This is a genomic window from Thioclava sp. SK-1 (assembly GCF_001705665.1).
GTDB lineage: Bacteria > Pseudomonadota > Alphaproteobacteria > Rhodobacterales > Rhodobacteraceae > Thioclava.
The window spans coordinates 1-43,735 of the sequence record NZ_MDHA01000023.1; the positions used below are offsets into that span (position 1 = coordinate 1).

Consider the following 43,735-nt stretch of genomic DNA (forward strand, 5'->3'; position numbering starts at 1 on the left):
GCGCCCGCTTGCGTTTCATATGAACCTTGATGTTCAAACACCATCCGGACCGCCCGCGCGCGAACTTCTGGCGAGTAGCGATTTGCCATTTTGCTTTTTGTCATAACCATCATCCTTACTTAAGTTGATGGTCTCCGACAAACTCGGGGCGATTCAGATGATACATCAGCACCCGGTGATAGTTGCCAGTCGCTTCAAAGCCGATCCGGAGGGGCAGGCTGTATTCTAGCAAGATCGCGATGAGCTGCATGAAGTCGTCGGTACTGTTGGTGATTGTCAGGCGCCGTCGCCGCATCTTTCCGGGGACAGCAATCAGCACCTCGTGCCGGTGTTTGGAAATGTCGATGCCTACCAGAACACGGGCATCCGCAGTATGCTCAACCTTGGCCATGGCCGGTCTCCTCTGTGGTGTGGTTCGCAAAACCACCATAGAGATCAGAGACCCGGTTATGGCCGCCTGCTGCGCAATTTTGGAGGCTACGCAGGCGGCCATAACCTATAAACAGCGCGTCATTCCCGACGTGCTATGGTCCCGAATACATCAGCGAGAAGCTCAGAATGTGGGTTGAGAAGCAGGGTATAACGATCCAGCACATCCAACCCGGCCAACCGCAGCAGAACGCTTATGTCGAGCGCTACAACCGGACGGTTCGGCACGAGTGGTTGGATCAATACATCATCAAGAGCATCGAGGAGGCACAGGATCAGGCTACACAATGGCCCTGGACATATAACAACGATCGCCCAAACATGGGCATCGGCGGCACCACACCCGTCATGAAGCTGAAAATGGCCGCATAAGTTCTAAGAATGCACCCTGTAAAAAATGGGGAGATTACCGCTTGATCCAAAGCGACCCCATTCCACGCTCGGTGGCCAGACACCCTTCAAGGCCCATTAAGGCCTCGGTCTCAAGGCGGCAGCATGATCAACAGGCAAGCTTAGTGTTGACAAAAAACCGTTCGCGATATGGGGACCACCTTAGATGTAAATGATATCTGTCACCCAAAACTGATCTGGCGCTCGTCTTCCAACGCACGCTTGCGGGTGTGATCAGCTACCGTGGCTGGGCTGCCACCGTACAATCCTGGCTTCTTCTTGTAACCAAGCTGGGCCTTTACCCCTGCCAGACATGCCAGTCGCCAAACTCGGTTAGGGCTGATGTATTCGCCCATACCGCAAAAGTCATCGTGCAGCTTGGGTCGTGTCACGAATGTGGTGGCAATTTTCGAGCAGCGGGCTCTAGGCATGTAATGTTGGCTCCATCCCCGCTGCAAGGCCAAGGCACATCGGCACGAGAAGCTGAGAAATGGTTCCCAGCCGTCGGGCTTGCGCATTTGGATCTGCCCAGAGACCAGCAACGCCCAGAGCGGCATCAACACGGTGTCGGCGCAGGGCAACACGGTCTGGGTCTTGATGCGACGGCAAATTTCCTCGTTCAGCCGCTAGGTGGTATTGGTAGTCTTTGCCGATTTCCATTGCAAAGGATCGAGGTGGGTGAAGCTGAAGAGCCGATCACCGGCCTCCTAGAGGCGATCGGCCACATCCCGGTACTTGAGCGTCCACTTGCGCAGGAAGATCTTGCAACGCTTATCGATCTTGGCTTCGGTATTGGCGTAGATCATGTCGCGGTCGTCCTTGGTCAGCTTGTGATGCAGGCGCGCGGCCGAGAAGGTTTCGATACCTCTGAACTGTGCAGCGCTGAATGTGCAAATCCCCACCCCAGAGCGCCACGAGCGGGCTTCTGGGCCGCGGTGCCTTCCCACCCATATTCTTGATGGAAAGCAATACCTTCTGTCCATCCCGGCGCAGGCCGATCGCGGTCAGCACAGAGATGTTCGTGGCCTTGTGATCCAGCCGGGTTTTGACGGCGGTGCCATCAAGGTTAAGCCGCACGACCTCTTCATCGGCCAAGTCGCGGGTGCACCATGCATCCCAATCGACCTTTACCTTGCGCCGGGCGCGGCTGACCACATCATTGCTCACTGCGCCGTCGAACAGGTCCGACAACGCCCGTTTGACCCGCCGTGTATTGGTGCCGACCAGATAGACCGCCGCGATTAAGCCCTCGGCCTTCTTTGTCAGCCGCTGGTCGCGGAGCAGCGCCTGCGAACGCCATTCGGTGACTTTCCCCGCATTCTTCCCACAATCGATCCCCCTGGCGGTTGCAGCCGCCGGTTGGGTGGGTTGAAAGTCACCCGGAAATTACGCCCCCATCCAATTTCCACCAATTCCTAGACACGACCTTCCCAAACACAGTGCCATTATGTGCCACTGAGTGCCATTTTGAGGGTATTATTGCCCAAGCCAGAAATTTTAGAAACTGGGGATTTTCGCCTTGTAACCCTTGCGTTTTGTTGGCTATACGGGTCAGCGGAGACGTGGCCGAGTGGTCGAAGGCGCTCCCCTGCTAAGGGAGTAGGCCCGGAAGGGTCTCGAGGGTTCGAATCCCTTCGTCTCCGCCACCTACCATTTTCATTGAATGGCCTTGGGGCGCTTGATAGCGTATAAGTCTATGGACTTATGCGCTTATTCTCGTTCGTTGATTGCGTTCGTTTCACTTCGATTGCGCTCGGTTCTATTCGTTCCGTGGTATGAAAGGTGGTACGTCCAATGGCCTACACCTCCGGCAAACTGACCAAGAATCTCGTCCGCACCCTCGGCGCAGGGCGGCACGGCGACGGCAATGGCCTCTACCTTGTCGTCGACCCATCCGGTGCCCGCCGCTGGATCGTGCGCGTCACCGTGAAGGGGCAGCGCAATCGCCAAGGCAAGCCCAACCGAACGGACTTCGGTCTAGGCGGCGCTGACATCATAACCCTGACAGTCGCCCGCGAGCGAGCGCTTGAATACCGACGCCTCGCCAAGCAAGGGCTGAACCCGAAGTACCACCGCGACAAGGAGGTGCCATGCTTCGAGGAGGTCGCTCGTCAGGTCCACATCGAACGCCTGCCGACCTGGAAAAACCCAAAGCACGGCCAGCAGTGGATTAACACGCTCGCGGATTACGCTTTCCCCAAGATCGGCCGTTTGCCTGTATCGGAGATCGACCAGCCAGAAGTCCTGCAAGTCCTCTCCCCTATCTGGACAGAGAAGCACGAGACCGCCCGCCGAGTCGCGCAACGCATGAAGGCGGTTTTGGACGTGGCCCGCTCACGGGGCTTCCGCGAAGGGGAGAACCCGGTAACGGTCGTAATGGACGCTCGTGTTCTGCCGCGAGTGAGGGCGAAGGTGAAGCACCACAACGCTATGCGGTGGCAGGACGTCCCGGCATTCTACGCCCAGCTTTCTGGGCAAAGTGGCACGGCGGCTAAGGCATTGATGTTCACTTGCCTGACAGGATGCCGAACCAGCGAGGTCCTGCAAGCAGTCTGGGAGGAATTTGATTTCGATGAGCTTATTTGGACGATTCCTGAAGAAAGGACCAAGACCGGAACCGAGCACCGTGTTCCGCTTACCGACCAGATGATGGAAATTGTCGAGCCGTTGAAGGCGCTTCGCTCCGCATGTGTCTTTGAGGGGCAGCGCCGACACAAGCCGCTCTCGAACATGTCGATGTTGATGCTGCTACGACGCATGGAAATCGAGGGGGTGACGGTACACGGGTTCAGATCAGCGTTTCGCGATTGGGCTGCCGAGGAGGGCAACCACCCGCGCGAAGTGGCGGAAATGAGCTTGGGGCACAAGGTCGGCTCGGAGGTGGAGCGGGCCTATGCGCGAAGCGACTTGCTGAGCAAGCGGCGAGAACTGATGGAGAGTTGGAATGCATATGTTCGGTTCGCCGGAGTATGAACGGTTTTATGAGATGATTGACACACTGGATTCTTCGCGAAATCCCACGCTCAGAAGGATGCAGTCGTCAAAACGCAGACTCTCGCCCAAATGGTGGCCGGAAGATGGACTGGAACTGGATCGTTCGAGTCCGTTTTTCCGGAACTATGTGGCAGTGGTGAAAGAGCTAAATCACTTCCTCGAAGATTTATACGAGACGAAATTCTGCAGGTTCGAAAATTACAAGCTTGCGGTGGCAATGCACGGCATCTTGGCTCCGAGATTTGCCTTGGGGCCAAATCAGATCGATCGAGGGCGGCAAACAGAAGTTCTGAAGCAATTGGGAAAAGCTCATCGGGACTTGTCTAAAGCAATCAACGCACTTCGTTCACTGCCTTACCCTGCGAACCTTCAGGTAAAGCCCATCCTTGATGACCTCATTCATCGGCAAAATCTCAATAAGATCGAAAGCTTGCAATCTTTCTACCAGCATCAAAAAGCGCAGGTGCAAACCAAAGCCAACGAAAGGGCTGTTGTCCTTGCTCGTTTCCTACGGGTTGGATTTGAAAGGTACACAAGCAACGTCTGTCGAGTATCCAAAGACCCAGACGGATATCTCTGCTCCGCCTTTGCTCTCGCCGTAGAAAGACTTTTCCACCATATCGGTTTGGAAGTGGATGCATACGAGCCGTCTCGGCTAGCACTCTCTGATGGCGATGATAAGTTCTTCACTTGGGCAGTCTTGATGTTCCTAGAAGACCCATACACGACGATAACTTTGTAGATATTTTTTTTATTAGCGCTCAGTTTGGACAGTTTCAGCGCAATCTAGCACAACCAGACGCAACCGAACCGGAAAGCGAAACGGAAACTGGAGGCGACTGAAATCCGATGGAAGTTTTTGACAATAAACGTGTCTACGACGACAGCGACGAAGAGCTGGACCTGATTGCTCCCAAAGCAAAACGGGCGCAATGGCGACACCGCCGGGTGGGGCCACCCTTCCTGAAGTTCGGTCGTCGCGTCAAATACCTCGGCAGCGATCTGAACGCCTATGTCGAAGATAATCGCGTTCTGCCAAGCGACGTGGCCTGAGTAAGTAAAGCAAAACCCCGCACCGGGCGGAGCCTTGCTTTGATTTCTTGAGCACCTGAAGTCTAAGCCCAAGCCGCCCCAATACTCAACCCTGCACCCGACACCGTTCACGGTATCGCCAGACCGCATAAAGCGGGCTGATGGGAGAGGCTTGCCCAAATGAGAAACAGAGACGAGCATGACAGTCCCAATCAAGAGCTTAACAGCGCCCAAAGCGTGATGCCGCGTCCCGGTGGAACTTCATGAGCTGGAAGGTCGCAAACCTGTGCGCCGAGAAGCGGTTCGGTAGTCCCGTGCGCAAGCAGATCATCATGTTCCTGGCCGACAAGGCTAGCGACGATGGGTCTGGTATCTGGTGTTCGAAAGGGACCGTCCAGCGCCATACCGAGCTAGGCGAGTCGACCGTCAAGCGGACGATCACCGAATTCTTGCGCGAGGGTATTCTGGTCGAGACCGGACGGCGCCCCTGCAAGAACGGTTATACGGTGATCTACAGGATCGTTCTGGGCGTGGTGAACGGCCTGGAGGCGATCTCTGAACCGGACGACGAACCCGAATTTTCGACGGGGTCCACAGCGGACGAGGTTCCGGATGACCCCGGAACGGGGTCCGCTGCGGACGGGGTACCGGGTCCAGAGCGGACCCCAAACCATCCTAAAACCATCCAGAAACCACCTACGCGCGCGGACACGCGCGAGGCGGAGGATCAGGATTTCGAGAAAGCATGGGCCGCCTATCCGCCGGATCGGCGTCGAAACAAGACCACCTGCCGACAGCAATTCGAGCGGGCCATCAAGGACGGCACCACCGCCAAGGAATTTATCTGCGCAGTCAATGCCTATGCGACCGCGACCGAAGGCTACACTCGCTCGAAGGTTTGCTTCTCCGACAACTGGTTCCGGGAAAGCCGTTGGCAACGATTTGTCGAGGAGGCCCGTGCAGCGCAGATCGACGCCGCTGAACTTGAGGCAAAGCACTTTCGCCAGCTCGCCGGGTGGGTCCGCGAGCGCAGTTGGATGTGCCAGCACATCTCGCGCAATCAGGCCGGTGAGCTGCTGTTGCGTGGTCTGGTTTCTGAACCGGAGCTTCGCCGTGCGGAGGTGGCATGGTGACTTCGAACATCAAGCAGTCTGAGCAAAGAGCAAGGCGACCCGGTTCTAGGTCTTCGACCGTTGAACCGGGGCCTTGCGAGGGGCGGCAAGCCTCCCCTTCGAACCCCAACCGGACCGCGCGGAGCGCGGTCTCCTCGGAAAAGCAGGAAGCCGTGTTCTTCTACTGCTCCTCCGAGGAAAAAGCGCTGATCCGGCAGGCGGCTGCGGATCGCGGGCTGTCCATGTCCGCCATGCTTCGGCAACTCGCCACCGGCGCTGCTCCGAAACGGCGCAAGCCCGCGCCCCGTGTCGATCCCGCGCTCGTGCTGGCTGTGTCCCGCTATGGCGGAAACCTCAACCAGATTGCGCGGTGGCTCAACACGGCGACCCGCGCGGGTCGGGCCAGCGAGGTCGAGGCGCTGCGCGTGGCGGCGGCGCTGGTCGGCATCGAGCGGCGGTTGGCGGAGATCATCGCCCAGCACCGGAGGCCCCCCGGATGCTGATCAAATTCTTCCCCAACGGCAAGGGCGGCGGCGCGGGGCCGGTCGACTACCTGACCACGCGCACGGTGCTAGCCTATGACGACAATCGCGATCTGATCCGCGACGCGTCCGGCCAGCCGATGACCGTGACGCGCGAACCGCTGCCGGAGGTCGTCCGCGGCGATCCTCAGGGCATGACCGCCCTGATCGACGCCTGCCCGCACAAATGGACCTATCGCGCCGGTGTCATCAGCTTCGCTCGCGAGGACGCCCCAACCGAGGACCAGCAGCAGGAGGTGATCGACCGCTTCGAGGAGATCGCCTTCGCCGGGCTCGATGCCGACCGCTACGCCTGCCTTTGGGTGCGCCACACCCATGAGGATCGCGTCGAGCTGCATTTCTGCACGCCACGCATGGAGCTGCACAGCGGGCGTAGCCTCAACATCGCCCCGCCTGGTTATGAACGTGCCTTCGACAGCCTGCGCGACCTGATGAACAAGACCCACGGCTGGGCCGACCCCATGGACGTGGAGCGTGTGGCCGAGGTCAAGCCGGTCACGGAAGCCCCGGACCGCGCCGCCGGGCGCGACGGGCTCCATGCCTGGATCGCCGACCAGATTTCCATGGGGCTGATCGAGGATCGCACCGGCATGGTCGCCGCCCTGACCGATGCAGGCTTCGAGGTGCCCCGCGCAGGCAAGAATTACCTCACCGTCAAAGATCCGGAGACCGAAGAACGGTTTCGCCTGAAAGGAGAAATTTTCCATGACGACTGGAGAGCCGAAGCAACGGCTGAGCGAGAAGTTGAACGCGGACATGGAGCGGATCAGGGCAGAGAACGCCGCCTTGATCGACACACAGTTGCAGAACTTCAGGACCGATTTGACGGTCATCGCCGAAAACGCGCTGGCTACAATCAAGACCGATACGGAAGGCTTCCTGCTGCGCGTGAGGAAGCACCTCATGCGGCAGAGCGCGAACGCAGCTCGACCGGAATGGAAGGCTCTGATGTGGCCGATGCTGGTGGCCTGCTGCCTGATGATCTGCACCGGGATTTCGACCTGGTCAGTCATGACATGGCTGACGCCGAACTTGAACACGATGGGGCTCAGGGTGATCGAGCGGCCGGACGCGGTCTATCTGATCCCGCGCAGCGGCCGCGCGGCGCTGACACGCTGTTCGCTGGCAGGGGAACCCGTGGACTGTCTGACGATCCCGAAGGAGTGAGTGATGGATGGTCTGACGCCACTCGAACGCGAATTGTTGGGTTACGTCGAGCAGTTGACGGAAGCCTCGAAGGCATCCGCGCAGGAATTGACCGCCTCTGGGCAGGACGGGCGGACGGAGCTGGATGGGTTACGCGGCTCCATGATCGCTTTGCTCAGGTCGCAGCTCTCATTGGTCGAAGCCTTGAACGGCTGGATGCAGGATGGCCCCGACACCGCGCAGGCACCGTCGAAGCTGAAGGACAGCCTGTCGCTCGCCCTGGAGGCGCAGAAGCGCCTTCAGACGCGGTGACAGACGAGATCGAGGAGGACGTGCATGGCCTACGCCATTGAGGAGCAAATCCAGCTCTCCCCCGGACACGCAACACTGAACAAGCAACACGCAACACGCAACACTGAACAGGGGACAGGGGACAGGCAGCACCGGACACGCGACACGCGACCGTGGTCACTCAACACCGGACAGTCAACACGCAACAGACGACACCGGACAAGCGACAGGCGACACGCAACACCGAACAAACGACGGGAGTAACCGCATGATTTATCGAGCTATCCTATTTCTGGCTTTGACTACCGCTCCGGTGATGGCGGACCAGATCAAGTTGAGCAATTCCATCCAACCCGCAGAGACCGACCGCTACGGTTGCGCGATCCGCCCGCGACCGGAACATCTGACCTTCCGGTCGTTTCGAGACGCATGGCGCTCGGTGGCGGCGGACGACCTCTATAGCTTGAAGCGGCATCAGATGGCGCTGAAGGCCGGTTCTTGCGATTGCGAGACACTATGGCCCGACTGGGCGATCATCGAGGATGAGTACGCGGAACTGGGTTTTGCCGCCCCGACCGGCACCGACAGCCTGCACATCACATGGTCGGCGGAAGAGTATTTCCCTGTCATTTCCGACCTTCGGGATCGGTTGCGCACCCAGTGCCAGGAGGCTGAGTGATGGGTATCGTTAACTTTATCGTATCAGCCGCAGACGAGGGTCTCGAGAAAGTGGCTACCTCGCAGTTCGCGGCGGTCGCGGAGGTCTCCGGCACGATAGTTGTCGGGGCTGCGACTCTCGCGATGATCGTTTTGTTTATCAATATGGCATGGCAAATCCGCCCCATGGACGGGAAAGAGCTGCTGGTCTTGTCATTCAAGATCGCTTTGATCAACACATTCGCGTTCAATTGGGCAAATTTTAACTTCGTCAGCGGTCATATCATCGACGGCCTCGACGAACTGGCTGGGCGCTTGGTCGGCTCGGCAATCGGGGTAGACCTCGCGGGACCCAGATATTTCGCCCTTCGTTTTGACCTTCAGCTCGACAGACTGGCCGAATACGGCAACTCGGCCACATCGCATATGGGGGCGGTCAGTAAGGCTGTGATGGGAGTCTTCTTCATGGCTCTTCTGGCTGTCATCGGCGGGGCGGCCGGCGCTGTTCTCGTCCTGGCAAAGATGATGATGACATTCCTGATAGGTATCGCGCCCATCATGATCCTCTGCTCGATGTTCCCGGTGACGAAGGACTATTTCCACCGATGGGTGTCTTCACTGGCGAGTTTTGCACTTTACCCTGTCGTGATGGCTGGCGTTTTCTCGATGGTTTTCGGCCTGGTGAGCCAGCTGGTCGGCCAGATCGGATCGCCGGATTCTGTCAAGCAGGTTGGAGCGACGCTTCCCTTTTTGGCTGTAGTCATACTTTCCCTTGTGATGGTCGTGGCGATCCCGTTCATCGTGCCGATGATATCGGGCAACTTGCAGGCAGGCTGGGCAGCCGCAACCGTTGGAGGCAGTGTCCGGCGAATGATGCCGCAATCCCGCCCGATGCAACCGAACCGAATGTCCTCGAACGCAAAGAGCGATGCAAGCCGGAGGTTGAATCCAGGAGCGGACGCGACCCGCTCCTCAGCCGCCGCAACAGATCACCGCCCTTCGACAGGCACAGGGGCCAAGATGCAACGCATGATGGACCGCGCGGAACGCCTGAGTGAAGACGCGAAGAAGAAGCGATGATGACCCAATCACTTTGCCTACCTTTCCCAGCGCGTCTCTGTCGCGAGGTACTCCCATATCACTGTCTTAACCGTTATAGCGCCCGTCCAGTCCATGGAATAACGGTAACGGTCGGCTTCAACTGTGATCCATCCGCCGACAATTGTTTTGTCATCGAGTAAATGGACCATCATTCGGCTTCCAACCTCCGGCCAAACAGAAAGCTCGGGGTTAAAGCCGACAGCTTCAAAACCACTACGCTGCTCGGGGTTCAGTCGGTCCAGAGGCGTGAATGCAACATGGTCCGGCTCTTCCAGCAGCGGTTCGCCCGTCTCGTGATAGGCGTGGCCGCGAGCATTCTTGATGATGACGTTCCGCACTTTGTCAAAGTCTGGATAAAGCGTGAACGGCTGAAGGTTGTCGAACAAAAGAAACTGCCCATCCGGCCCATTTTTCAGAGAGCGAACTACCTGTCGGTTGCTCCGAAGAATTGACGCGGCTTCGGGATGCGTAGCTGGATCGGGATAAAGGCTGCCTGCCATGATCGCGTGGAGTACGCACAGGAGATAGTTCTCGTCGGGCGAGAAGCCGGAATTGCAGGGCTTACAGATGGTGACCTGCGGAAGATAGTCCAACTCATCCCCAGAGCCCCGGTCATATGCGGCGCCGCGTTTGCGAAGGGCCTTCGATAGAAGTGCTTTAGTTGGGACGTGATCGCGGTTGCTTTCAACGTTGGCAATTGGGGCACCACAATGAATACACCAAGCCTTTAGCCTGGTATCTGTGAGATCCTCTATCTCGCGCATACTATCAATCTCAGCTGGCGGGTCGGCAGGCTAAGTCCTTGCTGCTTGCGGATCGCGGCCGCGTCAACGGTATCGGGCGCGTAGACTGCGACAGGTTCCGCTTTGCCCTGTGCGATCTCCAGCGCCTCATTGGCGCTCCGGATCAGTTCTTTACCGAAACACAAACTGGGGTTCCTTTCTGCTTCAATGGGCATCTGCCAGTACGAGCAAGTTGCAGGTCTGTTCGTCGCGCTCGCCTTGGGCTAGGTTCACCTTGTCGTTCTAGAATAGGAACGTCGCCAAGAGGCTACAAGCATGACACATGGACCCAAGCGGAGCTCTCCTATTGGCGATCACGCCGAGAAGCGGGCGATCCCCAATCATCCCGACCAGCACGCTTTAATCGACTGGGGGACCTTCGGACCGAAAGACCGTCGGATCGAGCAGTTGGTATGGGAATTGGCGCAGGATTACGGGCTCCGCCTTGTCGAAATTGAAGCGAAAATTCTCAAATCCCTCTATGATTATAAAGAGGAGTTGGCAGAAGCAAGGCAAGGCCAATCAAGTTCCGGCGCTTCCTCCGATCCCCACTTGGAAAGATAGTGAGATTTAGCGCAGAAAATTAATCTACAGTAGGTATGTCGGCTACCCTAGCCTCAATCCAAGCTACAACTTCATCGCGTACGGGAGCGGATAGATTAATCTCATGCTGATAGTACGCGTGCAGTAGGCGTATTCTGTCAAACACCGTAATTTGGCCACTTAGTCCTGCACGTCGAATTTCCTCGGTGCTGATGACGAAAGGAGCAAGTATCCCCGTGCTCGGCTGAACCGCTGAGTCCAGATACTTCATCCAAGATACGGCGCTCGGCGTGTGTATCTTGCTCCTCCAATTGGTGCCACTTGCACATTGCAAAAAATACGTGGGAGTAGCCTCTCGGGAATCTGAGAACTCTCGGTAGCAAACGATATCAAGGCCTCCATCGTTGGCTGAATCTGAGGTCCAAGCATCCAAACGTAGGCTGCCAAGTGTGTTTAACCGCCCGCAAAGATTCTCAACAATCATGTCAATGTTGACCGCATTGTCCGGAGACCAACCAGCTCTTACCGTACTCCACCCAGGAAGCAACCCAGGGCAAATTTCTTCCGAAACTTTCTCAAAGAGCTCACCTTGCACCGAAAAGTTTTTGTGCCTTTCGGCCCAGTCCGGGTAAAGTTGAAGAATGGAAAGCATCACAAAAAACGCATGAATTGGCTCTGCGCGCCAATCATCTTCCAGCTTCAGTCGGGTTGGTCCAATGACTAAACTCGGGGGGGTGCCCCCCCAAGACTGCCTCAGTCTTATTTCAGCCCACCCTTGATCCGCAATCTCGTTGGCTAAATCTTGACCCCCATCGTTACATATCTGCTCTTCGATAAGCAGATCAACAACGTCACTCTTTGACACCTCGGCTTCATCAAAAAGTACCGTAGCCTCCAGCCAATCCGCCAAAGTACATGTCGTGACATTAATTTTATTTACGGATCTTGCAAAATTTTTACCGGGAATTTTGAGCATGATTAGATTTCAAAAATCTTATTGATTTGGGCTACGTTCGAAGAAAGTCGCTGCACAATTCTGATAAGCTTTTCATCGTCAGCATAGTGGTGAATCGAAGAAAGAGCCTCCTCGACGTTGTACGCCGCAGTTGTCATCAACTCATAGAGTTCTTCTTGATCGCCTCCGGCAATCACGAATGCCTTCTCCAAGCTCGGTCGCCTAACCGTTCGGAGGTAATCAAGCCCCTCATCGCTAGCCAACACTTTAGAGAACTTATCTACCTGTCGAGAATCAGTGACGACAGGTGCATTCTCCTCATCTCCGAACAGCCATCTAGAGTACTCTTTGAGCCTCGGAACAAATTCCTCAGAAATAGGTGGCCGAACTTGCTCAGGTGGGACCTCAAACTTCTCCCTTAGTCCAAGGAAATTTCGTACATCTGTTCGTGCAAGAGATAGGAAAAGGACACTAAACTTGTCCTCAACCTTTCCGACGTCTAGACCTTCCGTTTCCTCCATTTGCATAAGGATCGAGTAGGCAATGTAATTTCTCTGAACAGTAGGGGTTTTACTCCCAATCTGCCTCATTACATCCCGATAGCTAAGGCCATTTTGATCGATCAGCTTTGCAATGAATTGAGCTTTCTCTGGGGGTGCCCATTCCTTGATTCCGGTAACGTGGCGGAACCCCAGGAATGCATCTACCTCGCCCCTCTCCTCCAGGCGAATGAAAGGCACTTCGGAGAAGAGCTTCTCAGGTTCTTGGATGCCTTCGATGATTTCGAGCCATTTGCGAGAAGTTTCATCCCCGTCATATGCTTTTTTTAGCCTTTTCAAGGCTGCTATCCGACGGTTACCCTCGATCACAACCAAACGGTCGTCACCATGAATCTCTTCTTCAACGCAAAGAACCGCTTCGTGCGCCCAGAAGCCGCTCTCCAAGAACGAGGTTGCAAGTTCTTCAAGAGACCAATCTCGCATCAAGTCGAAGATCTCGTCCTGCGCCAAGTTTTTCTGATGGGCTGATCGACCTAAGCGCGGATTCTTGGGGTCCAGTGCGATATGTGACAGATCAGCGTATTCAATTTTTCTCTGTTTCATAGCGTTCCTCTCAGCCCAACCCAGCTATCGGCGCTGTATTTGTAGGATTTTGGCTGCATTTTAGCTCCTCATTTGGAGAGGTTGCTGAAATCAAGTTTGCCGCCACCGCAGATATAACATCAACGTTAACTGCATTTCCCAAAGCTTTGTATGCCCTCGTTTTACTCGAAGGCAACTGCTTTAAGCCCTCCATGCTTTGCAAGCGCGCACACTCTCTCATAGTCATATATCGTTTTTCCCATGGAATGACTGGAACCTGACTCGTGGTTAGTGCCACCAAGGACGGTGCGGTTGCCGGGTTTTTAACACGGATGCCGGAAGCTCTGAATTGAATGACCTTGTCCCATAGGGTTCTACTACCTTCCCTCCAATTCCATTCGAACTTTTGGAAGCTAGGCGCAAACTGTCGAACCTTTGGCAGCCAAAGGTCCAATTGATGTTTGTTCTGGTCGTAAAATTCCCGATTCTGAAGAATGAATCTTATCTTCCACCTGGGGAACTTGGCTTCACTTCCTCTCGCATACGAAGGGATGCTCGCAAGCTGCTGTCCTTTTGTTTTTCCTTGAAGGCTTGCACCGAAGCTTCCGGTAAATCGGGATAGGCTGTCTTTCGAGGAGGACTTAGGCGTTGTGTCCTCAACAGGATAGTTCGCTCCGAATTCCATGGCCCAAATCGGAAACGACGGCAGTTTCTTGTCTTCAGGGATAATCTGAAGAAACTCTTCCCAGACCTCTAGGTATTTCAAATAATCATCTGGAAGTTTATCTGAACCTACTGGGTTGACATCCAGGATGGAAGACAAGTGTAGTTCTGATGAGGTAACCTCAGGCCAATCGAAAGCGCTGAGGTCTCGCGCGGCAACGATCAAGGCGCGAGGCCTAACTTGAGGAACGCCGAATTGATGCGGCGAAAGTTCGCTAGCTTTCACATCATAACCACGCAATGACAGGCTATCTTGGATTTTCCTCCAAGTCCTACCTTCGTCATGTCGAATTATATTTGGTACATTTTCAAAGATCAACATCTTGGGCTGATGACGATCCACTACCTTAAGGATGTATTCGAATAAATCTCCAGAGGTTTCACACTCAAAACCTCTTTGCGACCCCGCTTTTGAAAAAGGTTGACAGGGAAAACCAGCGCACAAAATATCGTGCTCAGGGACATCCTTCCACGCGAAGCGAATATCTGATGCGGGTCGAATACCATGATTTATTACATAGAGGTCTTGTAGTCCCTTATCCACTTCGCAAGCAAATACGCATTCGCATCCAACTCGGCTCAATGCGAGATGAAATCCGCCGAGACCGCTGAACAGGTCCACAAACCGAAGTTTCTTATTTTCCATCATTTATACGGACCCCCGGGCCATCGTCATTTGGGGCCAGGAACGTTGCACCCATGTTTTCAAGTGCGGCGCGAATGTCTCGTACGGTTCGATCATACGGCTCACGCTTGCCTGCCTCGAAGTCGGCGAGCGTAGCTACTGAAACTCCGGAAAGCTCGGCCAGCTTCGCGCGGGACAGACTCGCACCAACTCTAGCCATCTTGCACTGGATCGGTGTGAGTGCCACGAGATCGATCACCCTGAACATTTTGCCCTTATGTTAGTTCTTTTAACTCATGTTGTATGATCTGCAAGTGGACAATTCGGCGTCGGGTCCCACTGTCACCGATTTGTCTCGGCGCGGTGCTTCCAATCTGCTTGCGAAAAGCCGACACTGTGACGCTTCCGCGCCGGACGTGTCGCGTCAGTCTCGCGGGAGCTCAGGAGCCTCTTGCAGTTACTGTTGCAGTCGTTTGCTGCCAGCACTCCTAGCCCAATGCTTGTCGGCTTGTTGCACGCATGTGGTTCAAAAGGTGGTATGACACCATCAGGTTATATTTTTATCTTTATAAAACAACATTTTAGCCTAAAAGTTCGCCACCCTTCGTCTCCGCCATCGCCTTCTAAATCAATGGCTTAGGGTTTGGGCTTGCAAGTGCGACACAGAGTGGAGCACAAGCCATGAAGCTGCCTGCCTATGTCTCACCGTCTAGACACGGTATCATGTATTTCCGTTGGCCGTTGCCAAAATCCTCAGATCGCAAGCGCCGATCAGTTCGGATTTCCTTACGCACCAAATGTCCAGATAGGGCTGGCGATCTTGCCAGACATCTTGCATCCTGTGGTCGTATTATCAGGGATAACAAGGCATTGGCACGGCTCAGACAAGACGAAATGCGGGATATGGTGCGCAGCTATTTCATGGCTTCGCTAGATCGCTATGTCGAAAAGCTGAATGATACCGGGTTGCCAGATCAGACGTTGGACCTCATGCGTCAAGAGCTTGATGTTCATGAAGGCGCTGGTGACGGCTATGATGACCTTTCGGAGCTTTTCCTTGACGCGGGTACTATGGACAGCTTTCGAGCGTCTGCGGGCCTCTCGGACGCTCAATGGACCGAAAATGAACCTGCCCTGCGTCACGAACTGCGCAAAGCCCGCCGGGATCAAATCAAAGCCATTTTAAGCGCCGCTGAGCACCTTGATAGATATTCCTACACAAAGACGCCAGAAGTTGCGCCAAGCCCCGCAGAAGCGGCCTCCGAGGCTCTCAGCAAGGCTGTGGCGGATTTTATGTCGGAACATACTCCGCAATGGTCAAATCAGATGGCAAACAGAGCGCAGGCATTCTTGGCCGTCATGCTGGAACACCTTGGCTCAGATCGCCCAATGGCAGACATATCCCGCCAAGACGCCAGTGCCTTGAAGAAGATCGTTCAAGCCTTGCCCGTCAACCGAAACACCAGACCAGAGACACGAAACTTGCCTTTGTCAGAGGCAATCAAAGTGGAAGGTGTTCAAAAGGTATCAGTTGAGACTATCAACAATCACATGGCGATGTTTCAACGCTTTGGTGATTGGGCTGAGCGGCATGGTTATGCACCGAGTAATGTGTTCGACCGTATGAAGGTCGCCAAACCGAAGAAACCTGCACCGGGCCGCAAAGATTACACTTATGAGCAAACAGCTAAGCTGTATGCAGAATTAACGCAAAATCATGCAGGACTGGTCAAGAAAGATGATCATAAGTGGGGTGCATTATTGGGGCTGTTCACAGGTGCACGGCTAAACGAAATCGCCCAACTTGAAGTTGCCGATGTGTGCTGTGAAGATGAAATATGGTTTCTTAACATCACAGATGATGGCGACGACAAAAAGCGCCTCAAGGCAAACGCCAGCAGACGCAAAGTCCCGCTACACTCTGAACTGATCAAGCTGGGCTTTGTCGATTGGGTGAAGTCACAAGAATGCAAGCCGCGCCTGTTCATGTCTTTCAGCTACAATGCCAAGGATGGGTATGGCCGCAACCTTGGGCGCTGGTTCAATGGACCGTTCCTCAAGGGATTGGGAATGAAAGAAAGCGGTCTGGTTTTTCACAGCTTGCGCCATACGATGGTTGAGCGGCTGGCCAAGGCCGATGTACCCGAACCGCTATATCAGGACATTGTGGGTCATGAGCGCCACGGCGTGACCCAGAAGTATTACAACAAGGGCGGGCATACGCTGGCGCAGATGCGAGAAGCCATAGAGCGGTTTAAGGTCTAGTTTCACAATATTGCAACTCTACGGCTGCACAACCACAAATTGTTGTGCTCATTGGCATATATTGCCATATTGGCGAAAAGTAATTCTTAGAGCGCAATGAGCATGACGCACCCCTACCAAATCAAGCCCCCTTGTATTCTATCCCAACTAGTGAGCGATGATAGCGCTTCGGAAAGCTATTGCGCCGGATTTGAACTCAGTGAGTGGCGATGTGACGGATTTGCCGACAATCTCATGGAATGGATTACAGATTATGCTCTTAAGTCAGACGAACTGAGAAATAGTAATCACACAAATAATTATGTCCGACTTAAGCAAGCCGCCTCAAGGGTATACATCAGTGAGAACTACAAGAGGCGTGGGGAAGTGGGAGAGATTGCCGCACATGCGATCTGTAGGACTTACTTTGACACCATACCAGTTGCAGCACGTGTCAACTACCTAAGCGCGTCAAACGACCCAGTTAAAGCGTTCGACTTGGTTCATGTACGGTATGTTGACGATGATCAGATCGAACTTTGGCTGGGAGAAGCCAAGTTCTTCAAATCCCGTGATGGCGCAATTAAGGATGCTATTGCGTCTATCGAGAGCCATATCAATGCGGGCTTTCTACGGAACGAGAAATTGCTACTTGGACCGCAAATTTCCGATGACATACCTTACAGTGACAAGATCAAAGCGCTTCTGGCTTCGGAGACTTCACTGGACGACTTAATCGGAAATGCTGTTTTCCCTGTACTCATTGCAGCAAATAGTGATGCTACAGCGGGCAATACAGCACCATGCGACGACTACACGGATGGCGTAGAACGTGAGATGAGCGCACTTTGGGAGCGTTTGGCATCCTCGGGACTAACAAAGAAGATTAAGCTTAGGCTGATCTACGTCCCGCTTGCTGACAAAGATAAACTCAATACTGCATTTGATACCCGACTGAAAGGGCTTCAGAATTAAGGCGAACGACATGCCTAAACTTGACATTGATTGGAATGCGCTGAGCGACCTGAAGGGGGCTGAACTCAAGAGGTCCACTTTTAAGGCCATTCAACAGGCGGCTTTTTGCATTCAAAGCACGGATCATGACGATCCATCGCTACTTGAAGCGGTGCCTAGATTATCAGAGTTGGTCAGCCGAAATGAACATGAACTGGGCACATATCACCAGTTGGTTAGCTCGCTCGCGAGATCAACTGGCTTATGGAATTACATTGACGTCCAAAAAGCTGATGCAAGTGACGCTTTCGTAGCTGAGGCCGCGACGGCCTATGAACTTGGTGGCGTTACGTTTCATCGTGAACAAATAAATGCTCTAGACGCACTGCTTGCTGGTCGCAATCTGGTCCTAAGTGCGCCTACTAGCTTTGGCAAAAGTCTTCTGGTTGATGCCTTACTTGCCACAAACAAGTATCAGCGCATTGCTGTGGTGTTACCGACCATCGCACTTCTTGATGAGTTTAGGCGTCGTTTTCGCGACCGTTTTGCAGATAAATTCAACATCGTGATGCATCAAAGCGAAACATCGACAGACGGACCAACTATTTTTCTTGGGACGCAAGAGCGTCTAATTCTTCGCGAGGATTTGGGGCAACTGGACCTTACGGTTGTCGATGAGTTCTATAAACTTGATCCAGCCAGACGTGATGACCGCAGCGTGACGCTTAATGCAGCCGTGTACCGCTTGTTGAAGCGCTCAAAACAATTCTTTTTCCTAGGCCCCAACATCGACAAAGTATCTGTCGCGCCTGATGCAAGATGGAACTTCGAGTTCCTTAAAACTCGATTTTCCACAGTTGCGGTGGATACTCTTGACCTCAAGGCTGTAGAAAACAAGCGTGACAGATTGATTGACGAGATAGGAGAAGACCGAAACTGGCCTGCACTTGTTTTTGTTTCGTCACCGGGTAAGGCAAACAAGCTCGCAATTGAATTGTCGGAAAAAATGGCTGTGTCTGAACTAAGCGGAGATTTCGCGGCTTGGCTGAAAGGCAATATTGGCCCAAAGAACTTCCTCTCCGAGGCCGTAGAATATGGGTTTGGTGTTCATCATGGACGTATTCCCCGTGCCATTGCAGCTCACATGGTGCGGTTGTTCAATCAACAAAAGCTACCTGTATTGCTATGCACATCGACCCTTATCGAAGGCGTGAACACCGCTGCTAAAACGGTTATGATTTATGACAAGACAATCAACCGCGATAACTATGACTTCTTTACCTTTTCCAACATACGTGGACGTGCAGGCAGATTGGGGCAACACCATGTCGGGCAAGTCATGGTTTTTAACGATGTACCAGAGAAGACCGAACTCGAAGTAAGCCCAACCATGTTCGCGGACGACGACGACTTGCCGGACGAATACATCATCCACATTGACAAACCTGATCGCTCAGAAAGGTCAGACGACCGCTTTCGCTATTTTAGAGATCGCCTTGGACTTGAAAGTGATGACTTGAAACTTGCGTCTTCCATAGGCTTAGAGACGTCAATTTTGATCAAAGAGGCAGTGCGAAGGTCGCTACACCAAAGCAATCTCTTGATTTGGAACAGTTGGCCACGTTGGCTTGAAATTCAGGAGGTATGCGAAGTCTTTTGCGGGCCACAAAAAGTAGGTGCATTCGGCGCATTCAATACCAGACAGCTTGCCACGCTAATCAACAAACTCAGACAAGCCAATTCTCTCAAAAACTTCTTACTCACCCAAGATGCAAGCTACCCCGGTAGACCTGAAGAACAAGACAATATCTTCAAGTTTCTCAGAGCATGCGAGTATGGCCTACCGCAAAACTTCGCACTTGTTGAACTCTTCGTACGCCAAGTTGCCCCGGAAGCCGACTACAGCCTGTTCCTAGGTGGAGTTGCTAGTTGGTTCCGGCCCGAAGTACTAAAAGAACTTGATGAGGAAGGTGTACCCATTCAAATTTCTGAACGGTACTACGTTGATGGCGATGATAAGCGACGTCTTCGGGCGCGGCTATGGGAGGAATGCAAATCTCCGGCATCAAGACTAACGGGCTTTGAGAAGGAATGGCTTGAGCAAGCGCTGTAATCAGAGCGGTTCAGCGCGATCTTGCGAATTAAAAGTTGCGCCTGCAATGGATGCAACAACTTCAGTAACTACGCCCAAGCTTTCACATGCTGCAAGCCATCTAACAAACTCAATCACGTCTAGCCTGCGTTCCTGTGTCTCGACTTTCGCCACAAAGGACTGAGGCTTGTCCAGTCGCTGAGCCAAATCAGCTTGGGTCAACCCAGCATCAAGGCGCACCTGCCTGAGCCGTTGGCACAGGTAGACGTGTTCAGGTGTGCGAAGGGTTTTGGTCAAATGACTGCCTGTTGATTGGGTTCAGGCAATCGGATAATCCTAAGTTAGGATAATACCATTTTAGGATATTTATTTTATCTCAGCACAAGATGTTGAGCTTGATCAGGCGTTTGAAAGGTCATCACATGTGGATTGTCGCAATAGTCTGCGTCGCCGGGTTTCTTCTGTGGCAAAGCAACAAGCGCCGTGCGCAGCGGTTTGTGCGGTCTGTGTTTTTTCTTGAAATCATCGACAGTGGTGCGAGAGCGGATAGCGCCAATGGCCAAGTAGCCCGACTATTCACCAAGCATTCCAGTGCAGATGAAGACAACGCCGCAATTCGATATGCTATGGACAAGGCAAATAGGCTAACGAATGGAAAGCAACTCCCGTGGATACATGAGGCCCGCGAGAAGGGCTTCGCAATCAACAGCGGAGATAGCAGCTTTGACATGGCGCATGTTGCCCACTCGCAAGCGCAGGCAAAGTCGGATCAGAATTTTTCAGAACATTTTTCTGAAGGGGGATACACACAAACCGTTGCCGTGCAGTTCCCCCATGCCTTGCCCGGATTGTCAGAGGCCTACCACCTTGGCCGTGAGCGCTTAGAAGCGAACAAAGATAAGCTGTTGCCTGCTATCAAAGCCGTTGCCTGCTTTGTGATACGCTGGGCGCTAAGTGGCGCAGTGGCGGGGTTCGTAATCGGCCTTGTGATCCCAAGGGCCGGTGTATTCGGTTCTCTAGAAGTCTGGGCGGTGCCAGTCTTGTCGACCTTCCTTGGGGTATTGGCAGGAATTGCCATAGGAACAGTGTACCGCATCGTTCGCTGGGTCTTTGCAGACTAATTAGGCTGCCGCAAGAAACGGCAGTCATTCAAGCCCGGTATCTATCTGTTTTCATTTATGTATCTCTATCCCTCACATATAGACAGAGGGTTACCTAGTATCTGTCTTGGCCAGTTTACCCTTGTGGTATCTGTCTAATCCATTCCTGAATGGTTTTATGTGAATACTATATACATTCTCATATATCAAAAATGCATAAGATATTGATATTATATTGATTATTATGAAATTATCATTCCCCAAATGAGCTTACACTCAGATCACATTTGACAACATCACAATCCGGGCCGTAGTGTGACACAAAGTGGAACAACAGAGTAACCTTCGCTCTTGTATGTCCAATTAAGTCAATAACTTAGAAATATGGTGGAGCCTCCCTTCGTCTCCGCCATCACACATCCAGGTGTGATTTTATTTTACTAATGAGATCAGTCGCTTGGATGTAGAGAGCCGGTCACGCCACTGGTTGACACCTTGTCTTGCTACACAATCTGCCTCACATTTTGCTCCACTGGCGCGCTGACGTGGAGTGGCTAATGACGGTGATGTTGCGTGGAACCACTTGGAATTTGCGCAAGCGCGTTCCTGCCCGCTATGCGACGGTTGAGCCGCGCAAGGAGCTTTGGCTGAGCCTTCATACAGATTCGAAAGCCGAAGCTCTGGCCAAGGCACCCGCAATTTGGCGCGCGCAGATCGAGGCTTGGGAAGCACGTCTGGCAGGCGCCTCGGAAGACGCCGAGAAGCGGTTTCAGGCAGCTCAAGAACTCGCAGCGAAGCGTGGTTTTTCATGGCTACCACTGAACAAGGTCACTGATTTGCCGCGCGAAGATCTTCTGCAGCGGATCGAAGCCATTCCAGTTCATGATCAACAGCCGAACCGCCAAGAATCCGCTGCAATTCTGGGGGCCGTGCCCGCACCCCAGATCACGGTGTCGCGTGCAGTTGAGCATTACTGGGGTCTCACGCGTGACCGGGTTGCGGATAAAAGCCCGGATCAGTTGCGTCGCTGGCGCAATCCCCGCATCAAGGCCGCAAATAACCTCATCTCTGTCATCGGCGACAAACCCATTTCGGCGATCACCGGCGAGGACATGCTGGCTTTTCGGGGCTGGTGGCTTGATCGCATCGACGATGAGGGGCTAAGCGCGAACTCCGCAAACAAGGATCTGATACATGTGGGAGACATCCTGAAGACCGTCAACAAGATGAAACGTCTTGGACTGGTCCTGCCGCTTGGAGACCTTGCCCTCAAGGAAGGCAAGGCGCGTCCACGACTGCCGTTCTCGTCTGACTGGATCAGGGAGCGTCTTCTGGCTCCTGGAGCGCTGGATGGGCTTAACGCTCAGGCCAGGGCGATTTTCCTGCTGATGATCAATACCGGCGCCCGCCCGAGTGAACTTGCCGCACTGAGTGCCGAAACGATCCATCTTCAGGCGAACACACCCTATATCGAGATCAGCGCGGAGAACCGACAACTCAAGAGCGTGAATGCTGAGCGCAAGATCCCGGTTCTGGGCGTGTCCCTGGATGCGCTTCGAAGTTTCCCGGAGGGCTTAGATCGGTATCGCACGAATTCCGCGTCGTTAAGTGCGACCGTCAACAAGTTCCTGAAGGAAAATGGTCTCAAGGAGACCGACGGTCACACGATGTACGGGCTGCGTCATGCCTTCGAAGATCGCATGCTGGGGGCCCGTATCGACGAGCGGATCCGTCGTGACCTCATGGGGCACGCGCTCGACCGTGTGCGTTATGGTCAGGGTGGTTCGCTGGCCGATGTGGCATCCCGCCTCGCGCCGATTTCGTTCTGAGTCCTGCGCCGGTGCGGGCAAGTAGCATACGGGCACGGGCCTGCGGCCCATTGGCAAGGGCATCCTCTTCTTTACGGATTTCTTCCTCGAGCCGCTCGAAAACTGGCGCATAAACCGGATCATCCACCAGCAAAATGGCCACGATCCGCAGCGCCGCCTGAAGACGGCTGAGGTCGTCCCCGGGCGTCCGGGTCGAGGGCCTGTTTATGCGCGGATCGACGGTCATGGTTTAGGGTTGAAGGTCCAAAGGGAGAGGTTAGAGGTCAGGCGAAGGGTCGTCCGGACCAGCCGTGGCGTCCTGGCGGTGAGATGAAGCCAGAGTTAGGAATCTGTCCGTATCGTTTCCGGGACTGAGTTCCGTGAAGGCTTGAGGTGCGCACAGGACCTCGCTGTGATCTGCAAATCGTACCCGGATCGTGCGCCCGCGCATGCGGGTCCAGCTCCAGCCCCGGAAGTCACGTCGTATCTGACGCAAAAGATTTCCCAGCCAGCGGCCCCAGGTCAGGCTTCCAGCGGCATCATCAGGACGGCGTGAATCTCTCGGATCATCGATGCGCTTTTTCGGGTCTCGCTTCGAAGGTCCTTCAACTCTTCGGTCAGGGTGCCGATCTGTGTCTGGAGGTCTTGCCGAAGGATCTGGAATGCGTGGAGCTCGCTCTGAATCAGTCGCAGCGCGGTCAGGAGCGCCTCGCCAAGTTCCGAGCGTTCCCCGGTTTCGGTCTGCAGAAGCGCCAGCAACGGCAAAAGCCGGTCCACTTTGGTGTCTGTCGTGCCGAGCGCCTTGAGCAGAATTTCGACCTCGTTGGGCAAGGTCAGCGTGTCGGGATTGTGGGGCATCGGGAAGGCCTTTCAGATTTGCACGATAAGGGGTGAGCGCAGACAGGCAGCGCATGAGTTCCAAAGTCAGACGGGTGCGCTCAAGGGCGGCGCAGAGCGCAAGGCGGGACTTGATGTGGCGTGGCTCATAAGCCGGCCCGAGTGCCCCGCCGCGCGCGGCAAACCCTTCCTGTTCAAAGATCCAGGACGCAAAGTCATGACGATTCATGCCAACATGGCGTTTGATCGGGGGATCGGCGTGTGCGAGGACTACGTCGAACTCTTCCACATCGCGGGGCCAGCCTTCGCGGATGGCTTTCCCGAGATCTGCGACCAGTCTGGCGGCGCGCGGGTCCTGCAGACGCCGGGCAGGAACTTGCGGGGTAAGCGTCGGGACCGCCGGGTTGAAATAGTCCGGTTGATGCAGGCCGAGGCGCGCGGCCATCGCGATGTGATTGCGCTCGGTGCGTCCGTTGGACAAGTGCGGGGTTAGCATCCCGCCGCTGAAGGACCGGCGCGAGACTGCGATATGGATGTGGTCGCAGTTTCCGTCGCGGTGGCGCACGGCGATCCAAGCTGTTCTGAGTGGATCGATACCCATCAGCTGCAACTGAAAGGTTGCGATCAGGTGCCATTGGGCGCGGCTAGCCTGGAGGCCTTCCGGCAAAGACAAGGTGATATGCAGATAACCCGCGCCAGCTGAGATGCGTTCGAGTCTTTGGCGCAAATCATGACGTCCGGTCCCGAGGACGGTGCCGCCGATCAGCTCTGAGCCATCACGCAGGTCATAGCCATCAATGAACTTTGCGGTGTCGTGGCGGACAGTATAGGCGCGCATCAGCGGTCCTCCGGACGCATCAGGAAAATGATCTCGTCGATCTGTCGGGCGATGTGACCGAGGCGTCGTGCGGGGGCGTGATCAAGCTGATTGAGGGCAAGGCCGATGCGCCCAACCAACTCCGCCAAGTCTTCACTGCATTGATTTTTCAGAGCGGCTTCACGCAGATACCGTGCCCGCGTTCCTCCGCCAGCGGCTTTGATCCGGCGGTCGAGTTCCAAGGCCTCAGCTGTAGTGAGGCGCACCTTGGCAATGATCGTGCGGAGCTCAGCGCTGTCAATATCGTCAGGCATGGTGTTCATCAGGGTAATCTTCTCCGTTCGCAGAGAAACTGCGTTCTGGTCGACTGGCTTTTGGAAGGATTGTTTATCGAGCGGGAAACGCGTCGCGCGCTAGAACCTAAGGGTGGAGGGCCCGTTTCGGTCTGAACTGAGCGGTCGATGCGCAAGAAAGGTGGGGTATCATCATGTGGAAGCTTGCTGTTGCGGTTGAGGTCATGAGCTTACCTTACCACCCGACAAGTAACTGTCAGAGCATGAATTTCCGGCGCAGATCCGATTTATGTGGAGAACTCTGCCTGTTATCCGGAGAAGTCTCTCTTGGTAAAACTTTGGCGCTGCTCGATGCCGCTCGAAGGCGCGGCGATTGTGACAGCCACGCCGAAAACGAAAAAACCGGCCGTCGAAAATACAAATTTTCGACGGCCGGTGTGATGGTCGGAAATTTCAGGTGGCGCGTTCGAGACGGGGGGATTACCGGGGCACGAACGAGGATACCAACAGGCGATTATCCGACCGCGTCCATCGGAAGATGCTGCATCGGGTCAGGCGTTGCGTCACTGAGGAATTGCGCCAAGGTATGAGCGTTCATTTCACGACGCTGCATCAGCTCGTTCGAGATGTTCACAAGGCTGTCGGTCCTGCGGCCCAGCAGGGCATAGGCCTTGCGTGCAGCCTGATCCAGTTTTGCGCGAATCCGCAGCCGCTCCTCTTCCGTCAGCCGACGCATATCCGCGGGCCCAAGCCAGCCGTCACCGTTGTGGCCGAGCCCGAGTTCTCGATCCATCTGCAGGACCAGCGCCGTTGCCAGGGCAAGATCGCTTTCCTTGTCTCCACCAGCCCCGCCAGAGATCGTGCTAAGCACCAGCCTCTCGGCAGCCCTCCCGCTCATGAGGATCAGCAGCTCTCTTTCGATCTCCTCGACTGTCAGCTCGACGAAGGTCGAACGGCGTTCGGTCCGACCGTCGCGGTCAGAGAGGCTGAGCTTCAGGACAGATCCCGGAACCAGCAGCTCGGCGGCCAGCGCGTGACCGGCTTCGTGGACGGCGATACGACGAAGAAGTTCCGGGTTGGGCTGATCGATCCCGAGGTGTCGGCGCATCAGGTCGGATGACATGGGCAGCCGTTGCCGCCGCGCGTCGGCGGTGGCGGCACGCAATGCGGCGTCGAGTTCGGCGGGGGTCTTGCCGACTGCGGCGCGGGCCAGACTGTCGATCTCGATCTCCGGCAGCGTATCTGCCAGCACCTTGGCCATGATGCGCCTGATATCCGCGATCGACGGAAGTGGCATCCTCAGGATCTGGTCAAAGCGGCCAGGGCGCGTGATGGCTGGGTCCAGTCGGCTGATCTGGTTGCATGCCCCGATCAGGATCACGCCCGGGGTGCGTGCCAGCCGGTCGATCTGCTGAAGGAACCCGTTCACGACTTGCGTTCTGTAGCTCATCCCATGCTGATCCCCGTCAAAACGTGAACCGGCAGCGTCGACTTCATCGATGAACAAGACAGAAGGTGCTGTCGCGATCGCCGCGTCGCAGCATTTGATCATCGCGGCAAGCATGTGTCCGAGGTGTCCTGCAGCCTGCCACTCGGCAAAGCTGCCCTCAACCAGAGCGACGCCAGCCGCTTCGGCCATCTGCCGGGCAAGATATGTCTTGCCCGTCCCAGGAGCGCCATGAACGAGGAGCGAGCGGGACATCTCGCTCCAGCCCAGATCACCGGCCTGCCACGCCGCAAGATCCTCTACGATGTTCCGGACAGCCTGGTGCGCAGGCGTGGTGCCGTCGATGATGGCTGGACCGGAGCGCACCCGCGCGACTTCGTCGGTAGGCGCCGTCCTAGTCATCAACGAGATCCGTTCTGCTACTTCACGGGCTGTCGGCGCGCGGCACGCCATAGCCAGATGTCCCGCCTCCAAATTGGCCAGGCACTCGTCGTTGGGCAACAGTGCCCGCACGCTGTCCGCATCGATCCGCCCGGTCGCGCTGTGGCTGATGCTCAGCACGAAGAAGAGAATATCGGCATTCAGCTTTGCCAGAGAAAGAACATCCGCGCCCATTGCGCCGTTGTTAAGAAGATCTGGCAGATCTTCCTGCCGCATGATCGGCAACAGGATAGGTGCCGGATGATGAAGCAGACGCTCCAGCTCCTTCTCCCTAATCGGTCGGTCCGGCAATTGCAGCACCCGGTGCTGCGTGGACCTGGCCACCCGGCTTTGGGTCGACCAGCCCTCCGGCAACATGGCGGCAGTCAGCAACTTTCCCAAGGAAAGGCTGGGTTCGAGGCCCACCATGACCGTCAACGCTCCGGGCCGGAGGCACGCCGCCCAGCCCGCCTCATCCCGGAAGGTCGCGGCAAGGCGCGCCAGCAGGATCACATCGCGGAGGGGAAGCTGGATTGCAGCGCGAGTGCCGCCGTCCTGAGCTGTGGCGAAGGGATCGCCGCCGTCCGCCGCGATGTCGTCCCACTCCTCGGGTGGCAGATGTCGCGCGCCATTGGCACGCGCCATCAGCTTAGCGTCGGAAGGTGCCGGTGTCACACCGCGGCGAGAATGCGGCCTCGGACCGTCGCCACCTTCATATTGCATCAGAGTGTCGATGGCGGCGGCATCGCCAGCCGCTGCACGCCGCTCGAGATCGACGATGTCGGCTTCGGTGGCGCGCAAGCGCGCGATGCAGTCGTGGGCAAGTGCCCACCACTGAGGGCGCGTGGCGCCCGTTTTCTTCGGAGATGAAGATAGTGAAGAAGTTTGGGTCATTTGCATCTCCATGCTTTATGGATCAAGGCGCGCCCGAGGCGCAGTTTCATGGATGGGCGAAGGAAGACTCCGGGACGTGACTTGGGGCCGTCATGATTGTCGACGTATCGACGCATGCTGAACCGTTACGCACGTAGCGGCGAACGGGCTGCGCTTCCGGATTGAGGGACTGGGCTGCCATTGCGATTCATGATCGCGGAACAGAACGCCCGTTGAGTTTCCTGATTATGGAACCGAACAGCTGTGGCGATTTCGGATTCAGACTGATCTTTTCTGGTATGAGGCTACAGTTGAGCCATCATTCCTTTCGAATTTTGTCCAGGCACTTCGTGATCTGTGGCTCGATCTCGCTTCCGTAGATCTCGGTTTTGACCGACAGCCAGTCTCTGAAGTGATCATGCGGAATGATCGCGTCGGGATGAGATTTCTTCAGCGCACGGTGTAGGGCCTTCTCTTGGCACAGTGCGGCATGGCCAGTCGGCTGCGGAATGGTCCGCAGAAGCTCGGCCTGAATCCCGGGTTGAAGCAGGAGTTGATGATGCAGGCGCGACTGCGGGTCGCGCGAAAAGCCAAGTTTTACGGCCTTCAGCCCCGTCGGAAGCTCCAGGCGAATGGCGTAAATGTTGCTTGGCGCGGTGGCCCACCCTTCCCCGCACGCCGTGCATTGAAAGCGGCCGCTCTGCATGTTCGCGCGGGCAATCCGCTGCCGGTGGCCACAACCATGCTGGTACATGCGATAGTTCGGATGCCCCTTCGGATCGCTTCCCAGCAGTTGCCACCCTCGGTCGGCCGCTTCGTCAGCCTCTTTCCCGGAATGACAGCTTTCGCATCGCAACTTGCACTGGCCACTAGCAATGCGTTCGATCTGCCCGAACTGCCGGAGCGCAGTGTGGCCGCACACCGCGTGGTAGATGCCGATTTTATGGTAATCCGGGTCGTAGCCCAGAAATTCCAGACCAGCCTCATGCGCGGTCGCGACGATGGTTCGATGCCTGCAAGCCGCACAAGCTAACCGCGCGGTGCGCAGGGTGAAGAGCTTGTGTCCCGTCAATTCACCACAGCTGTGGCATCGCAAGACAATGTGGGACTTATCGCGGATCCGCTGGATCAGCTCGAACCCCTTGGCTTGGGCGATGGCCTTCCATTCTGCCTTGATTGACCCTGAATAGCCGCGTGACCAACCTTCCGGGCTAAGGTTCCGGGAACCACGGGGCAGGAACAGCCTGGTCTCGGCTGCATCGATATAGATAAACGGACGAACGGGGACGGGTTTGAACGAAGTATGTGTGGGATAAGTCATTGCTATACCTAAATAAATGTATGGGCTGAGAACTCGGCCACGTCTGTTCGGCCCTGCCCCATTCCGGGACAAGGCGACATGGTGCCTAGTTGATTTGGCCGAGGTCAGGCGGCGAATGGCTCGTCTTCGTGGGAAGCCGTAGATGAGACCAGGGCTTCGACAGGGTTCAGCATCTCAAGCATGCAAATTTCGTCGAACTGCTGCCGCCCCCGCGCGAGCATCTGCGAGATGCGCCGCCCTTCTGGGCCATTTTCGCTCCAGGAGAACAGATCCGGATGTCCGGCAATGATATGGCACGCAGTCCGCAGTTCCGCAGAGGTCTCGCAGCCGAGCGTCCAATGCAGATGGCGCGCGAAACGCTGCAGCGGCACGTCGCTGATGCGGGTTGCGGGCGCGTCGATGACGGCGCGGCACAGACCGGTTGCACGCTCCCACCCAAGCTCCGCTTGCCGTAGCCAATGATCAAAGCTGGGATCGGACCAGAGGCCATCCTCGATATCGCGCTCAGCTTCGATTGCGGCAGCAAGGGATGCGATCAACTGCGAAAACAGTCCGGAAACTGGGGAATGACGGAAGTACGCGGGTTCATCCGCGCCAAAGCGCGTGGTAAGGCAGGTGTCAGACATGATCGATCTCCCTATGATCGGTTGTGGTTAGAGTACGGCGGGAAGGTTGCAGCTCCCGTCGTACTTGACAAATTAAGTTTACGACGTCATTTAGTCAAGTAGTTTCTTGAAGGAGATTCGACATGGCTAAGATGGGACGTCCACCGCGCGACACGGCCCCTGTGACGATCCGCATGGACCAGAGCATGCTGAAAGCAATTGATGACTATCGCCGCGAACAAGAAGACCTTCCGTCACGACCCGAAGTTGTTCGTCGCGTAATGGAAGAGTGGCTTGCGGCACAGGACAAGCGCAGCACGACAGAGTGACGCTCGGATTTCGACTGAATGTGTTTGAAAGGTCGAACGAGGTCAGGACGGTCAGAATTTTTGGAATTCCTTTTCTGTCGCACGACCGTCAATACATTTTTCTATTGTGAGAAGTTTTGCCGGAAGGGCGGAAAGCATGCGTAATTGGGCTGACCCTACTCAAAGGTCGAGCTCCCGATAAGATCGCAGCATTGCTGTGAGGATAGGGAGACAGAAGATGGAATACTTCGTTGGCTTGGATGTGTCGCTTCGGTCTTGCGCGCTTTGCATTGTGGACGGTCGTGGCAAGGTTTGCATGGAGCGAGAGCTCCCGTGTGAAGTCGATGAAATCGCCAATTGCCTGAACGCGTTCGGCCACCCGATCGTGCGGATCGGCTTTGAGGCTGGTGCGCTGAGCCAGTACCTTTTCTTCGGCCTGCAAGACAAGGGATTCGAGATCGTGTGCATGGAGGCTCGCCAGGTCAGTGCTGCACTTTCAGCGATGCGGAATAAGACTGACAAGACGGACGCGAAAGGCATTGCTCAGATTTTGCGGATGGGTTGGTTCAGCCCGGTGCATATGAAGAGCCGGGAGGCGCACGGGCTACGGGCTCTGCTGAGCACCAGAAAGGCCTTGTTGAAGAAAACGATGGACTTGGCAAACGAGGTGCGCGGTTTGCTGAAGATATTTGGTGGCTGGCGATGCGTCCGGGTGTTACAGCTCCGATCTTCGGGGCGCGCACGCTGGAACAACTACAAGACAATCTGGGAGCCGCCGACATCACCCTTGCAGCGGAGGCGACTGAAACCCTCGAAAAGGTAAGCCGCCCCACATCCGGCGGCTACCCTTATGGTGCCTTTGGCGCCTGGCAGCGCCGGCGTGTGCTTGAAAACGGCTCTCCGGTGCAAGATGGTGAGCCTTTCACGGGTGGATCCGATCGTCCACTCGGCTGACGACAAAGGACCGCGCCGATAGTCAAGGCAGCTAGGCGGCGCTGCCTGCTTTCCACTACATTCATGCACCTTACACATAAATGAAATGGTCCCTGCAACCATTATACAGCCGATCCGATGAGACATATCTGCAAGGCAGATATCGGAATGGAGCGATTTTATGCAGATGCGAAAAATAGGCGCCCAGGGCTTTGAGGTCTCCTGCCTCGCGCTCGGTGCCATGGGATATGGTGAACTCAAGGACCGAAGCGATCTGATCAAGGTCATCAGGACAGCCGTGGATCAAGGTGTCAGCCTGATTGACACGGCCGAGGTCTACGGCCCCTGGACAAATGAGGAGATTGTCGGAGAAGCGCTCGCCCCGGTCCGGGATCGCGTCCAGATCGCGACGAAGTTTGGCTGGGACATTGACCAGACCACCGGCAAACATCTGGGCGATGTGAACAGCCGCCCTGAGCAAATCCGCAGAGCTGTCGAGGGCTCATTGAGGCGGCTGCGGGTGGACTGCATTGATCTTCTGTATCAGCACCGCGTGGACCCAAAGGTGCCGATGGACGACGTGGCCGGGACGGTGAAAGATCTGATCGCAGAGGGCAAGGCGCGGCACTTCGGTATGTCCGAGGCGGGCGCGGCGTCGATCCAACGGGCCCACGCGGTTTATCCTGTCACGGCACTGCAAAGCGAATTCTCCCTGTGGACCCGCGAACCTGAGGCCGAAATCCTGCCCCTGATTGAGAAGCTGGACATAGGTCTTATCCCTTACAGTCCCTTGGGCAAGGGATTTCTGACGGGCAGGATCAATGCCTCTGCCAGCTTCGAGGCCAACGACATCCGCAGTCGAACGCCGCGCTTCTCGCCGGAGGCCATCGCCAAGAACCGCGCCCTCATCGAGGCCATCGCCCGTGTCGGCACAGGCATCGGAGCCACACCCGCACAGGTCGCTCTCGCCTGGCTCCTGACGAAACGACCTTTCATCGTGCCTCTATTCGGGACTCGTTCGGTGGATCGCTTGCAGGAGAACCTCGGCGCAGCCGATGTTGTGCTGAGTGAGGCAGAGTTCGCAGAGATCGACGGCCTCTCGGCCGGGTTCGACGTTACGGGCGCGCGCTATCCTAAGGACATCATGGGCTATTCAGGACGATGAGAGAACAAGCGGAAATGGCCTCGCCCAGCCATATTTCAGTCGTTGGGAGCGCCCAAGCCGGCCCCTGGAGCTTGACAGTTCTCGCATCTCTTCTGGCCTTCGCCTCGATCTCGACCGACCTTTTCCTGCCCGCACTTCCGAGGATGGCCAAGGCGCTTGATGCCCGCGAGGGCCAGATCGAGCTTGTAGTATCCACCTATCTTCTGGGGTTTGGTCTGGGTCAGTTATTCTGGGGACCACTAAGCGACCGCATCGGGCGCAAGGGTCCGCTCCTACTCGGTCTGGCGGTGTTTATCGCTGGGTCGGCCGGATGTGCGCTTGCGACAGCGCCTTGGCAGATCCTCGCAGCCCGGACAGTGCAGGCTCTGGGCGCCAGTGCGGGCGTCGCGCTTGCACGCGCGATGGTCCGCGACATTTATGGGCGGGATCAAGCGGCCCGTGTGTTATCGACACTCATGACGGTGATGGCGATCGCACCGCTTCTGGGCCCCAGCCTGGGGGCGCAGGTATTGGTCTGGAGCAGTTGGCGCACGATTTTCTGGATCCTGGTTGTGCTGGGCACAGTTACGGCGCTGGCAGTCGCGACCCTTCCCGAAAGCCTGCCGATACCAAGGCGGACCCGGACGCCACTGCGTCGCGCCTTTGCCACCTATGGACAGCTTCTTCGCAACCCCGCGCTAATGGGCTATTCGGCGGCTATGGGCTTTTATTACATGGGTGTATTCGGGATCATTGCTGGAACGCCCTTTGCCCTGGTGGATTTCTATGGCCTCACCCCGCAGGTCTACGCGTTGGTCTTTGCCGGCGGGATTGTCGGTCTGATGGTGATGAATTTGGCCAATGCGCGACTGGTGGAGAGGGTCGGCAGCGGGCGCCTGTTCCAGATCGGAGCGGCGGGCGCAGCTGTGTTCGGCGGGACGTTTACCCTCTGTGCCATCACCGGTCTTGCCGGGGTATCGGGCCTCATCATCAGCAATTTTCTGGTTGTGTCCGTCAATGGACTGCTAATTGCCAATGGGATCGCTGGGGGCTTGTCGAAGGTCGAGACCGATACCGGCAGCGCCTCTGCCCTGATCGGGGCGATCCAGTACGGCAGCGGCATGGTGGGCTCCGCACTTGTCGGCGGCTTCGCCACGGGTACGCCTGCGACGATGGGCATCGTCACCGGACTATCGGGTCTGGGCTGTCTGCTTTGTGCAGTCTTAGCCACCAGACCCCGCAACTGATATTCGTCCTGCGGAGCGCCGGCCGCTCCGCAGGACGAATACGTCATCTATCTTTCAGGCTTATGCACGCAGGGCGCGACCAGATCCGACGATTGCTCCGGCGACCCCGAGTAGAATGGCGCTGCAAATGAACGTGGCTGAGATGCCCACATGGTCAAGCAATGCCCCGCCGATGGTTGCCCCCAGTAGAATCGCAAGCTGGATCGCACCGACCATAAGCCCACCGGCCGCCTCGGGCGCATCACCGACCTCCTGCGTTACCCAGCCCATCCAGCTGATCGGCAGGGCCGTATTAATCGCGCCCCAAACCGCCAGCAGGATCGCAACAAGACTCAGCACATGGCCAAAGCCCAGAAGGGCCAGCGTCGCCGCCGCCATCGCCAGCGGAAGATAGCGCAACAGGGCCATGAGATGCCCGTTGGTCAGCCGTCCACCGAGGAAAGTGCCGATGAACCCGGCACAGCCCAGCACAAGAAGCATCACCGACAACATCTGCACACCGACCCCCGAAACCGTTTCAAGAAAGGGGCGCAGGTAGGTGAACATTGCGAAGGCGCCAGAGAAGGTGAACAGCACCGCGATCAGCGCACGGCTAACATAGGGGCGGCGCAGGACCCGCCACATGGACCCCAGGCTCTGGCTTTCCTGTGCGGGCAGCGACGGCAAGGCGACGGCCTGCCACAGAAGGTCCAATGCAACGATCGGCACCAGCGCCCAGAAGACGCCGCGCCAGCCGATCACTTCACCAAGATAGCTCCCGACTGGCGCCGCAAAGGCTGCTGCGGTAGCTTGCCCTGCGAACATCAAGGCCAGCGAACCAGAAACACGGTCCGCAGGCACCAGACGCATGATGACAGCTGTGGATAGAGACCAGAAGCCGCCGATGGAAATGCCCAGCAAGGCCCGTGCGATCATTAACACGATGAAATTCGGAGCCGCCGCGATCATCACCAGCGACAGCAGCATCAGCCCCGTCATCGTCAGCAGCACCGATTTCCGGTTTAGGCGACCTGCGGCCGTAGATACCAGCAGACTCGCAGCAACGGCGAAGAAGCCGCTGATCGAGACCGCTTGACCAGTCTGGCCGTCACTTGCGTTCAGACTGTCAGCAATCGGTGTCAGCAGGCTGACCGGCATGAATTCCGACGCAATCAGCATCGCCACACAAAGTGACATCGAGAGAACCGCGCCGCGGCCGGATGCCGGCTGGTCCAGGGGATCGGAGGAGGTGGTCATGTTTTTCCTCATGGTTGGGATGCCCCTCGCCGTTGCTCCTCCTCCCACGAACGGCAGCGACGCGAGGCTGTCAAAAGTCAGGCAAGCGAGGCCGTATCGAGAACAAAGCGATATTTCACATCGCCTTTGCGCATCCGCTCGAACGCGGCTTCGATCTCGTCGGCCCGGATCAGTTCGATGTCTGCCGTGATGCCTTGGTCGGCGCAAAAATCGAGCATTTCCTGGGTTTCGGCGATGCCGCCTATCATCGATCCGGCGATACTGCGGCGCCGGGACACGAGATTGAAAACAGCTGGTGTAGGATGCGCATGCTCGGGCACACCGACGAGTGTCATTGTGCCATCACGCTTTAGAAGCGCGGTATAAGCGTCCAGGTCGTGGCTTGCGGCCACCGTATTCAGGATAAAATCAAAGCTGTCTGCCTGCGCAGCCATCTCGTCCGCATTGCGCGAAACGACCACCTGATCAGCACCGAGCGCCAGCGCGGCGTCGCACTTGTCAGCCGATGTGGTAAATGCGACCACTTCGACCCCCAGTGCATGGGCCAGCTTCACGCCCATATGTCCCAGCCCGCCGATGCCGACGATGCCGACCTTCATGCCCGGGCCGATGTTCCAGTGGCGTAGTGGCGACCAGGTTGTGATGCCGGCACAGAGCAAAGGGGCGACTGCGGCCAAGTGCTCTTCTCCATGCCGAATCTTCAGCACAAAATTCTCGTTCACGGTGATCGCCTGCGCATAGCCACCGAGGGTATGGCCGGGCGCATCCGCGCTCGGTCCGTTATAGGTGGGCACCATCCCGGCCTCGCAATACTGCTCAAGCCCTTCCGCGCAGGATGGGCAGCTTTGACAACTGTCGACCATGCAGCCGACGCCCACGAGATCGCCCACCTCAAAGGTCGTGACGTTGGAACCGACCGCAGTCACGCGACCGACAATCTCGTGCCCCGGAACGCAGGGGAAAAGCGTGCCCTCCCATTCACCGCGCACTGTGTGCAGATCAGAGTGACAGATGCCGCAATAGACGATGGCAATCGCGACATCATGCGGGTCGGGAGCGCGCCGCATGATCTGCATCGACTCCAACGGGGTATCGGCGGCATAGGCACCATAAGCCATGACGGTCATCGTCAGGTCCTTCCATTTTTGAAATCACGGGCTGGGTATCGACGGCGAGCCCATCGCCGCAGGCACACCGAGGGGTGCGCCACGCTACCGGGAAATGTATGCCGACACGGGCTCAGCTCAGATAGTCGTCCTCGGAGACATGCTCCATCCAGTCGACGACACGTCCGTCGATCGCTTCCTGGATCGCGATATGCTGCATTGCCACTTCCGGTGCAGCCCCGTGCCAATGCTTCTCTCCGGCAGGAAACCAGACGACATCTCCCGGATAAATTTCCTGCACCGGACCACCCTCACGCTGAACCCGGCCACGGCCGAAGGTAACGATCAGCGTTTGGCCTGCCGGGTGCGTGTGCCATGCGGTGCGCGCACCCGGCTCGAACGTCACGGCCCCGCCACTGACCCGCCCCGGGTCTTCGGCCGCGAAGAGAGGATCGACCCGGACGCTCCCGGTGAACCAGTTGCTGTTGCCGACATTCGAAGGTGCCGAACCGCTTCGTTTAATATCCATGTGCTTCATTCCTGTTGACCACGAGGCGATTGCGCCAGTGTTGTAGCGATGCAGATAACCGAAGATGCGCTGCAGACAATATCCTCCAAACGAAGTCTGTCATGAGCTGAAATCACTAGTTTTAAAGTCGTCTTCATGTATATATGGGAAAGCGGATATCTTCCGCGCTAGACTTGTGAGCTATGCAGGATAATGCTACGAGAGAACATCACCGATCTTATCGCGTTCGCGGCCGTTGCAAGGGAACGCAGCTTCACGCGGGCAGCCGGACAGATCGGCGTGTCTCAATCCGCGCTCAGTCACACCATTCGCGCACTGGAAGAACGGTTGGGACTGCGGTTGCTCACGCGAACGACCCGAAGCGTTTCCACCACGCCAGCAGGCGAGCGTCTTCTCAAGACCCTCGCACTGAACCTTGAGCAGATCGAGGCCGAGCTCCGAAGACTTTCTGAAATGCGCGATACGCCGGCAGGAACGATCCGGCTGACGGCACCTGATTTCGCCGTCGAGGGCCTTCTGTGGCCCAAACTTATGCCCGTCATCCAAGCATATCCCGATGTAAACCTAGAGATTATCGTCGATTACAATCTGACAGACATCGCCTCGGAACGGTTTGACGCCGGTGTGCGCTATGGCGGTCGCGTCTCGGAGGGAATGATCGCGCAGCGGATCGGCCCGGACGTCCGGCTTCTCTGTGTCGCGACGCCGGCCTACTGGCAGGCCCACGGACGTCCAGAAACCCCCCAGGATCTCATGGACCACAATTGCATCAACGTGCGCCTTCCTTCACACGGCGGGCTCTACGCTTGGGAATTCGAAAAAGATGGCCGGGAGTTGCGCGTTCACACGCCGGGGCAGCTTGTCTTCAACGCGATCGGGCCGATGGTCGCCGCCACACTTGACGGTATCGGCGTATCGTTCATGCCTGATTTCTACGTGGCCGACCATCTGACCTCCGGACGTCTCGAAGCTGTTCTCGGAAGTTGGTCACAGCCCTTTGACGGGCTGCACCTTTTTTATCCAAGTCGGCGCCACGCTTCGCCAGCATTCAAATTGCTGATCGAGGCGCTGCGCTACAGGGGCTGACGGTCAACCCTCACTGCGGGCATCGAAAACGTCGCGCGCGATCGGGAGGGCGGAGAAGATGTTGGGCCAACCGGCGTAATAGGCGAGGTGGCTCAGCATCCCTGCCGCTTCCTCCTGCGTCAGCCCATTATCCATCGCGCGGTTCAGGTGGTAGCCCATCTGCGCCTGCATGCCGCCACCGATGAGTGCGGCGACCGTCACGAGGCTGCGATCACGCGGATCGAGGCCGGGACGCAACCATAGATCGTTAAAGAGCACATCGCGCGTGTCGGCGACGACACCTGGGGCGACGTCGGAAAAATTCTGCTGAACATTCGCTTCACGTGCAGCTTCGGCCTCGACGTCCAGCGGCAGGGGGTCGACCTCTGCGCCGGGCAGGTCGGCTGAAGATATTCCGCGCGCTTCGAAAATCGGCGCGGCGGCGATGATCGCGGCATTGGCATTCGCCCAACCGGAATAAAAGGCGAGATGGGTAATTGTCTCGGCGATCTCTGTCGGCGTGACCCCGTTTTCCAGCGCACGCTCGATCTGGAAGGGCAATTCATCTGACTGGGTGCGTGCGATCAGGACTGCAACTGTCACCAAGCTGCGGTCGCGAGGCGTAAGGTCCGCACGGCGCCAGACATCGGCATCGAGCAAACCCTGAGCATAGCTATCCAGTGCAGGGGCAACAGACGCACGAGCATCGCGGAGAGGGTCAGCGCCAGCTTCGAAGGGGACAGCAAGCGACAGGGTCAGAGCGGTAGCAGCGATTTTCTTCATCAACGATCTCCTTTGGCGTTATCCCACCAGAGGTAAGCTCCCGCAGAACTTACGGAATGCTGGCGCGTTGATATCTGTGATGAACACATCCCATGAATTGCTCTGGGTGGGGGGCATGACGCCTGTTTACTGGCAGCAGGTGCAATAAGTAACAGAACCTACTAGGCCAGCGAAGGACTGATGAGCATGGCTCAGTAATGTTTTCAGGAAACCGCACATTATCTCGAATACCCGGGAAACCTATCCTCTATGGCATGACCATAGGAAAGGACATACCTGCATGCAGACCCACCAAGGATCGCCCCGCACTCTCGCGATCAGTATTCTCTGCCTCATTGCGATGGCAGGTGGCGCGCACGCGCAGGAAAACCGTCCGATCCTTGCGTCTGCACCTCAGGATTGGTCTGTCGAGGTCATATCGAGTGATCTCGACTACCCGTGGGACATCACACGCGATGGCGAAACCCTTTATATAACAGAAGCGGCGGGCGATATTTTGCGCGTCGAGGACAGCCGCCTGACACGCATGTCGCTTTCGACGACCCGTCCGATTTATCGGGAGGGGGGGCGCGGCCTTTTGGGCATGGCGCTATCTCCGTCCTTCGCACGAGACCGAACCGGTTACTTCTACCATAGCATTGAAGAAGCGAACGGATCGTCCAACCGGGTGATCGAGGCGCAGCTTGATGGTGAGACCTGGCATGAAACCCGCGTTCTGATCGACGGGATTCCCGGGCATCGTCTTTACAACGGCGGCCGCCTCGGAATCGGGCCAGACGGGATGCTTTATATCACGACTGGCTGGACGGAAGATCGTCAGCGGCCTCAGGATCCGAATAGCCTTGCCGGGAAAATCCTCAGGATCTCGCCCGACGGCTCGATCCCTGCGGACAATCCGACATCCGGCTCCCCGGTCTGGTCGCTTGGGCATCGGAATCCCCAAGGCCTCGCATGGGGTCCGGATGGCGCGCTCTACGCCGTCGAACATGGTCAATCGGCACATGACGAAATCAACCGGATCATGCCGGACCATAACTACGGCTGGCCCGTCGATCAGGGCGATGAACAGAGCGCCGGCATGACCGCCCCGTGGATACACTCCGGAGGCAGGACTTGGGCACCCTCCGGCGCAACTTTTGCGGGGCAGGAACTGCTGATTGCCGCTCTGGGCGCGCAGGGCCTGTTCGTCGTGGACGCAGCCACCCGCTCTCTGAAGCCAGTTCTGTCGACCGGCGAGCGTTACCGCGATGTCGAAGCCATCGGCAGCGATCTGTGGGTCATAACTACCAACCGTTCCCCGCGTGGAGAGGGCCCCTCGGAAGACCGCCTCTTGCGGCTGACCCGGGACTGACACCCTCACCGCCTTGTCACAACTGCCGCTGCAAAAAAACCGCGCGGCGACCGCCTCTTGAACCTCTAAGAAGGAGCTATCCTCAATGAATGAAATGGAACAACCCCAAAAGAATAGCGGCATCGACCGTCGCATGCTGTTGCAGCTCTCAGGGGCTGGTCTCGCCGCCGCAACTTTCGCTGCAACGCCGGCCTCGGCCCAGTACATGGGAACCTGGGATAAGGTGTTTCCCCAGAGCGACAGCGTCGACCATCGCAAGGTCCGCTACACCAATCTGCTTGGGATCGAGCTGGTCGCCGACATGTACATGCCCCGGGACTTGGACACGACACAGCGCCATGCCGCTCTGATCGTCGGGCATCCCTACGGCGGCGTGAAGGAACAGACCGCCGGTCTCTATGCTCAGACCATGGCGGAACGTGGCTTCGTCACGATTGCCCACGACGCCTCCTTCAACGGTGAAAGCGGCGGACAACCACATTTCATCTCCTCTCCGGAGGCGACGGTCGAGGATTTCAGCGCCGGCGTCGACTTCCTGGGGCACGTGCCGTTCGTGGACCGGGAGCGCATCGGCGTCATCGGCGTCTGCGCGAGCGGCGGCTATTCCCTCGCGGCGGCGCAGATCGATCCCAGGATCAAAGCCGTAGCAACCGTCAGCATGTATGACATGGGCGGCGCCAAATGGGCTTGGAACGGGCAGCCCCTGAGCGACGAGGCGCGCATCCAGACCTTGTCCGAGATCGGAGCGCAACGCTGGGCCGAAGCCGATGGCGACCCCGTCCGCTACGGGGCCTTGCCCGAAGTCCTCGCCGAAGACACCGATCCGATCACGCGCGAATTCTTCGACTACTACCGTACGCCGCGTGGCGCACATCCCAGGGCCACGACGGCGATGGCCGTCTCTGGGGACGCCTCTTACCTGCACTTCCGGCCTTTCGATCATGTTGACATGATCTCGCCGCGGCCGGTGCTGCTGATCGCGGGTGAAAACGCACATTCGCTGTTCTTCAGTGAGCAGGCATATCAGCGCGCGGCAGAGCCCAAGGAACTCTATCTGGTTCCTGAAGCCGGTCACGTCGACCTTTACGACAAGGTCGGCATCATTCCATGGGACAAGCTGCAGTCTTTCTTCGACGACAACCTGTCCGCGTGAGCCAAGAGGCGGCCCGAAACCGGCGACCCGCTGCGGCGGCCCGCCGGTTTCTTTCCGCGCCTTGCGCCCCTTCGCCCGCCCCCCCAAAAAAACAAGGAAAGTCAAATGAAGACACTACCTCTCTCCTCCGTGCTTTGTGCGTTGAGCATCACCTCCGCTTCCGCGCAGGACATGATCCATTCCCAAGCTCCACAGCTCCCGACGATCATCGGACCGGAAGCAAACTTCACCGGCGCTGTCATCGTGAGCGAGCTGTTCGGGCTGAACGACGGCTCCGACACAACAGCGGGGAAAGTGACCTTTCAGCCAAACGCCCGGTCCAATTGGCATTCCCATCCGGCAGGGCAGTATCTCGTCGTCGCTGACGGAACGGGATGGGTGCAACAAAAAGGTGCTGAAAAGATTCTGATGAGAGCCGGAGACGTCATCTGGACCCCACCCGGCGTGATGCACTGGCATGGCGCAACTGACACGACCTACGTCACGCATTTCGCCATTCAAGACATCGTGGACGGCAGCGGGGTCGTCTGGGGAGATCGTGTCACGGACGCCGATTACCTATCGGAATGACAGGGAACTCGCCGATACCCGACCGACCATCTTGGGGTAAATACCGGAATTTCCTGAATACCAGAGCCTATAGAACGAGATTGGTACTACAATGACAGCAACTTACGATTTCACCAACAAGGTAGCCCTTGTCACCGGCGCAAGCCAAGGTATCGGCTTTTCCGTTGCGAAAGGATTCGCAGAAAATGGCGCGCGCGTTGTTCTATCTGAGGCTCTGTTGCACAAATGCGGTGAGAGGATTCATCTTGTGAATCCAGCATGGTAGCTGGGCGTCATGAGCAGACCGACACCCTCGACCTACAAGACCAAGAACTGGCCGGCCTACAATGAAGCGCTCAAGCGCCGAGGCTCGCTGACGATCTGGTTCGATCCCGAGATGAGGTGGAATGCCGTGCCGACCGGCAAGCGGGGTCGGCAGCAGAACTACAGCGACGCGGCGATCCAGACCTGCCTGTCGATGAAGGTGTTGTTCGGCATGGCGCTCAGGCAGACGACCGGATTCGTTGAGAGTCTACTTCGCCTGGTTGGGCTGGACTGGGCGGTTCCCGATTTCAGCACCCTGAGCCGCCGCCAGAAGACACTGGCCGTCAAAATGCCCTATCGTGGTTCCAAGGGGCCGCTGCACCTGCTGATCGACAGCACAGGCATCAAAGTCGAGGGTGAAGGCGAATGGCATGCGCGCAAGCATGGTGGCCCCAAGCGGCGGGTCTGGCGCAAAATCCACCTCGGGGTCGACGAGCAAACACTGGAGGTCCGGGCCGTCGAGATCACCGGGAGCCACATCGGCGATGCGCCGGTGCTACCCGATCTGCTCAGCTAGATCACCGAGAGATCGGCAGTGTCACGGCAGACGGCGCCTACGACACCCGCAAATGCCATGATGCCATCGCCGAGCGTGGCGCTCATGCTGTCATCCCGCCTCGCCGGAATGCGAGGCCTTGGAAGACGGGCACCGCTGGAGCCGCAGCGCGCAATGAGGCCCTGCGGGCATCGAAGTATCTGGGCCGCGCCCTGTGGCGACGATGGAGCGGATACCACCGCCGGAGCCGCGTCGAAACGAAGATGCACTGTGTCAAACTGCTGGGCCAGCGGCTCATGGCGCGAGACTTCGATCGACAGATCGCTGAACTCCAGGTCCGTATCGCCATCCTGAACGGCTACACCACGCTTGAAGGATGCCGCCGCTGTCTTGCAGATGACGCTGGGGGTGTTCGCCTTTCCGGTCAGGGGAGAAGCGATAGACGACACCGGGTGGTGCGGTGCCAGCCCAAGGTCGTTGCTCGGAGACATAGGCCCAGACCCGGCCTTGCTTGACCCCCTTTCCGAGGCCGCGGTCTCGACGTGACCGGTCCAGCACGCGGATCGGGGTGTCATCTGCGTGCAGCACCGACGCGGCCATCACCTCGGCCTCGGTCCGCTCGATGACAGCGGCGAGCACCTTCAGGGCGCGCCCGCACCAGTCCAGCAGCGTGCTATCAGGGATGTCGGCGCCCATGCGGGCGTAGATCTCGTGCTGACGATACAATGGAAAATGGTCGTCGAACTTCGAGACAAGGATTTGAGCCAGCAGCCCCGGCCCAGCCATGCTGCCGGGGATCGGACGGCTCGGCGCCAAAGGCTGCACCATCCGCTCACAGCGGCGGCAAGACTTCTTCACCCGCGCAATCCGAATGACCTTCATCTGCGCCGCAACCACGTCGAGAAGCTCGCTGACATCCTCGCCCACCACTCGCAGGTCACCGCCGCAATCCGGGCAGCAGGTGCCGGGGTCGAACTCGCGGCGTTCGCGAGGTGTTGCGTCCGACATGCCAATCGCCGACGAGCTTCTTGACCTGCATGAGATGGGCATAAGCCGCCATGTCAGTGCGAACGCGACAACCGACACCCGGGAGTTTCAAATCGCCACCGACCATCAGGTCATCTTCCGAGAAAATATCGTGATTATAGCGTGTTACGCTCTCGTTATATTCCCGTTGAGACCATAGCCGGGCCTGCTTTCGCATCGATCGACGCAAGTAGAAATCACCATTTGCCGCCATCCAGTCGTCCAGCTCTTGCGGCTGAACTAATGGATCGTAATCCATGGTGGATGAAATCACGTACTGGCTGCCTTGATGAATCGTCGCTGTGTGGATCATCGGAACGGAGCCCCGCCGGTGGTCTTGCCCCACTGAAGTGGTCCATCTTTTGGGATAGTTTATCCCGTATGATGGAGGACTACTTAGATGGCAGGCAAACGCGAAAAGCCGGAAGATATCGTCATGAAGCTGCGTCAGGTGGAGGTCTTGCAGGGACAGGCGCGAAGCTGGCAGATGCAGTTTGTCAGATTGGCGTGACCCAACAGACCTATTACCGCTGGCGGCGTGAGTTTGGCGGGATGAACCGCGATCAGCTCAAGCGGCTGAAGGAGTTGGAACAGGAGAACACGCGGCTCCGGCGGGCGGTGTCGGACCTGACGCTCGACAAGCTGATTTTGACCGAGGCCGCAAAGGGAAACTTCTAAGCCCTTCGCGTCGTCGTCAGTGCATTGATCACGTCCGGCAGGAACTCAGCGTTTCCGAGCGCCGTGCCTGTCGGGCTTTGGGACAGCACCGGTCGACCCAACGCAAGATCCCGTCCGGTCGTCAGGACGAAGCGCTTTTGACGGCCGACATCACCGAACTGGCGCGCAAATATGGACGGTAGGGCTATCGGCAGATCACCGGCCTGCTGGTTCAGGCGGGATGGTGCGTCAACCACAAGCGGGTCGAGCGGATTTGGCGGCGCGAAGGGCTTAAAGTGCCGCAGAAACAGAAGAAACGCGGGCGGCTTTGGCTGGCGGATGGCTCCTGCGTGCGGCTGCGGGCTGAACGGCCGAACCAAGTCTGGTCCTATGATTTCGTCCAAGACCGGACGGCAGACGGGCGGGCCTACCGCATGCTCAACAACGAGACCTTGGCCGCCATTGATGGTGTGGATGGCCCCCCCAAACGGCATCGCGATGTGCCAGGGTGGGTCTGAGTACAGCCACCGAAAGGAGCCATCCATGGAACAGCCTATCACGATCGGCCTCGATCTGGCCAAGAATGTCTTTCAGGTTCATGGGGTCGACGCGA

General features: G+C 57.0%; 42 protein-coding genes, 1 tRNA gene and 6 pseudogenes. 29 read left to right on the forward strand and 20 right to left on the reverse strand.

What is annotated here, in order from left to right; translation table 11 throughout:
* Nucleotides 1-139: 139 nt before the first annotated feature.
* Nucleotides 140-391 (reverse strand): annotated as a pseudogene (locus BFP70_RS02645) (transposase); the annotation flags it as partial.
* 137 nt (nucleotides 392-528) lie between these two features.
* Here BFP70_RS02645 and BFP70_RS02650 point away from each other — a divergent pair.
* A pseudogene (locus tag BFP70_RS02650) lies at nucleotides 529-801 on the forward strand (integrase core domain-containing protein); the annotation flags it as partial.
* Between the two features lie 200 nt (nucleotides 802-1,001).
* Here the strand turns inward: BFP70_RS02650 and BFP70_RS02655 are convergent.
* Both BFP70_RS02655 and BFP70_RS20220 read right to left on the reverse strand, forming a co-directional pair.
* Nucleotides 1,002-1,250, reverse strand: a complete 249-nt coding sequence (locus BFP70_RS02655) for a hypothetical protein (RefSeq protein ID WP_066009834.1) — start codon at nucleotides 1,248-1,250, stop codon at nucleotides 1,002-1,004.
* A pseudogene (locus tag BFP70_RS20220) lies at nucleotides 1,243-2,136 on the reverse strand (transposase); the annotation flags it as partial. The gene BFP70_RS02655 and the pseudogene BFP70_RS20220, both read right to left, overlap by 8 nt.
* 239 nt (nucleotides 2,137-2,375) lie before the next feature.
* On the opposite strand from BFP70_RS20220, the gene BFP70_RS02670 reads away from it, so the two are divergent.
* The 9 genes from BFP70_RS02670 (at nucleotide 2,376) to BFP70_RS02720 (ending at nucleotide 9,673) form a co-directional block, all read left to right on the forward strand.
* A tRNA-Ser gene (locus BFP70_RS02670) sits at nucleotides 2,376-2,465 on the forward strand.
* Between the two features lie 148 nt (nucleotides 2,466-2,613).
* Nucleotides 2,614-3,792, forward strand: a complete 1,179-nt coding sequence (locus BFP70_RS02675; RefSeq protein ID WP_066009837.1) for a site-specific integrase — start codon at nucleotides 2,614-2,616, stop codon at nucleotides 3,790-3,792.
* Nucleotides 3,764-4,555, forward strand: coding sequence for a hypothetical protein (locus tag BFP70_RS02680; protein WP_066009838.1), 792 nt, complete (start codon nucleotides 3,764-3,766; stop codon nucleotides 4,553-4,555). Before BFP70_RS02675 ends, BFP70_RS02680 begins: the two co-directional genes overlap by 29 nt.
* A 107-nt stretch (nucleotides 4,556-4,662) precedes the next feature.
* Nucleotides 4,663-4,866: a hypothetical protein gene (locus tag BFP70_RS02685; RefSeq protein WP_066009839.1), complete on the forward strand. Its 204-nt coding sequence runs from the start codon at nucleotides 4,663-4,665 to the stop codon at nucleotides 4,864-4,866.
* A gap of 242 nt (nucleotides 4,867-5,108) precedes the next feature.
* A complete protein-coding gene (locus BFP70_RS02690; protein ID WP_066009840.1) occupies nucleotides 5,109-5,978 on the forward strand; it encodes a hypothetical protein in 870 nt (289 codons plus the stop codon).
* 152 nt (nucleotides 5,979-6,130) lie between these two features.
* Nucleotides 6,131-6,460, forward strand: coding sequence for a plasmid mobilization relaxosome protein MobC (gene mobC, locus BFP70_RS02695; RefSeq protein WP_066009869.1), 330 nt, complete (start codon nucleotides 6,131-6,133; stop codon nucleotides 6,458-6,460).
* Entirely contained in the window at nucleotides 6,454-7,998 is a 1,545-nt protein-coding gene (locus BFP70_RS20225; RefSeq protein ID WP_083217323.1) for a relaxase/mobilization nuclease domain-containing protein, read from the forward strand. Before mobC ends, BFP70_RS20225 begins: the two co-directional genes overlap by 7 nt.
* 206 nt (nucleotides 7,999-8,204) lie before the next feature.
* Nucleotides 8,205-8,615, forward strand: a complete 411-nt coding sequence (locus BFP70_RS02715) for a hypothetical protein (RefSeq protein ID WP_066009844.1) — start codon at nucleotides 8,205-8,207, stop codon at nucleotides 8,613-8,615.
* On the forward strand, nucleotides 8,615-9,673 hold the full coding sequence (locus BFP70_RS02720) for a type IV secretion system protein (protein WP_066009845.1): 1,059 nt from the start codon (nucleotides 8,615-8,617) through the stop codon (nucleotides 9,671-9,673). Before BFP70_RS02715 ends, BFP70_RS02720 begins: the two co-directional genes overlap by 1 nt.
* 17 nt (nucleotides 9,674-9,690) lie before the next feature.
* Here BFP70_RS02720 and BFP70_RS02725 read toward each other — a convergent pair whose 3' ends face one another.
* Nucleotides 9,691-10,287, reverse strand: a complete 597-nt coding sequence (locus BFP70_RS02725) for a hypothetical protein (protein WP_218059645.1) — start codon at nucleotides 10,285-10,287, stop codon at nucleotides 9,691-9,693.
* Nucleotides 10,288-10,752: 465 nt separating this feature from the next.
* Between BFP70_RS02725 and BFP70_RS02730 the strand changes: the two genes are divergently transcribed.
* Nucleotides 10,753-11,040, forward strand: a complete 288-nt coding sequence (locus BFP70_RS02730) for a hypothetical protein (protein ID WP_083217324.1) — start codon at nucleotides 10,753-10,755, stop codon at nucleotides 11,038-11,040.
* Between the two features lie 19 nt (nucleotides 11,041-11,059).
* On the opposite strand, the gene BFP70_RS02735 is transcribed toward BFP70_RS02730, so the two are convergent.
* From BFP70_RS02735 to BFP70_RS02750, 4 genes are read right to left on the reverse strand one after another with little or no spacing between them, the layout of a single operon-like run.
* Nucleotides 11,060-11,995: a hypothetical protein gene (locus BFP70_RS02735; protein WP_066009847.1), complete on the reverse strand. Its 936-nt coding sequence runs from the start codon at nucleotides 11,993-11,995 to the stop codon at nucleotides 11,060-11,062.
* A 2-nt stretch (nucleotides 11,996-11,997) separates the two neighbouring features.
* Nucleotides 11,998-13,077 carry a hypothetical protein gene (locus BFP70_RS02740; protein WP_066009848.1) on the reverse strand — a complete coding sequence of 360 codons (1,080 nt, stop codon included), beginning with the start codon at nucleotides 13,075-13,077 and terminating at the stop codon, nucleotides 11,998-12,000.
* A gap of 10 nt (nucleotides 13,078-13,087) precedes the next feature.
* Nucleotides 13,088-14,425, reverse strand: coding sequence for a DNA (cytosine-5-)-methyltransferase (gene dcm, locus BFP70_RS02745; protein WP_066009872.1), 1,338 nt, complete (start codon nucleotides 14,423-14,425; stop codon nucleotides 13,088-13,090).
* On the reverse strand, nucleotides 14,415-14,672 hold the full coding sequence (locus BFP70_RS02750; RefSeq protein ID WP_176715476.1) for a helix-turn-helix transcriptional regulator: 258 nt from the start codon (nucleotides 14,670-14,672) through the stop codon (nucleotides 14,415-14,417). Before BFP70_RS02750 ends, dcm begins: the two co-directional genes overlap by 11 nt.
* A 413-nt stretch (nucleotides 14,673-15,085) precedes the next feature.
* Between BFP70_RS02750 and BFP70_RS02755 the strand changes: the two genes are divergently transcribed.
* From BFP70_RS02755 to BFP70_RS02765, 3 genes are all read left to right on the forward strand, one after another.
* A complete protein-coding gene (locus tag BFP70_RS02755; protein ID WP_066009849.1) occupies nucleotides 15,086-16,669 on the forward strand; it encodes a site-specific integrase in 1,584 nt (527 codons plus the stop codon).
* A 96-nt stretch (nucleotides 16,670-16,765) separates the two neighbouring features.
* Nucleotides 16,766-17,623, forward strand: a complete 858-nt coding sequence (locus BFP70_RS02760; protein WP_066009850.1) for a DUF1837 domain-containing protein — start codon at nucleotides 16,766-16,768, stop codon at nucleotides 17,621-17,623.
* A gap of 10 nt (nucleotides 17,624-17,633) precedes the next feature.
* Nucleotides 17,634-19,715: a DEAD/DEAH box helicase gene (locus tag BFP70_RS02765; protein WP_066009851.1), complete on the forward strand. Its 2,082-nt coding sequence runs from the start codon at nucleotides 17,634-17,636 to the stop codon at nucleotides 19,713-19,715.
* Here the strand turns inward: BFP70_RS02765 and BFP70_RS20230 are convergent, their stop codons facing one another.
* Nucleotides 19,716-19,991 carry a helix-turn-helix transcriptional regulator gene (locus BFP70_RS20230; protein ID WP_083217325.1) on the reverse strand — a complete coding sequence of 92 codons (276 nt, stop codon included), beginning with the start codon at nucleotides 19,989-19,991 and terminating at the stop codon, nucleotides 19,716-19,718.
* Between the two features lie 125 nt (nucleotides 19,992-20,116).
* On the opposite strand from BFP70_RS20230, the gene BFP70_RS02770 reads away from it, so the two are divergent.
* Both BFP70_RS02770 and BFP70_RS02775 read left to right on the forward strand, forming a co-directional pair.
* Entirely contained in the window at nucleotides 20,117-20,815 is a 699-nt protein-coding gene (locus tag BFP70_RS02770; RefSeq protein ID WP_066009873.1) for a hypothetical protein, read from the forward strand.
* Nucleotides 20,816-21,351: 536 nt separating this feature from the next.
* The gene (locus BFP70_RS02775; RefSeq protein ID WP_066009852.1) at nucleotides 21,352-22,623 is read left to right on the forward strand and encodes a tyrosine-type recombinase/integrase; all 1,272 of its coding nucleotides are present in this window, start codon (nucleotides 21,352-21,354) and stop codon (nucleotides 22,621-22,623) included.
* Between the two features lie 501 nt (nucleotides 22,624-23,124).
* Here BFP70_RS02775 and BFP70_RS02780 read toward each other — a convergent pair.
* Nucleotides 23,125-23,460, reverse strand: a complete 336-nt coding sequence (locus BFP70_RS02780) for a hypothetical protein (protein WP_066009853.1) — start codon at nucleotides 23,458-23,460, stop codon at nucleotides 23,125-23,127.
* Between the two features lie 196 nt (nucleotides 23,461-23,656).
* On the opposite strand from BFP70_RS02780, the gene BFP70_RS02785 reads away from it, so the two are divergent.
* The gene (locus BFP70_RS02785; protein ID WP_066009854.1) at nucleotides 23,657-23,932 is read left to right on the forward strand and encodes a hypothetical protein; all 276 of its coding nucleotides are present in this window, start codon (nucleotides 23,657-23,659) and stop codon (nucleotides 23,930-23,932) included.
* 344 nt (nucleotides 23,933-24,276) lie between these two features.
* Here BFP70_RS02785 and BFP70_RS02790 read toward each other — a convergent pair whose 3' ends face one another.
* The 4 genes from BFP70_RS02790 to BFP70_RS02805 form a co-directional block, all read right to left on the reverse strand.
* Nucleotides 24,277-24,570 carry a hypothetical protein gene (locus BFP70_RS02790; RefSeq protein WP_176715477.1) on the reverse strand — a complete coding sequence of 98 codons (294 nt, stop codon included), beginning with the start codon at nucleotides 24,568-24,570 and terminating at the stop codon, nucleotides 24,277-24,279.
* A gap of 493 nt (nucleotides 24,571-25,063) precedes the next feature.
* Complete coding sequence (locus BFP70_RS02795; protein WP_066009856.1) at nucleotides 25,064-27,310, reverse strand: AAA family ATPase; 2,247 nt, start codon at nucleotides 27,308-27,310, stop codon at nucleotides 25,064-25,066.
* Between the two features lie 298 nt (nucleotides 27,311-27,608).
* On the reverse strand, nucleotides 27,609-28,610 hold the full coding sequence (locus tag BFP70_RS02800; protein ID WP_083217327.1) for a hypothetical protein: 1,002 nt from the start codon (nucleotides 28,608-28,610) through the stop codon (nucleotides 27,609-27,611).
* 104 nt (nucleotides 28,611-28,714) lie between these two features.
* Nucleotides 28,715-29,236, reverse strand: coding sequence for a hypothetical protein (locus BFP70_RS02805; RefSeq protein ID WP_066009857.1), 522 nt, complete (start codon nucleotides 29,234-29,236; stop codon nucleotides 28,715-28,717).
* A 122-nt stretch (nucleotides 29,237-29,358) separates the two neighbouring features.
* Here BFP70_RS02805 and BFP70_RS02810 point away from each other — a divergent pair, with 122 nt between their 5' ends.
* From BFP70_RS02810 to BFP70_RS02825, 5 genes are all read left to right on the forward strand, one after another.
* Nucleotides 29,359-29,544, forward strand: coding sequence for a ribbon-helix-helix protein, CopG family (locus BFP70_RS02810; protein ID WP_066009858.1), 186 nt, complete (start codon nucleotides 29,359-29,361; stop codon nucleotides 29,542-29,544).
* Between the two features lie 217 nt (nucleotides 29,545-29,761).
* Nucleotides 29,762-30,346, forward strand: a complete 585-nt coding sequence (locus BFP70_RS02815; RefSeq protein WP_255356574.1) for a transposase — start codon at nucleotides 29,762-29,764, stop codon at nucleotides 30,344-30,346.
* Nucleotides 30,268-30,477, forward strand: coding sequence for a hypothetical protein (locus BFP70_RS21560; RefSeq protein WP_369820175.1), 210 nt, complete (start codon nucleotides 30,268-30,270; stop codon nucleotides 30,475-30,477). The genes BFP70_RS02815 and BFP70_RS21560 overlap by 79 nt, the downstream gene beginning before the upstream one ends.
* Nucleotides 30,478-30,637: 160 nt before the next feature.
* Nucleotides 30,638-31,621 (forward strand): aldo/keto reductase, encoded by a 984-nt coding sequence (locus BFP70_RS02820; protein WP_066009859.1) that lies wholly within the window; start codon nucleotides 30,638-30,640, stop codon nucleotides 31,619-31,621.
* Nucleotides 31,618-32,847, forward strand: a complete 1,230-nt coding sequence (locus tag BFP70_RS02825; protein ID WP_218059646.1) for a multidrug effflux MFS transporter — start codon at nucleotides 31,618-31,620, stop codon at nucleotides 32,845-32,847. The genes BFP70_RS02820 and BFP70_RS02825 overlap by 4 nt, the downstream gene beginning before the upstream one ends.
* 60 nt (nucleotides 32,848-32,907) lie before the next feature.
* Here the strand turns inward: BFP70_RS02825 and BFP70_RS02830 are convergent, their stop codons facing one another.
* The 3 genes from BFP70_RS02830 to BFP70_RS02840 form a co-directional block, all read right to left on the reverse strand.
* Complete coding sequence (locus tag BFP70_RS02830; RefSeq protein WP_141693071.1) at nucleotides 32,908-34,083, reverse strand: MFS transporter; 1,176 nt, start codon at nucleotides 34,081-34,083, stop codon at nucleotides 32,908-32,910.
* Between the two features lie 77 nt (nucleotides 34,084-34,160).
* Complete coding sequence (locus tag BFP70_RS02835; protein ID WP_066009861.1) at nucleotides 34,161-35,210, reverse strand: NAD(P)-dependent alcohol dehydrogenase; 1,050 nt, start codon at nucleotides 35,208-35,210, stop codon at nucleotides 34,161-34,163.
* Nucleotides 35,211-35,322: 112 nt separating this feature from the next.
* The gene (locus tag BFP70_RS02840; protein WP_066009862.1) at nucleotides 35,323-35,718 is read right to left on the reverse strand and encodes a cupin domain-containing protein; all 396 of its coding nucleotides are present in this window, start codon (nucleotides 35,716-35,718) and stop codon (nucleotides 35,323-35,325) included.
* A gap of 192 nt (nucleotides 35,719-35,910) precedes the next feature.
* On the opposite strand from BFP70_RS02840, the gene BFP70_RS02845 reads away from it, so the two are divergent.
* Nucleotides 35,911-36,804: a LysR family transcriptional regulator gene (locus tag BFP70_RS02845; protein WP_066009863.1), complete on the forward strand. Its 894-nt coding sequence runs from the start codon at nucleotides 35,911-35,913 to the stop codon at nucleotides 36,802-36,804.
* A gap of 3 nt (nucleotides 36,805-36,807) precedes the next feature.
* On the opposite strand, the gene BFP70_RS02850 is transcribed toward BFP70_RS02845, so the two are convergent.
* Nucleotides 36,808-37,566, reverse strand: coding sequence for a carboxymuconolactone decarboxylase family protein (locus tag BFP70_RS02850; protein WP_066009864.1), 759 nt, complete (start codon nucleotides 37,564-37,566; stop codon nucleotides 36,808-36,810).
* Nucleotides 37,567-37,846: 280 nt separating this feature from the next.
* Here BFP70_RS02850 and BFP70_RS02855 point away from each other — a divergent pair, with 280 nt between their 5' ends.
* The 5 genes and pseudogenes from BFP70_RS02855 to BFP70_RS02870 form a co-directional block, all read left to right on the forward strand.
* Entirely contained in the window at nucleotides 37,847-38,917 is a 1,071-nt protein-coding gene (locus BFP70_RS02855; RefSeq protein WP_083217328.1) for a sorbosone dehydrogenase family protein, read from the forward strand.
* Nucleotides 38,918-39,002: 85 nt separating this feature from the next.
* Nucleotides 39,003-40,070, forward strand: a complete 1,068-nt coding sequence (locus tag BFP70_RS02860; protein WP_066009865.1) for an alpha/beta hydrolase — start codon at nucleotides 39,003-39,005, stop codon at nucleotides 40,068-40,070.
* A 105-nt stretch (nucleotides 40,071-40,175) separates the two neighbouring features.
* The gene (locus tag BFP70_RS02865; RefSeq protein ID WP_066009866.1) at nucleotides 40,176-40,640 is read left to right on the forward strand and encodes a cupin domain-containing protein; all 465 of its coding nucleotides are present in this window, start codon (nucleotides 40,176-40,178) and stop codon (nucleotides 40,638-40,640) included.
* Between the two features lie 91 nt (nucleotides 40,641-40,731).
* Entirely contained in the window at nucleotides 40,732-40,905 is a 174-nt protein-coding gene (locus BFP70_RS20240; RefSeq protein WP_083217329.1) for an SDR family NAD(P)-dependent oxidoreductase, read from the forward strand.
* A 9-nt stretch (nucleotides 40,906-40,914) separates the two neighbouring features.
* Nucleotides 40,915-41,810, forward strand: a pseudogene (locus BFP70_RS02870) (IS5 family transposase); the annotation flags it as partial.
* Here the strand turns inward: BFP70_RS02870 and BFP70_RS21195 are convergent.
* Nucleotides 41,806-42,447 (reverse strand): annotated as a pseudogene (locus BFP70_RS21195) (IS66 family transposase); the annotation flags it as partial. The pseudogenes BFP70_RS02870 and BFP70_RS21195 overlap by 5 nt on opposite strands.
* On the reverse strand, nucleotides 42,377-42,778 hold the full coding sequence (locus BFP70_RS20930) for a hypothetical protein (protein ID WP_176715478.1): 402 nt from the start codon (nucleotides 42,776-42,778) through the stop codon (nucleotides 42,377-42,379). The gene BFP70_RS20930 and the pseudogene BFP70_RS21195, both read right to left, overlap by 71 nt.
* 87 nt (nucleotides 42,779-42,865) lie before the next feature.
* Here BFP70_RS20930 and BFP70_RS20245 point away from each other — a divergent pair.
* Nucleotides 42,866-43,565, forward strand: a pseudogene (locus BFP70_RS20245) (IS3 family transposase); the annotation flags it as partial.
* Nucleotides 43,566-43,735 lie beyond the last annotated feature (170 nt).

What these genes read in the sequence shown, in the direction of transcription:
- BFP70_RS02780 (WP_066009853.1), bottom strand. Translation starts at nt 23,460, where the DNA reads ATGCCCCACAATCCCGACACGCTGACCTTGCCCAACGAGGTCGAAATT.
- BFP70_RS02680 (WP_066009838.1), top strand. Translation starts at nt 3,764, where the DNA reads ATGCATATGTTCGGTTCGCCGGAGTATGAACGGTTTTATGAGATGATT.
- BFP70_RS02730 (WP_083217324.1), top strand. Translation starts at nt 10,753, where the DNA reads ATGACACATGGACCCAAGCGGAGCTCTCCTATTGGCGATCACGCCGAG.
- BFP70_RS02750 (WP_176715476.1), bottom strand. Translation starts at nt 14,672, where the DNA reads ATGTTCAGGGTGATCGATCTCGTGGCACTCACACCGATCCAGTGCAAG.
- BFP70_RS02830 (WP_141693071.1), bottom strand. Translation starts at nt 34,083, where the DNA reads ATGACCACCTCCTCCGATCCCCTGGACCAGCCGGCATCCGGCCGCGGC.
- BFP70_RS02805 (WP_066009857.1), bottom strand. Translation starts at nt 29,236, where the DNA reads ATGTCTGACACCTGCCTTACCACGCGCTTTGGCGCGGATGAACCCGCG.
- BFP70_RS02690 (WP_066009840.1), top strand. Translation starts at nt 5,109, where the DNA reads ATGAGCTGGAAGGTCGCAAACCTGTGCGCCGAGAAGCGGTTCGGTAGT.
- BFP70_RS02715 (WP_066009844.1), top strand. Translation starts at nt 8,205, where the DNA reads ATGATTTATCGAGCTATCCTATTTCTGGCTTTGACTACCGCTCCGGTG.
- BFP70_RS02760 (WP_066009850.1), top strand. Translation starts at nt 16,766, where the DNA reads ATGAGCATGACGCACCCCTACCAAATCAAGCCCCCTTGTATTCTATCC.
- BFP70_RS02770 (WP_066009873.1), top strand. Translation starts at nt 20,117, where the DNA reads ATGTGGATTGTCGCAATAGTCTGCGTCGCCGGGTTTCTTCTGTGGCAA.
- BFP70_RS02800 (WP_083217327.1), bottom strand. Translation starts at nt 28,610, where the DNA reads ATGACTTATCCCACACATACTTCGTTCAAACCCGTCCCCGTTCGTCCG.
- BFP70_RS02795 (WP_066009856.1), bottom strand. Translation starts at nt 27,310, where the DNA reads ATGACCCAAACTTCTTCACTATCTTCATCTCCGAAGAAAACGGGCGCC.
- BFP70_RS02865 (WP_066009866.1), top strand. Translation starts at nt 40,176, where the DNA reads ATGAAGACACTACCTCTCTCCTCCGTGCTTTGTGCGTTGAGCATCACC.
- BFP70_RS02655 (WP_066009834.1), bottom strand. Translation starts at nt 1,250, where the DNA reads ATGCCTAGAGCCCGCTGCTCGAAAATTGCCACCACATTCGTGACACGA.
- BFP70_RS02840 (WP_066009862.1), bottom strand. Translation starts at nt 35,718, where the DNA reads ATGGATATTAAACGAAGCGGTTCGGCACCTTCGAATGTCGGCAACAGC.
- BFP70_RS02855 (WP_083217328.1), top strand. Translation starts at nt 37,847, where the DNA reads ATGCAGACCCACCAAGGATCGCCCCGCACTCTCGCGATCAGTATTCTC.
- BFP70_RS02850 (WP_066009864.1), bottom strand. Translation starts at nt 37,566, where the DNA reads ATGAAGAAAATCGCTGCTACCGCTCTGACCCTGTCGCTTGCTGTCCCC.
- BFP70_RS20225 (WP_083217323.1), top strand. Translation starts at nt 6,454, where the DNA reads ATGCTGATCAAATTCTTCCCCAACGGCAAGGGCGGCGGCGCGGGGCCG.
- BFP70_RS02675 (WP_066009837.1), top strand. Translation starts at nt 2,614, where the DNA reads ATGGCCTACACCTCCGGCAAACTGACCAAGAATCTCGTCCGCACCCTC.
- BFP70_RS02785 (WP_066009854.1), top strand. Translation starts at nt 23,657, where the DNA reads ATGACGATTCATGCCAACATGGCGTTTGATCGGGGGATCGGCGTGTGC.
- BFP70_RS20930 (WP_176715478.1), bottom strand. Translation starts at nt 42,778, where the DNA reads ATGATCCACACAGCGACGATTCATCAAGGCAGCCAGTACGTGATTTCA.
- BFP70_RS02810 (WP_066009858.1), top strand. Translation starts at nt 29,359, where the DNA reads ATGGCTAAGATGGGACGTCCACCGCGCGACACGGCCCCTGTGACGATC.
- BFP70_RS02720 (WP_066009845.1), top strand. Translation starts at nt 8,615, where the DNA reads ATGGGTATCGTTAACTTTATCGTATCAGCCGCAGACGAGGGTCTCGAG.
- BFP70_RS02825 (WP_218059646.1), top strand. Translation starts at nt 31,618, where the DNA reads ATGAGAGAACAAGCGGAAATGGCCTCGCCCAGCCATATTTCAGTCGTT.
- BFP70_RS02755 (WP_066009849.1), top strand. Translation starts at nt 15,086, where the DNA reads ATGAAGCTGCCTGCCTATGTCTCACCGTCTAGACACGGTATCATGTAT.
- BFP70_RS20240 (WP_083217329.1), top strand. Translation starts at nt 40,732, where the DNA reads ATGACAGCAACTTACGATTTCACCAACAAGGTAGCCCTTGTCACCGGC.
- BFP70_RS02775 (WP_066009852.1), top strand. Translation starts at nt 21,352, where the DNA reads ATGACGGTGATGTTGCGTGGAACCACTTGGAATTTGCGCAAGCGCGTT.
- BFP70_RS02835 (WP_066009861.1), bottom strand. Translation starts at nt 35,210, where the DNA reads ATGACCGTCATGGCTTATGGTGCCTATGCCGCCGATACCCCGTTGGAG.
- BFP70_RS02820 (WP_066009859.1), top strand. Translation starts at nt 30,638, where the DNA reads ATGCAGATGCGAAAAATAGGCGCCCAGGGCTTTGAGGTCTCCTGCCTC.
- dcm (WP_066009872.1), bottom strand. Translation starts at nt 14,425, where the DNA reads ATGGAAAATAAGAAACTTCGGTTTGTGGACCTGTTCAGCGGTCTCGGC.
- BFP70_RS02765 (WP_066009851.1), top strand. Translation starts at nt 17,634, where the DNA reads ATGCCTAAACTTGACATTGATTGGAATGCGCTGAGCGACCTGAAGGGG.
- BFP70_RS02860 (WP_066009865.1), top strand. Translation starts at nt 39,003, where the DNA reads ATGAATGAAATGGAACAACCCCAAAAGAATAGCGGCATCGACCGTCGC.
- BFP70_RS02790 (WP_176715477.1), bottom strand. Translation starts at nt 24,570, where the DNA reads ATGCCTGACGATATTGACAGCGCTGAGCTCCGCACGATCATTGCCAAG.
- BFP70_RS02685 (WP_066009839.1), top strand. Translation starts at nt 4,663, where the DNA reads ATGGAAGTTTTTGACAATAAACGTGTCTACGACGACAGCGACGAAGAG.
- BFP70_RS02845 (WP_066009863.1), top strand. Translation starts at nt 35,911, where the DNA reads ATGCTACGAGAGAACATCACCGATCTTATCGCGTTCGCGGCCGTTGCA.
- BFP70_RS02740 (WP_066009848.1), bottom strand. Translation starts at nt 13,077, where the DNA reads ATGAAACAGAGAAAAATTGAATACGCTGATCTGTCACATATCGCACTG.
- BFP70_RS02815 (WP_255356574.1), top strand. Translation starts at nt 29,762, where the DNA reads ATGGAATACTTCGTTGGCTTGGATGTGTCGCTTCGGTCTTGCGCGCTT.
- BFP70_RS02735 (WP_066009847.1), bottom strand. Translation starts at nt 11,995, where the DNA reads ATGCTCAAAATTCCCGGTAAAAATTTTGCAAGATCCGTAAATAAAATT.